Source organism: Tatumella terrea, assembly GCF_039523755.1.
Classification (GTDB): Bacteria; Pseudomonadota; Gammaproteobacteria; order Enterobacterales; family Enterobacteriaceae; genus Tatumella; species Tatumella terrea.
In genome coordinates this window covers 57,672-115,342 of sequence record NZ_BAAAFX010000021.1, presented here as the reverse complement: position 1 = coordinate 115,342, position 57,671 = coordinate 57,672, and the positions used below count along the sequence as shown (strand labels likewise).

The 57,671-nt window shown below is 51.6% G+C and carries 40 protein-coding genes and 1 pseudogene (2 of these 41 cut by a window edge); 23 read left to right on the top strand and 18 right to left on the bottom strand.

Annotated elements, in window-relative coordinates; genetic code table 11:
- The 3 genes in view from ABD035_RS16170 to purU are tightly spaced (at most 11 nt apart) and all read right to left on the bottom strand, a layout consistent with a single transcriptional unit that may run on beyond the window.
- Positions 1-9 carry the 5' end (the start) of an FAD-dependent oxidoreductase gene (locus tag ABD035_RS16170; RefSeq protein WP_343871163.1) on the bottom strand. 1,233 nt of this gene lie to the left of the window's left edge, so the window shows 9 of its 1,242 coding nt (coding positions 1-9); its start codon is at positions 7-9; its stop codon lies off the left edge, out of view.
- 11 nt (positions 10-20) lie between these two features.
- Positions 21-920 (bottom strand): bifunctional 5,10-methylenetetrahydrofolate dehydrogenase/5,10-methenyltetrahydrofolate cyclohydrolase, encoded by a 900-nt coding sequence (locus ABD035_RS16165; RefSeq protein WP_343871162.1) that lies wholly within the window; start codon positions 918-920, stop codon positions 21-23.
- Positions 920-1,783 (bottom strand): formyltetrahydrofolate deformylase, encoded by an 864-nt coding sequence (gene purU, locus ABD035_RS16160; protein WP_343871160.1) that lies wholly within the window; start codon positions 1,781-1,783, stop codon positions 920-922. The genes ABD035_RS16165 and purU overlap by 1 nt, the downstream gene beginning before the upstream one ends.
- Before the next feature lie 547 nt (positions 1,784-2,330).
- Here purU and glnT point away from each other — a divergent pair.
- The 5 genes and pseudogenes from glnT to ABD035_RS16135 form a co-directional block, all read left to right on the top strand.
- Complete coding sequence (gene glnT / locus ABD035_RS16155; protein ID WP_343871158.1) at positions 2,331-3,665, top strand: type III glutamate--ammonia ligase; 1,335 nt, start codon at positions 2,331-2,333, stop codon at positions 3,663-3,665.
- A 29-nt stretch (positions 3,666-3,694) separates the two neighbouring features.
- Positions 3,695-4,615, top strand: a complete 921-nt coding sequence (locus ABD035_RS16150) for a class II glutamine amidotransferase (RefSeq protein ID WP_343871157.1) — start codon at positions 3,695-3,697, stop codon at positions 4,613-4,615.
- 2 nt (positions 4,616-4,617) lie between these two features.
- Positions 4,618-5,298, top strand: a complete 681-nt coding sequence (locus tag ABD035_RS16145) for a GltB/FmdC/FwdC-like GXGXG domain-containing protein (protein WP_343871156.1) — start codon at positions 4,618-4,620, stop codon at positions 5,296-5,298.
- Between the two features lie 14 nt (positions 5,299-5,312).
- Positions 5,313-6,638, top strand: coding sequence for an FMN-binding glutamate synthase family protein (locus ABD035_RS16140; protein WP_343871155.1), 1,326 nt, complete (start codon positions 5,313-5,315; stop codon positions 6,636-6,638).
- 709 nt (positions 6,639-7,347) lie between these two features.
- Positions 7,348-7,562: pseudogene (locus ABD035_RS16135) on the top strand (hypothetical protein); the annotation flags it as partial.
- 119 nt (positions 7,563-7,681) lie between these two features.
- Here the strand turns inward: ABD035_RS16135 and ABD035_RS16130 are convergent.
- Both ABD035_RS16130 and ABD035_RS16125 read right to left on the bottom strand, forming a co-directional pair.
- Complete coding sequence (locus ABD035_RS16130; RefSeq protein WP_343871189.1) at positions 7,682-8,167, bottom strand: DMT family transporter; 486 nt, start codon at positions 8,165-8,167, stop codon at positions 7,682-7,684.
- Positions 8,168-8,176: 9 nt separating this feature from the next.
- Positions 8,177-8,611 carry a DMT family transporter gene (locus tag ABD035_RS16125; RefSeq protein ID WP_212713969.1) on the bottom strand — a complete coding sequence of 145 codons (435 nt, stop codon included), beginning with the start codon at positions 8,609-8,611 and terminating at the stop codon, positions 8,177-8,179.
- Positions 8,612-8,717: 106 nt separating this feature from the next.
- On the opposite strand from ABD035_RS16125, the gene ABD035_RS16120 reads away from it, so the two are divergent.
- Both ABD035_RS16120 and ABD035_RS16115 read left to right on the top strand, forming a co-directional pair.
- Entirely contained in the window at positions 8,718-9,656 is a 939-nt protein-coding gene (locus tag ABD035_RS16120) for a LysR family transcriptional regulator (RefSeq protein WP_343871153.1), read from the top strand.
- A gap of 1,045 nt (positions 9,657-10,701) precedes the next feature.
- Positions 10,702-11,028, top strand: a complete 327-nt coding sequence (locus ABD035_RS16115) for a hypothetical protein (RefSeq protein ID WP_343871151.1) — start codon at positions 10,702-10,704, stop codon at positions 11,026-11,028.
- 279 nt (positions 11,029-11,307) lie between these two features.
- Here ABD035_RS16115 and efeB read toward each other — a convergent pair whose 3' ends face one another.
- Genes efeB through efeU form a run of 3 tightly spaced genes read right to left on the bottom strand, consistent with a single transcriptional unit; the run spans position 11,308 to position 15,388 of the window.
- A complete protein-coding gene (gene efeB / locus ABD035_RS16110) occupies positions 11,308-12,573 on the bottom strand; it encodes an iron uptake transporter deferrochelatase/peroxidase subunit (RefSeq protein ID WP_343871149.1) in 1,266 nt (421 codons plus the stop codon).
- Between the two features lie 3 nt (positions 12,574-12,576).
- A complete protein-coding gene (efeO, locus tag ABD035_RS16105) occupies positions 12,577-13,800 on the bottom strand; it encodes an iron uptake system protein EfeO (RefSeq protein WP_343871148.1) in 1,224 nt (407 codons plus the stop codon).
- A gap of 10 nt (positions 13,801-13,810) precedes the next feature.
- The gene (gene efeU / locus ABD035_RS16100) at positions 13,811-15,388 is read right to left on the bottom strand and encodes an iron uptake transporter permease EfeU (RefSeq protein ID WP_343871147.1); all 1,578 of its coding nucleotides are present in this window, start codon (positions 15,386-15,388) and stop codon (positions 13,811-13,813) included.
- A 919-nt stretch (positions 15,389-16,307) separates the two neighbouring features.
- Between efeU and ABD035_RS16095 the strand changes: the two genes are divergently transcribed.
- From ABD035_RS16095 to bla, 6 genes are all read left to right on the top strand, one after another.
- On the top strand, positions 16,308-17,483 hold the full coding sequence (locus tag ABD035_RS16095) for a hypothetical protein (RefSeq protein WP_343871146.1): 1,176 nt from the start codon (positions 16,308-16,310) through the stop codon (positions 17,481-17,483).
- 83 nt (positions 17,484-17,566) lie between these two features.
- Entirely contained in the window at positions 17,567-22,534 is a 4,968-nt protein-coding gene (locus tag ABD035_RS16090) for an RHS repeat domain-containing protein (RefSeq protein WP_343871145.1), read from the top strand.
- Positions 22,535-23,592: 1,058 nt separating this feature from the next.
- Positions 23,593-27,102, top strand: a complete 3,510-nt coding sequence (gene nifJ / locus ABD035_RS16085) for a pyruvate:ferredoxin (flavodoxin) oxidoreductase (protein ID WP_343871144.1) — start codon at positions 23,593-23,595, stop codon at positions 27,100-27,102.
- 241 nt (positions 27,103-27,343) lie between these two features.
- Positions 27,344-27,586, top strand: coding sequence for a DinI family protein (locus tag ABD035_RS16080; protein WP_025903367.1), 243 nt, complete (start codon positions 27,344-27,346; stop codon positions 27,584-27,586).
- Between the two features lie 166 nt (positions 27,587-27,752).
- Positions 27,753-28,493, top strand: coding sequence for an SDR family oxidoreductase (locus tag ABD035_RS16075; protein WP_343871143.1), 741 nt, complete (start codon positions 27,753-27,755; stop codon positions 28,491-28,493).
- Positions 28,494-28,665: 172 nt separating this feature from the next.
- Positions 28,666-29,559, top strand: a complete 894-nt coding sequence (gene bla / locus ABD035_RS16070) for a class A beta-lactamase (RefSeq protein WP_343871142.1) — start codon at positions 28,666-28,668, stop codon at positions 29,557-29,559.
- 46 nt (positions 29,560-29,605) lie between these two features.
- Here bla and ABD035_RS16065 read toward each other — a convergent pair whose 3' ends face one another.
- On the bottom strand, positions 29,606-30,019 hold the full coding sequence (locus ABD035_RS16065) for a DoxX family protein (RefSeq protein WP_212713978.1): 414 nt from the start codon (positions 30,017-30,019) through the stop codon (positions 29,606-29,608).
- 644 nt (positions 30,020-30,663) lie between these two features.
- The gene (locus ABD035_RS16060) at positions 30,664-31,566 is read right to left on the bottom strand and encodes a LysR family transcriptional regulator (protein WP_343871140.1); all 903 of its coding nucleotides are present in this window, start codon (positions 31,564-31,566) and stop codon (positions 30,664-30,666) included.
- A gap of 181 nt (positions 31,567-31,747) precedes the next feature.
- Between ABD035_RS16060 and ABD035_RS16055 the strand changes: the two genes are divergently transcribed.
- Both ABD035_RS16055 and ABD035_RS16050 read left to right on the top strand, forming a co-directional pair.
- The gene (locus ABD035_RS16055) at positions 31,748-32,488 is read left to right on the top strand and encodes a GNAT family N-acetyltransferase (protein ID WP_343871139.1); all 741 of its coding nucleotides are present in this window, start codon (positions 31,748-31,750) and stop codon (positions 32,486-32,488) included.
- 39 nt (positions 32,489-32,527) lie between these two features.
- The gene (locus tag ABD035_RS16050; RefSeq protein WP_343871187.1) at positions 32,528-33,259 is read left to right on the top strand and encodes a 4'-phosphopantetheinyl transferase family protein; all 732 of its coding nucleotides are present in this window, start codon (positions 32,528-32,530) and stop codon (positions 33,257-33,259) included.
- Positions 33,260-33,263: 4 nt separating this feature from the next.
- Here ABD035_RS16050 and alkB read toward each other — a convergent pair whose 3' ends face one another.
- Both alkB and apbE read right to left on the bottom strand, forming a co-directional pair.
- Positions 33,264-33,872, bottom strand: a complete 609-nt coding sequence (gene alkB, locus ABD035_RS16045) for a DNA oxidative demethylase AlkB (protein WP_343871138.1) — start codon at positions 33,870-33,872, stop codon at positions 33,264-33,266.
- A 17-nt stretch (positions 33,873-33,889) separates the two neighbouring features.
- Positions 33,890-34,933 (bottom strand): FAD:protein FMN transferase ApbE, encoded by a 1,044-nt coding sequence (apbE, locus tag ABD035_RS16040; protein WP_343871137.1) that lies wholly within the window; start codon positions 34,931-34,933, stop codon positions 33,890-33,892.
- Between the two features lie 202 nt (positions 34,934-35,135).
- Between apbE and ABD035_RS16035 the strand changes: the two genes are divergently transcribed.
- Positions 35,136-35,318 (top strand): hypothetical protein, encoded by a 183-nt coding sequence (locus tag ABD035_RS16035; protein WP_212713985.1) that lies wholly within the window; start codon positions 35,136-35,138, stop codon positions 35,316-35,318.
- A 67-nt stretch (positions 35,319-35,385) separates the two neighbouring features.
- On the opposite strand, the gene ompC is transcribed toward ABD035_RS16035, so the two are convergent.
- Positions 35,386-36,504 carry a porin OmpC gene (ompC, locus tag ABD035_RS16030; RefSeq protein ID WP_212713986.1) on the bottom strand — a complete coding sequence of 373 codons (1,119 nt, stop codon included), beginning with the start codon at positions 36,502-36,504 and terminating at the stop codon, positions 35,386-35,388.
- Positions 36,505-37,438: 934 nt separating this feature from the next.
- Here ompC and rcsD point away from each other — a divergent pair.
- Both rcsD and rcsB read left to right on the top strand, forming a co-directional pair.
- A complete protein-coding gene (rcsD, locus tag ABD035_RS16025; protein ID WP_343871136.1) occupies positions 37,439-40,090 on the top strand; it encodes a phosphotransferase RcsD in 2,652 nt (883 codons plus the stop codon).
- A gap of 4 nt (positions 40,091-40,094) precedes the next feature.
- On the top strand, positions 40,095-40,742 hold the full coding sequence (gene rcsB, locus ABD035_RS16020; RefSeq protein WP_025903355.1) for a response regulator transcription factor RcsB: 648 nt from the start codon (positions 40,095-40,097) through the stop codon (positions 40,740-40,742).
- A gap of 496 nt (positions 40,743-41,238) precedes the next feature.
- On the opposite strand, the gene rcsC is transcribed toward rcsB, so the two are convergent.
- Both rcsC and gyrA read right to left on the bottom strand, forming a co-directional pair.
- Positions 41,239-44,082 carry a two-component system sensor histidine kinase RcsC gene (rcsC, locus tag ABD035_RS16015; RefSeq protein WP_343871135.1) on the bottom strand — a complete coding sequence of 948 codons (2,844 nt, stop codon included), beginning with the start codon at positions 44,080-44,082 and terminating at the stop codon, positions 41,239-41,241.
- A gap of 204 nt (positions 44,083-44,286) precedes the next feature.
- Positions 44,287-46,923, bottom strand: coding sequence for a DNA topoisomerase (ATP-hydrolyzing) subunit A (gene gyrA / locus ABD035_RS16010; RefSeq protein WP_212713989.1), 2,637 nt, complete (start codon positions 46,921-46,923; stop codon positions 44,287-44,289).
- 169 nt (positions 46,924-47,092) lie between these two features.
- On the opposite strand from gyrA, the gene ubiG reads away from it, so the two are divergent.
- The 4 genes from ubiG (at position 47,093) to yfaE (ending at position 52,022) form a co-directional block, all read left to right on the top strand.
- Positions 47,093-47,818 carry a bifunctional 2-polyprenyl-6-hydroxyphenol methylase/3-demethylubiquinol 3-O-methyltransferase UbiG gene (ubiG, locus tag ABD035_RS16005; protein WP_343871134.1) on the top strand — a complete coding sequence of 242 codons (726 nt, stop codon included), beginning with the start codon at positions 47,093-47,095 and terminating at the stop codon, positions 47,816-47,818.
- 438 nt (positions 47,819-48,256) lie between these two features.
- Positions 48,257-50,536 carry a class 1a ribonucleoside-diphosphate reductase subunit alpha gene (gene nrdA / locus ABD035_RS16000; protein ID WP_212713991.1) on the top strand — a complete coding sequence of 760 codons (2,280 nt, stop codon included), beginning with the start codon at positions 48,257-48,259 and terminating at the stop codon, positions 50,534-50,536.
- An 83-nt stretch (positions 50,537-50,619) separates the two neighbouring features.
- Entirely contained in the window at positions 50,620-51,750 is a 1,131-nt protein-coding gene (gene nrdB, locus ABD035_RS15995) for a class Ia ribonucleoside-diphosphate reductase subunit beta (protein ID WP_212713992.1), read from the top strand.
- A gap of 2 nt (positions 51,751-51,752) precedes the next feature.
- Positions 51,753-52,022 (top strand): class I ribonucleotide reductase maintenance protein YfaE, encoded by a 270-nt coding sequence (yfaE, locus tag ABD035_RS15990; RefSeq protein WP_212713993.1) that lies wholly within the window; start codon positions 51,753-51,755, stop codon positions 52,020-52,022.
- A 537-nt stretch (positions 52,023-52,559) separates the two neighbouring features.
- Here yfaE and ABD035_RS15985 read toward each other — a convergent pair.
- Positions 52,560-53,822 (bottom strand): nicotinamide mononucleotide deamidase-related protein YfaY, encoded by a 1,263-nt coding sequence (locus tag ABD035_RS15985; RefSeq protein WP_425579733.1) that lies wholly within the window; start codon positions 53,820-53,822, stop codon positions 52,560-52,562.
- Positions 53,823-54,183: 361 nt separating this feature from the next.
- Here ABD035_RS15985 and ABD035_RS15980 point away from each other — a divergent pair, with 361 nt between their 5' ends.
- A complete protein-coding gene (locus ABD035_RS15980; protein WP_343871130.1) occupies positions 54,184-55,839 on the top strand; it encodes a glucan biosynthesis protein D in 1,656 nt (551 codons plus the stop codon).
- A gap of 28 nt (positions 55,840-55,867) precedes the next feature.
- Here the strand turns inward: ABD035_RS15980 and ABD035_RS15975 are convergent, their stop codons facing one another.
- Positions 55,868-56,317 (bottom strand): GNAT family N-acetyltransferase, encoded by a 450-nt coding sequence (locus ABD035_RS15975; RefSeq protein ID WP_343871184.1) that lies wholly within the window; start codon positions 56,315-56,317, stop codon positions 55,868-55,870.
- 847 nt (positions 56,318-57,164) lie between these two features.
- On the bottom strand, positions 57,165-57,671 hold the 3' end of the coding sequence (gene nuoN / locus ABD035_RS15970; RefSeq protein WP_343871129.1) for an NADH-quinone oxidoreductase subunit NuoN. 951 nt of this gene lie beyond the right edge of the window; 507 of the gene's 1,458 nt are visible here — the last part of the coding sequence; its start codon lies beyond the right edge, outside the window — the gene reads right to left on this strand; the stop codon is at positions 57,165-57,167.

Genomic DNA, 57,671 nt, shown 5'->3' with positions numbered 1-57,671 from the left:
TAATGGCATCTTCGCTCTCCTTAACTCGCTGACTGCTGTTGTTGAATCTCAGCAGCCAACACCGTGTTTTGCATCAGGCAGGCAATAGTCATTGGCCCAACCCCCCCCGGCACCGGTGTGAGTGCCTTGGCCACCAGACTGACGCTGTCGTAGTCCACATCCCCCACTAAACGGCTATTTCCCTCTGTATCGATAACCCGGTTGATACCCACATCAATTACCAGTGCTCCTGGCTTCACCCAATTGGCGTCAATCATTCGCGGCTGACCGACAGCGACGATCAGGATATCGCCCTGACGTGCCAGATTTGCGGCATCACGACTACGCGAGTGAAGGGTAGTCACGGAACAATGAGCGTGTAACAGTAGGCTGGCCATGGGTTTCCCCACGATATTCGAGCGGCCAATGACCACCGCATGTTTACCACTCAGATCGCCTCCATACTCTTGTAACAGCATCAGACAACCCAGCGGTGTACAGGGGGTGATCACCCGTTGCCCCTGTACCAGACCTCCTGCATTTTGTGGATGAAAGCCATCCACATCTTTCACTGGTGAAATGGCCTGTACAATAGTTGCTTCATTAATCTGCGAAGGTAACGGCAGCTGTACTAATATGCCATGCACCGTCGGATCATTATTTAATTCATGAATAGTCGCGATCAAATGAGTTTCGGTTAACCGTGAATCAAAACGAAATTCCAGCGATTTAATTCCCACCTGCCGGGCAGTACGTAATTTATTACGCACATAAACCTGACTGGCCGGATCTTCACCCACTAATATCACCGCCAGACAGGGCGTGATATTCTTATGAATTAATTGTTTAATTTCATGCGCAGTATTTTCCAGTAACTTTCCGGCACTCTTTTTTCCATCGATAGTGACTGCTATCGGTTGCGAAGTCGTCGAAGTAGTCATCAGAATATTACCGTTTTATTTTCGTCGAGGAACACACGGTGTTCAGTGTGATATTTAACGGCTCTGGCCAGTGCAATGGTTTCGGTATTACGTCCGACTACCACCAGGTCATCAGGCCGGTAAGTATGGTCAACACGTTGTACCTCCTGATCGATAATCGGCCCCTCATCCAGATCAGAAGTGACATAATGCGCAGTGGCGCCAATTAATTTTACGCCGCGTTCATACGCCTGGTGATATGGCGTTGCACCTTTGAACCCCGGCAGGAAGGAATGATGAATATTGATGGCACGTCCCGCCAGTTTGTTGCATAAATTATCGGACAGGATTTGCATGTAGCGTGCCAGCACCACCAGCTCAGTGCCTGTTTCCTCAATAAGGCTAATCAGTTCAGCTTCCTGGCGCGCCTTATTTTCTTTGTTCACTGGCAGATAAACAAAGCGAATCCCTTCACGCTCAGCCATCGGTCGCAGATCCAAGTGATTAGAAACAATTGCTGTTATGCTAATGTTAAGCTCACCCTTATTGCGTCTGTAAAGCAAATCCGTCAGGCAATGATCAAATTTGCTGACCATCAGCATTACCCGCATGGATTCTGAAGTATCAAAAATTTCCCATCGCATATTGAGCCGTTCAGCAATGCTGGAAAAATCTTTCTTTACGGTAGTAATATCAGGTTTGATATTTTCGTTAAATCTGAAACGCGCACGCAGAAATAAATGGCCTAAATGCTCATCATCATATTGAGATAATTCGCTGATATAACATTGACTCTGGCTCAGAAAGCCTGTTACTGCAGAAATAATTCCCGACGTTGCCGGGCAAGTTGCAGTCATAATGAAATCACGGTCAGATGCAGACATAAAAACTCCACACAAGTGAATTGATCAATTTACAGGTAAATTAAAATCAGCTTTGCGATAAGCAAAAACCACATTCCGATTCTTATTTAACACATTTAATTCATATCAATTAACTTGTCTAGCGACTTTTCAAGATTATCTAAAAATAATTCAATCATCAATAAACATTTAAATATGAATTAATTGTTTCATATATGAATATATCATGGAGGTTTTATTCAATGGCAAACAGTTTTATTAAAAACTCCCCGATCACTCCCCATAAGTAAGCCCCAATTTGGTGATTATTATCTGTAGATATTTCCATTACTGAAGAAAAATTTTGGTAAATACCCGTTGCCGGAATAAGTACAGCAACACTACCTCACCCATGATAAATTTTAAATTTATGATTTATATATATTTTTATATTCAATTTAAGCTTCTCCGGCATTCTGGCACAACTCCTGCATTTTTCCCATCAGTGAAAAAATATTCCTGCCGGGAATAAAGCACGGCACCCACGTTAAAACAGCGTGTTCCATTACATTGTGGTTAAGAGGTAGTTATGTCACCTGAGCAAGCCATACAATTTTTGCAGGACAATAATGTGCGGTATCTTCTGGCACAGTTCGTTGATATTCACGGTACAGCCAAAACGAAATCCGTGCCGGCTAAATATCTGATGGATGTCGTTGAGAAAGGTGCCGGTTTTGCCGGTTTCGCCATTCCCGGAATGGGAATGGAACCTCAGGGGCCGGACTTTTGTGCCCGTGGCGACCTGAGTACCTTGTCACTGGTACCGTGGCAACCAGGATATGCCCGCATCGCCTGCAACGGCTACGTCAATAAACAGCCTCATCCCTATGACAGCCGGGTAGTATTGATTAAACAGGTGGAGCGGCTGGCCGAAAAAGGCTGGACTCTGAATAGCGGGCTGGAACCTGAATTCTCACTGTTCAGACGTGGCGAAAATGGCAACCTTCTGCCTGCCGATAGCAGTGATACCCTGGCGAAACCCTGCTACGACTATAAAGGGTTATCACGGGTACGCCCGTTTCTTGAAAAACTGACCGGGTCATTGCAGGAGGTTGGGTTCGATGTTTACCAGATTGATCATGAAGATGCTAATGGCCAGTTCGAAATTAATTACACCTATAGCGATGCATTAACTTCAGCAGACCGCTTCACCTTTGTACGCATGGCTGCAGCAGAAATTGCCCATGATCAGGGGCTGCTGTGTTCATTTATGCCTAAGCCTTTTGCTGACCGCCCCGGAAATGGTATGCATTTCCATCTGTCGATGGCCGACAGCCTGGGTAATAACCTGTTCCATGACGGGAACGATCCTCAGGGTCTGGGATTGTCAAAAATGGCCTATCACTTCATGGCAGGGCTACTCCATCACGCTAAGGCCTTGTGTGCTTTTGCCGCGCCTACTGTTAACTCCTACAAACGCTTAACCAGTGGTGGTTCAGCCACCGGAGCTACCTGGGCCCCTGTGTTTATCACTTACGGTGACAACAACCGTTCAGCAATGGTGCGTATTCCTTATGGCCGCCTGGAGTTACGGTTGCCCGATACCGGCGCCAATCCTTATCTCGTGCATGCGGCTATTATCGCCGCCGGTCTGGATGGCGTGGCACGTCAACTCGATCCGGGCAAAGCACAGAATGGTAACCTCTATGCGTTCACCGCTGAGGATTGTCAGCGTGAAGGCGTTGAGCTGTTGCCACAAAATCTCAAAGAAGCCATCGATGAACTGGCTAATGACGCGATCCTGCGTGAATGCATGGGCCCGGAAATCGTCGATGAGTTCATTAAGGTCAAACGCCAGGAATGGCACGAATATCACCGTCATGTTAGCGAGTGGGAAACCCGTCGCTACCTCGAGTTCTTCTAACTGTAATCCTGTAAAGCTAAGGAAATTCTATGTGTGGAATTGTCGGACTTTATTTCAAAAATACGGCGATGGAACAGCAACTGGGTAGCCTGTTTCGTCCAATGCTTATTTCCATGACCGAACGTGGTTGTGACAGTGCCGGCTTTGCTGTGTATGGAGACGAATATGATGCGGGTATCAAACTGACCTTGCGCAGCAACGATACTAACTTTAACTGGATTGCACTGGCTGATCAGCTGGCGACACAATTTGGCAAGGTTGATGAGTGGTTCCGCAACAACACCGTCGCCGTATTTAAGCTGCCGGTCAACGAAGCCACCGCCCTGAACTGGCTGAAGCAGAATGCGCCAGACATCGAAGTCATGAGTGCCGGCCACAGTATTGAGATTCTTAAAGGCGTAGGTCTGCCTGCGGAAGTCGCCGATCATTTTAATCTTGCTAACATGAAAGGCAGCCATGCTATCGGACATACCCGGCTTGCCACTGAAAGTGCCGTGACCATTCAGGGCAGTCATCCATTTTCGACTGGTATGGATCTGTGTCTGGTTCATAACGGTTCACTGTCAAACCACAACCGTCTGCGTGAAAAACTGAAACGTGCGGGTATTGATTTCAAAACTGACAACGACTCTGAAGTTGCTGCGGGTTACCTTGCCTGGAGGCTGTCTCAGGGGGATTCACTACAAACCGCTTTGCAAAATGCACTAAAAGAACTTGATGGTTTCTTTACTTTCACCATCGGCACCCGCGACGGCTTTGCCGTACTTCGTGATCCTATTGCCTGTAAACCGGCGGTGATCGCGGAAACGCATGACTACGTTGCTATGGCGTCTGAATACCGTGCGCTGGCTAATCTGCCAGGCATCCGCGATGCCAACGTTTGGGAGCCGGAACCAGCAAAACTTTATGTGTGGGAGCGCAACAGCACCACCACCGCAGGAGCAGTGTAAAAATGAAAACTTACGACTTGAGTCATGGCGTTCGCGAACTTAATCAGGCACTGCACGATATCAGCCTTACCCGGGAGATCAAAGACTGGCAAGTCATTCATCCCGACGGGGCACACAATATCGCCTGCGGTGTTAATGATGATGTCGACATCACCATTGAAGGGCACGCGGGATATTACTGCGCCGGAATGAACCAGAAAGCGACGATTACTGTGCAGGGTAACGCTGGTGTCGGAGTCGCGGAAAATATGATGTCCGGACGGGTAAGGGTTAAAGGCGATGCATCACAATCCGCCGGCGCAACAGGTAACGGTGGATTATTGGTGATAGAGGGCAATGCTGCCGCACGTTGCGGTATTTCGATGAAAGGCATCAACATTGTTGTGAAAGGCAATATCGGACCGATGAGCGCTTTTATGGCTCAGGCTGGCTGCCTGGTGGTGTGCGGCGATGCCGGAGAGGCACTGGGTGATTCTTTGTATGAGGCGCATATCTATGTGAAAGGCAGTGTCGCGTCACTGGGTGCCGACTGCGTTCAGAAAGAGATGCGTGCTGAACATCTCGAAGAATTAGGCCAGTTGCTGCAACAGGCAGGCTTTGATGAGTCACCGTCTGAATTTACCCGCTACGGCTCGGCCCGTCAGCTTTATAACTTCAAAGTGGATAACGCGTCAGCGTACTAAGAGTGGAGAACACCATGAGTGATAAATATAATCCGGCATTGCGCGAATCCGCTACTTACACCCGTTCAGTGATAGCTGAAATTCAGCGGGCAGCCGAAACCGGCATTTATGATATTCGCGGCTGGGGCGCCAAACGCCAGGTTCCTCATTTCGATGATTTGTTATTTCTTGGTGCCAGCATGTCGCGTTATCCACTGGAAGGCTACCGCGAAAAATGCAGTACCGAAGTGGTACTTGGCACACGCTTTGCAAAAAAACCACTAGTGCTCAGCACGCCAGTCACTATTGCAGGGATGAGTTTTGGAGCCTTATCCGCACAGGCCAAAGAAGCCTTAGGCCGGGGAGCCTCAGCGGTGGGGACCTCCACCACCACAGGCGATGGCGGTATGACAGCCGAAGAGCGCGGACAGTCAAGCAAACTGATCTATCAATACCTGCCGTCACGTTACGGCATGAATCCCGATGATTTGCGTAAAGCCGATGCCATTGAAGTAGTGCTCGGGCAAGGGGCAAAACCCGGCGGCGGCGGAATGCTGCTCGGTCAGAAGATCTCTGAGCGCGTGGCAAAAATGCGCTGTCTGCCACAAGGCATCGATCAGCGTAGTGCATGTCGCCACCCTGACTGGACCGGTCCTGATGATCTGGCGATTAAGATTGCTGAGCTACGGGAGATCACTGACTGGCAGGTACCGATTTACGTCAAAGTTGGCGCTACCCGTACCTATTATGATGTAAAACTCGCTGTGCAGGCCGGGGCCGATGTAGTGGTCGTTGACGGTATGCAAGGTGGTACAGCAGCCACCCAGGATGTGTTCATTGAGCATGTCGGTATTCCAACTATGGCCGCGATTCCGCAGGCAGTCCAGGCATTACAGGAACTTGGCATGCATCGTGAAGTTCAATTGATTATCTCTGGCGGTATCAGAAATGGTGCCGATGTTGCCAAGGCTATCGCGTTGGGTGCTGATGCAGTTGCAATTGGGACAGCAGCTCTGATTGCACTTGGTGATAACAACCCACGCTACGAAGAGGAATATAAAAAAATTGGCTCAGCCGCTGGTTTTTACGATGACTTCCAGGAGGGTAAAGATCCTGCCGGGATTACGACTCAGGATCCTGAACTGAGTAAGCGCCTTGATCCTGTCATAGCCGGTAAAAAGTTGGCTAATTTTCTGCGGGTATTAACGCTGGAAGCCCAAACTCTTGCTCGTGCCTGCGGTAAATCTCACCTTCACAATCTGGAGCCGGAAGATTTAGTGGCATTAAATATTGAAGCGGCGGCAATGGCTCGTGTTCCGCTGGCAGGAACCCAATGGATTCCAGGTCAGGATCTGAAATAGCCCCCTCCACGCCTTCACCCTATGGAGGCGTGTTGTTTGTAAACTATCGAATTTTTAAGCAGTTACTACTCCTTCAGTTATTTAATGCTATCTACTCCCATACCATTAGTTATAAATTATGAATTAGTTAATAAAAAAATCACTTCAATTATAGCTTATATTTTTTAATTTTATATTTCTGAAAATTAAACAGCCACGAAAAAAGAGATACTCCTTCATTATTGAATCGGAAAACATTCAGACATCTAACCCTCTCCGGAACCATTCCGGACATATTAATGAATGGCACAACTATGGCATATAGGTTTTCACCTGCTTATATTGTTAAGAGATTATTTCCTTACCAATTGTAAGTGCCCCTGAAAAAATACTCCCTTTAGATATTGAGTCTATTTTTCATTAGCAACTGAATAAGCTAGTGTAGACAGAGTATTATAAAATCATTAAGACAATGTCTTACCCGGTTATTCTCGGCGTCGCAGGATCTTTTCAGTAACGGGAGCATCCTCTGAACTGGGCAGAAAATGGAAATATTCATCATCGTTCATATCGCTTTTGGAAAGTTTCTTCACCTCAACTACGGTAGAGTCTTCCGGCTCTATTAGCCGGGGATCGGGCGCTTCGTCAGGGGCATAGGGGCCTAATGCTTTTTGTTGTGTCAGTAAGCGGCTTTGATGAGTAAATCTGCCTTTTGCTGAGTTGATGGAGCAGATATAAGGGTAACGGTATTGAACGTCAGGTGATCACTTCGATGACAGATGTAATGCGTTATCCGGCGACAAACGTTGCAAAACGGCATAAGCCAGGGTATGGAACGCGGCGATGTTGAGACTGCCCCCGGGACGGGAGCGGAAGTATGAAAGGGAAGTCAGGCCCAAAAAGCCAAAATATCCCTTTAAAAACAATGCCGGTCACCTTAAGTGAGCGCCTTTAGCCACTTATGGCTGCGCGTTAAAACCGCAAACGGTAACCGCATTGGCAGGGTCATCGCGCGTATCACTGCGGGTACAGCAGTAAACCGCGCGATGTCAGGAAACGTTCTCTTATTCCCGCGATGCTGCGGGTACCTGATCGGCGGACTGATCCTCTTTGCGGTTACCCGAATAGATAAACAACAGCGCTATGCCCAGGCAAAGGAGCGCCCCCAGTCGGTTCAAGGTGAAATGAATCGTCGGGTTATGCAGCCAGCCAAAGTTATCGATCATGATACTCATCAGCAACTGACCAAAAATGACGGCGACCGTCGCCAGCGCTGAACCGATGCGCCTCAGTGCCAGTACCATAATCACAATATAAGGGACCCCGAACATCGCCCCGGTCAGTTGCCATTTGGGGACATCCATCAGTGTGAGGCTATGGTGCGGTTCAAAAAATAAAATCAGTAATGCCGTGATCAGCGCGCCGACCGAAAAGGTGAGAAATGCGGTTTTAAATACCCCGACCTTACTGCCCAGTTGTCCATTAATAGCCGCCTGGATGCTCAGCATCGCCCCGCCGGTAACGGCCAGCAGCATCATCAGTATTGTCATCATCGGTGTTTATCCTCTAGCCATCAGGATCAGTGCCGCAATAATAAAAAGCAGCGCAATAACCCGCTTATGATTGATTTTCCGGCGTGGTGTCCCGAATAAACCGTAATGGTCGATCACCAGACTCTGAAAGATCTGCCCTGCCAGAATACCCACCATGGTGACGGCTATCCCGATGACCGGCGTGACGACGGTCATAATAATGACGTAAGCCGCCCCCAGTATTCCGCCGGTCAGCTGCTCCGGTGGCTGTGCAAAAAGAGACGGGCTATTGCGCGGGCTGCAAAAAAGCATCAGTAAGAAGGTCAGTGCTGTACCCACCCCGAATATGCTCAGCGTGGCCGGCAGTTCTCCGACCTCTTCCCCCAGAGGACCGATTAATCCGGCTTCCGTCGATAGCCCCATCCCCGCGGCAATCACCAGTAAAAGAAATAATAATCTCATGAGACCCCTGTCTTATGTGTTTTAGAGAGACAGGCCGCAGGTTACCGCAGGCCGATAGTGAGAAAAATGCTATAGTGAGATAAACACCTGTGCAGGATATGCATTAATGAATCATCCCGACGACATCAGTTTGCGTGCGTTCAAGTTATTTATTGAAGTCTGCGAGGCTCTGAACTTCTCTGTGGTCGCCCGACGGCACGGTATTTCTCCTTCTCAGGTGTCGCGCATCATCCATCAGTTAGAAGACAGTCTGGGGCAGCAACTTTTTTACCGTAATACCCGTGCCATTATCCCGACCGAAAACGGCCGCCTGTTTGCTGAATCGGTCCGACAGACCTTGCAGCAACTGGAGGATGCACGACGGCTCATGGAGGAAAGGACACGCGAGCCTTCAGGACTGGTCCGCATTAATGCGCCTGTCTTTTTCGGTCAGCGTCATATCGCCCCGGGGCTTGCCGGTCTGTCAGCCCTGTATCCGCGACTGAAGATTGAGCTTGTTCTGACCGATGATTATATTGACCCGCACCGGGACGCCGCCGATGTTATTTTTCGCATCGGAACCCTCTCTGATTCTTCGTGCCATGTCCGTATTTTCGGCACTCAACGCTTTCATCTGGCAGCCTCTCCGGAATACTTACGCAATCACCCCTTGCCGCAATCTCCGGAAGACCTGACTGACCATCACTGCCTGCTCTATCGGGGTTCCTCCGGCCCTAACCGCTGGTTATTTCGTCGCCCGGAGGAGGAATGGGTCCATTTTCCGGTATCGCCGTTACTCACCTCTAACAATGCAGAAACCCTGCTGATATCCGCATTACAGGGAATGGGCATTGTGCTATTTCCGGACTGGCTGATAGGTGACAAGTTGCAGACCGGTGAACTGAAAGCGTTGCTACCAGGTTTTACCGCCTCGATCGCCACCGAGCCTCAGTCTATTGCCGCCATTTACCCGGGATCCCGTCACCCTCCGCTAAATATCCGGGCCGTAATTGACTATTACCTGGCATTATTCGGTACCCCCCTGTACTGGCAGCTCCCGGGATGACCCGCTACCTTCGCCGCATGATGCCATGGCTCCCTTCCCGCGATGCAGCGTGCTGTCATTGCCCTGCTTCTTGATCCTTATCGGGGCGATGAAAGCACGGTTTCAGCCGTTTTCCCTCTTTCGGGTATCCCCGGCAGCTGCGTCCCCCCTTTGAAACCGGCTGGTGAGCTATTGCAAAAGCCGAAGAGAAATTTTCTGACCTGCCGGCCAATATCGCCGATAACGAGTCTGCGCCACAGATAAATGCACCACGTTATCAATGACCCTAATACGGGTACTCTATTGTATGGCCGGCGGGGCTTATCCGGGTGGGTATTAGAATTCGCGTACCGGGATCAGAGGTTAGAGGTTAGAGATTAGAGATTAGAGATTAGAGATTAGAGATTAGAGATTAGAGATTAGAGATTAGAGATTAGAGATTAGAGATTAGAGATTAGAGATTAGGGGTCTGGGGTCTGGGGTCTGGGTCTGGGTCTGGGTCTGGGTCTGGGTCTGGGTCTGGGTCTGGGTCTGGGTCTGGGTCTGGGTCTGGGTCTGGGTCTGGGTCTGGGTCTGGGTCTGGGTCTGGGAGAATAAAGTATCGGTGGGCTGAGGCCGGAACACATTTTCATTACCAGTCTCTGTTTTCCGGTAACCGGGAGTATCACCGCAAGTTCAGCAGTTAATTCCGCTGAATAAGGGTCAACCCGGATTATCGGCGTCACAGGATGGCAGAGGAGAAAAACTCTTTGTTTGATCTGTGAACCAGAGGGTTTATTACAGAGGTAATAAAATTATATTTTATACCTGAAAATTAACAGGATAGATCCTGTTAATAGGATTTTTTCTGGCTGACGAATATTTCAGACAAAAATCCAGTAGTCATCCTTAACCGGAATAAGACAGACTATGAATTGCACTCAGAATAACCACCCCGACACTGAAAAAGGTAACTCATTGAAGTTTAGTTAATATCATAACCGGCAAGCTGAGTTTCGCGGTTAAACTCTGCACAGCTTATCGGTTAACATTATCTGAATTATTAATGCTGCCACGGATCATGGATATGAATAAGTTACAGACAGAACAGCTTCTGCGGAACGAAGGCTTTACCGGAAAAGAAATACTCATGCTACGCCGGCATGCAGAAAAAGAGGGAAATCCCTATTGCTGGTTATTATCTCAGCTTAAGATAAGATTTATTATTTCAATGGTGATTATCCTGATGTCTGTTGCGGGACTGATCTATAGTTTCTGCTATAACAATCAGCAAAACACCATTCTCAGTTCCGTAGCCTTTCTGTTTTTCTTTGGAATTCTGTATGTTTTTATCCCGTTAAAACCAGCCTGTAAAGCATACCGGTTTATGAAAAAACATGGTCGCTCATTATAATGAATATGGTCTGTTATGATTTTCCCGCCTTCAGCAGAAACGTCATCACAGAGTGCCTTCCCGTGGAAGTCTGCTGGCGCCCTGTATCACTTTTATTCCGGTAAGACGCGTCACCCGCCATCCGTTTTGACCTGCCGCCGCCTGACAGATGCTGGTCTGCTTAATACCCGGAGCAAACAGAGAATACAGGGTCTCATTGCAGAGACCCTGTAAAGCAGCCCTGACCGGGCTATGCCTGCCTTTCACCGGTCACCTTGCAGAGACGGTCAGGCGGTTAACTTAGCTGAAGAGCTGTGAACCAATATAGTCACCTTCAGGGGGGGCCGGCGGGACGAAAAAGATACCGGACCCGATATGTGAGATATATTCATTCAGGGCATCCGCCGCCCCGAGGCGGGTCTGCAGTGCTTCAAAGCTGGCAGGGTCTTTTTGATAGCTGATAAACAACAGTCCGGCATCCAGCATGCCCAGTTTATTAATACCGTCAGTGTAGTTATATGAACGGCGCAGGATGCGGATACCCTGATTATTCTCGTGGGCCGCCAGACTGATATGTGAGGTTACCGGGATCACCGGCGCACCCTCACTGTCCTTTTGATGAAAGTCCGGCGTATCGAACTCCTTTTCACCGCTCAGCGGGGCACCGGAGACCTTATGGCGGCCAAACACGGCATTCTGATCACTGACACGATCCGTGTCCCAGTTTTCAATATGCATTTTAATTTTGCGTACCACCTGATAGGTTCCCTGCTGCTGCCAGGCCGGTCCGCCGTCGTTGATCCAGACAAATTTTTTAAAATCTGTCGGTTCGGTCAGGTTACGGGTACCATCTTTAAAGCCAAAAAGGTTTCGGGGAGTGCTCTGATTTTTGCCTGCGGAGGCACGACCAAATCCCAGTACCGACCAGCGTGTCGCGGCCGCCCCCGTATCTTTCGCTATCCTGGCCAGGTTACGGATGGCGTGATAAGCCACCTGAGGATCATCCGCACAGGCCTGCAATGACAGATCGCCTCCGGTAAACGCCGGTTGCAGGTTATCACTCGGCAACTGCACCAGCTCGCGCATCAGCGCGGGCTTTTTGTCTGCCAGTCCGTAAGTCTCCGTGAAAATCCCCGGTCCCAGCCCGACGGTAACGGTCAGTGACGCCGGCCCCAGATCCAGGGCTTCACCGGTATCCATTCCGATACCGCTGTTCCGGACAGGCTCTACCTGACCAATGATTTCCCCTGCCATCATCTGCGCGATAGCTGCTGACCAGCGGGCCAGCAGGATCTGCAGGTCCCGCGGGTTCTGACTGGTCATATCAAACGTCATATACATCACATGACGCTGAGGTGTGGTGGTCACCCCCGCCTGTCCGCCCTTACCATAAAACGCATGTTGCCGCGAAAGATCGACCTGATCTTCAGGTTCGGCTTTCGCAACCGTCGCATTGTGTGCCGTAGCCAGGCCAGGCATGGCCAGCGCACCGGCCACCGCCCCTTTTAACAGATGACGGCGGGAGACATTCGTCTTGTCGCGCTCCGTATTCTGTTTATCTTTCATCACTCACGCGCCTCCGGCTGTGGCAACTTTTTCCGCAATTTTAGACAGCGGTTCCTGCAATGCCTGCACGGCTTTACTCAGTCTGGCCGCATCTGCCGCCTTCACTTCCGCGGTATAGTAACGGTATCCGCCGGCAATGTTACCATCGCGATAGCTGTCCAGCAGTTTGTTCACGTTAGCGAATTGCGCTTCTACCCTGCGGGTCAGATCAGGGTCAATTTTATTCAGTCCTGGTTTCAGGAATTCAAACGCCTGTTGTGCGCCTTCGACATTACCGGCAAAGTCCACCAGATCAATGTGACTGAAGGCTTCTTCTTCACCGCTGATTTTGTTGCTCTGAACTTCTTCCAGCAGATCGGCGGCACCGTTAGCCAGATCTTCCGGTTTATAGGTCAGCCCTTTGGTCAGGCTATCCAGCCGGGTGACGTTCTGCTGCAGTTCTCCCGCCAGTTTTTTAGTGTTATCGGTGATTTTACCCTCGCCGAACAGATCACGTTCAATGGCGTGGAAGCCGTGCCAGCCCACCTTAGGGTCCTGGTTAGAAGCGCGCATATCGATCAGATAATCGAGGTTACCGGCGTTATCCGTCGCTTTAAAGCCTGGCAGGACAAACCCACTGACATCCGATTCAATACGTTCATAGAACGGGCGTGCTTTGGCATACTGCGCTTTCGCTTTTTTCAGATCACCGGCATCAATATCGGCTTTCAGCTGATTCACCGCCACTACCATCGCATCCACTACGCCGTTCACGTAGGTCGCATAGCCATCCGTCCCCTGCTTCAGCAGGTCAGCTGTGCTGCCGGTCGCTTTCGCCGCACTTTTACCGGTGACGGTAAAATTGATCAGTTCCTGTTTTGCGCCAGGGCAATAAATCTGATATTTACCGCCATCCAGCGTCAGAGTAAATTTACCGGCCGGCAGTCCCGGCGCCAGGTTCTCTTTTTCACCGAGAATGCGGTTATCACTCAGCAGTTCAAGTTCCGTAATCGCAGTCGCTGTCTTGTTAACCACCGTAAACGTGACCGGGCCTGCTTTAGCGCTGGTATGGTCGACCACACAGGTGCCGCCTTCCGCACCGGTTAATGTGATATTCACCTGTGAAACGCCTTTAGCGACCGGAGCGACACCGCCCGCAGCCGTGGCGTCCAGCGACACCAGCAACAGTGCTGAAACGACAGCCGATGCCAGAACTGACTTTTTCTTTTTAAACATGGAGTTGATCATATAAGGCCCTTTACTTATGTTCAGAGAATGAAGGATGACCGGTATGCAGTGTGTCATCTGTCTTGCGTGCATCCGCAAGACGGCGCAATGCCAGCACAAAGGTAATCACCGCCATCAGTACCAGCATGATCGGTAGCTCGATAGCCAGAAACAGATGACGCTGATAAGTCTGTTGTGCTTTTTGTAAGGCACTATCTACCGCGCTGTGCCAGCTTTCCGCCAGTTGCCAGTGACATCCCGTCTGCGGCATCGCTGCGCGTACCGAAAACGTCCGCGGTGATAATAAACCGCCGCCGGAGAGCGTCATCAGGGTGGTTTCCCGGGCGGTGGCACGGTAAAGCGCATCACTGACGGTTTCAGCGTCCAGTGTGCAGTTAACACGCCAGCTGGCGTGATACGGGCCCGGATGTTGTGCCGGACCCAGCCCGACGGGAATACGGTTACCGGACAGTGCCAGCACCTGATCCAGCGTCAGGGTAGCTGGCAGATCAGTGACCGGCGGTTGAGTGCTGAGGCTCCACTGCTGCAATGTTACCCCCTGCTGTACTACCGTTTGCTGCTGATCCGCAGCGAGGATATAGGTTACGCGGGCCTGTTGCCCGGCATTGACCGCTAAACGGTAGCCCCCTGCCGACTGAGGCTGCAGTGTTACCGTCCCCCCTTCCTGCAAGGGTGCGGTGGCCGGCAGCCGGATGCTGCTGTCGGGAGTACGCCAGTGCAGGACGGCGGCGGCAACCAGTAATACGCCGGTCGTGACAAAGAGCAATTTACTGAGCCGTTTTACCCCGGGACGCAGATGACGTGGCCAGAACACCAGAACCCCCGTCAGTACGATGTAAATCCCCCACCCGCAGACCTCAAGCAGTCGTGGATCGGTCGGAATACCGAGCACCCCGGTGATTAATGCCGAGCGGACAGACCCCGGCGGGATCAGCGGGCTAAGATTAACGACACGTTGCTGACCGATATTCAGCCAGCCGGCTTCATGTCCACTGCGTAACGCACTGATAATCAGCCCTGCCGCGACGAGGATCAGAAACAACCCGGTATAACGGAAGAAACGACCAAGATTGAGTCTGACACCGCCGATATAAATGCCCCAGCCAATCGCGACCGCGAGGATCAGCCCCAGGACCGCACCGGTCGCCGCCAGAACTGCTGACTGTGCTACCGAGAAGGTCGCCAGCAGGAAAACGCTGGTTTCGAACCCTTCTTTAAGTACGGCCAGAAAGGCCATGCCGGCGAGCGCCAGTGCACTGGATTGCCGGATAGCGTCAGCCGCTTCACTTTCCAGATGACGCTTGATCTCATGGGCATGATTGTTCATCCACATCACCATGCCGGTAACAAAAAAGACCGCCACCAGACCGATCACGGCTTCCATCGCTTCCTGGCTGGCCTGCGGCAGAGCACGTTCGGTCAGGCTCAGGCCAACCCCCACCAGCAATGAGAGGGCTATCGCCAGCAGTACCCCCACCCACATGGCGTACAGGCTTTTACCGTTTTTACGTAAGAATGCGGCAATGATACCGACGATTAAGGCTGCTTCCAGCCCTTCGCGTAAGGCTATGACAAGAGTGGCTAACACCAGTGATACCCTGCCCAAATGGCATTAAATGATAATAGTAACTACTATCATTCTCATACCTGATTCAGGGTAAGTAAACATGAATTAATAATTAATTATGTAAATTTATGATACAGGCACGGTATAACCCGCGATCTCCACCATGACCTTCTTTATCGCTGGATGGCAGAAAATTCAGATGTATTTGAGTAAATGCCGGGGGATGTATGTCAGAGCATCTTTTTGACATTAGCACTGAAAATTCCGGGGTCACCATCGGCCGTATGATTAACTGCAGACCCGTTACCGGTCCGGTCGCTGACAGAGTAACGCTAACGCTGAAGCTGTTGAGTCGTTCGGGGAGAATGTTGTCTCATTGGCAAGGTTTGTGAGTAATAAACATCATGGAAACATTTCAGCGCGAAGGAAGCAGACAGCGATACTTCAGCTGCGGCTGCCCTGCCGTCCCGGACAGCGTCTGACGTGTTACGGTGGCTCTTCAAAGATAAGGCGATAACACTCTGTTGCCCCGACAGAGAAGAATGCGGAGTTGCCCCGCAGAAACTTCCGTTTGCCGCATCAACAGGCAGGGATAGCCCATGCTTTCACCCTGCTATTTCAATCCTTTCCTTCCGGAAATGTCGATCAATTCAACCTTTACACACTGTGCCACTATCCTCTGCCGGCACCTAAAAACAGGTATCGGGTTTCACTCAATCCTGTTTAGACGGGTAGATTGTGGTGCTTATTTCCACTGTTCAAAATTCAACCAGCAAGGATAGTATTTGAACAACCTTTAGCTTGTCTGCCTCTGCATACGCCATTTATCACTTTATCCGGATGCAGGGAGAAGCAGGGTTAAACCGAAGCGCCTTAAGGAACCCTGGTATCCAATTCCGCAAAAGGCGTGATAAGCATGTTCCCGCGAAAAGGTGATTATATGAGTGTATGGGATGATTTTTACAGACTTTCGGTCCTCGAAATTAAGTTTGAGAAAAACTCAGCGGCAAAAAACGCCACCATTTATGGAAACGGTAATAATCAGGTTGCTGTTGCTGTTCGTGTCACTGTGATTGGTAAGGATAATAAGCCACTGAATATCCCTTATGATGAACTCGAGGATAAAACGCACCTGATCAATTATCAGACAGGAGAAAAGTTAAACTGGCGAGGAACGCAACCTTCTTACAACCCCCCCTGGATTTACTCCGCGGTGGATAAGGGATATTCAGACCCGGTAAACTTTGGCTCTGCATTAAATGATCCACAACACGATATAAAAAACAATCCACAACCACCGACAAAAGATAATTCCTTTAATGTGATCTTCTATATTTCGGCCAGCAAGTTATCTTCCGGACTTGATATCGGTGTGGGTATAAATATTCCTGGCGTGGGTGAATTTAATACTACGGAATATGGCACCAGCACGCATAACTCACCGGGAGGAAACGGGGGTTCGGTATTTAAAGCACCGTCATTTGTTCATGTCCGGGCCCTGGAGAGCATCGACTACAGCCTGAGTAAAAATGTCAGGTTAGATAATAATACGACCTCTTTTCAATCGTTTCATACCGTCGTTGGCGATATGCTGGTTATTCATAATAACTGGGCAGGGATTACTTACAATAACTATGAAGGAACGAGCAGCAAAGCGACAGCGGTAATAAGCCCTGCACAGGAAAATTTTAAATTCATTAAAATGAATGTGTTATCCCCGACTGTCGGTGCCGGTTTCAATCTGGCCGGTGGCGGATGCGATACCGTCTGGGGAGTGGGGGGTGGAAATTATGATGCGACCTTTATCTTTGTTAACAGAAAAGAATATGGTCTGCTTGGTGATAACAGTATTCATACCCGATGCGGGGGTGAAAATTATTATTACACGATAGGCAAGAATGATTCCCGCCATTACTGGAAAGAAGATTTACCCGATGGCGTGATTACCGTGCGTATCTGTAATCACCGCACCCCGCGAAATGATGCTTATCAGCAGAACTGGTCAGACAGCGGAAAAGATATCCGTGTTCATGTGACGGATGAATATGGTAATTCGGGAACTGTCTCCATCACGGTCGACGATTCCTCCTGGCCGTCCTTACATGTTAACGCCTGAAATTAATAGAGTGCACTTCACATTACAGATTTAGTTTACCTGTCTGTAACCACGACTTTATACAAAAGAGAAATGAGGTTTATATGAACGAAAATTTCTCCACGCAGAGCGGAAATTTTATTAGCGCCCTGCAGACGGACGTTGATGTACGTACAGGTCAGTTTACTGTGAATTTCCCGGTGGCTACCCTGACCGGTAACCACCTGATGGGACCCGACGTGTCCCTGATACTCAGTTATTCTCCCCTGAATAACAACAATTACGGTTTTGGCCGTGGTTTCTCTGTCGGACTAACGCAGTTCGATAACCGCACTAACCTGCTGGAACTCAGCAATGGCGAAAAATACCGCGTAGCACCAGGTTCAGACACCGTTCGTAATCAGCGGCTCAAAAACTTTCGCTTTTCCTACACCAACGGACAGGACGATGCTGACGGCTATACCGTTATCTGGAAAGAGGGCAAACAGGAACGATTGACCTTTGTGGCAGAGAACAATTTTGTTACGACCCGGATTATCTCCCCACTGGGCCGGACACTTACGCTCGACTGGGGCTGGAGCGGTCAGTATCCACTGCTGACGCAGATCAACGATGAAACGACTCCCCTGTGCAGTATCGGGTATAACAATACCACAGAGATAATCGTCTGGCCGGACACTGACGAAGAATACCGGGTCGTGCTCGGGTTCCTCAATAACACACAGCTTGACACTCTGACCCGCCAGATTTCAGAGGACGAAAGCCTGGACTGGTATTTTAGTTACGACAACGTCGACGGCTCGCAAAACCTGTTGCTGACCGGAGTCACTTACCCGACCGGCATGACTGATGAGGTGCAATACAGTCAGATAAACGGCTTAATGTACCCGGAGGCCTACGGCATCACCGGTCGTTTGCCGGCGGTTATCACCCATATCCGTAGCCCTGGCGCAGGTCAGCCAGATACACTACGGCAATTTGCCTATACAACCGAAAATTTTCTGGGTTATAACGGAAATTTCGGTGACTGGGATCCGGACAGCGATTACATCTATACCACGCTAACGGACTACCAGTATGGCTCCACGGAAACCCTTTCAGATGGCGATACCCACGTCATCACCGAGCGAACCTACAATAACTATCACCTGCAGATCGCGGAAACCGTGACCCGTGGGAGCAGCGTACATCAGACTCTGACGACATATTACGCTCAAGAGGGATACTTCATTGATGCCCAGCCGCCTCAGTTTCAGATGCCAGCAACGCAGACGACCACCTGGACAGACACGTCACTTCCTGAGGGAGAACAGTCCCGTTCAGAAATAACCCTGACTGAGTTTGATGACCAGGGGAACCCCGTGCGCCTTAAGTCCCCTGATGGCACGACGACGGTCTATGAGTTCTATCCGGCTGAGGGTGACGGGGATAACTGCCCGCCCGCACTCTACGGTTTTGTACGTTTTCTGAAAAGTGCGGTAACCACGCCCCGCAGTAGTGATTATGATGACGCACCGCAACAAACAAAGACCTTTACCTATGGTCTGCTGGGCGATACAGATTATATTGTTCAAACCTCCCAGACCCTCTTTAGCGGGGCTGTAAAACTGTCAGTGCGCACGACCGCTTATAATACGGACAGTAAAAGTAGTGAATTTGGGCGGATCACCGCACTGGTTGACGTCAACTATGACCAGCAACAGTCCTATACCCGCCGGCAGGATTTTGTGACCCATGTCAGCAACGGTCTGATAGATCAGACGATAACGTTTACCGGCCATGACGGGCTGACCGCTACCTCCCGATGCACTCAATCTGCCTTATCCGGCCTGGTGTTCAGCGAAACGGATGCACAGAGTGTGACGACAGTGCATACCTATGATCTGCTGGGCAGACCGCTGACCAGAACGATGGCCAGTGGCACCCTTTATGAAAATACCTATCGCTGGGAATATAGTATTGATAAAAACGGTCCCGCCACCACCGGGAAAGATGCCGTCGGTAATCAGGTACGGTATCACTTTGATGGCAGTGGGCGGGATATCAGCGAGCAACGATTCGACACAGACAATACCCAACGGTGGTTTGATATTATCTCGAGGCAGTACAATGCACTGGGGCAATATCAGACCGGCGCAGGACAGGACTGGAAGACGACGGGCACAGACACACCCGAAAATTTCGTCGTGAAGGTCAGCGCCGGATATGACCATTGGGGGAACCAGTCGCAGTTGTCCTTCTCAGACCACACCCGACTACTCACGGAAACAAATCCTGTTCAGCTGGTTACCCGACAGTACTCTCAGGGCGGTGCGACAGAAAGCCAGACGGTCAGTGGCAGCACGATAACCATCCTGGATACTCAATCACAGCTTCCGGTACGTAAAGAGATGCAGGACGCCGCGGGCGCTGAACAAGGGGTGCAGAAGTATGTCTATGACGGGCTGAACCGGTTACGGGAGGAGGAAGATGAGCGTGGCAATATCACCCGGTATGACTACGATAACTTCGGCCGGGAAGCCCGTCGTGAATTAGCCGATGGCACGATAGTCGAACGGGAGTATGCCGCGCATCTCAGTGACAGCCAGGTCACCCTTATCCGGATAACCGGCCCGGACGATACCGGGGAGACACAGGCCCGGACAGTGGGCACGCGGGAATATGACAGTCTGGGCCGCCTCACGCAGGAAGCTGTCGGCGGGCGGATAACCACGTATGACTACAATGACGCTTCTCAGGTGCCATCTAAGGTGACCCTGCCATCAGGAGAGACCCTGCTTTATACCTACATTCCGGAGCTGAGTGATGCGGTGGCCAGTCTGACGGCCGGAGGACTCACACAAAAATTTGAATACGATCCCCTGACCGGTGACTTGCTGAAGGCAACAGAGGGCGATACGGAAGATGTGAACATATGGAACTGCTCAGGAAATCTTAAACAGGAACGATTCATCCGGCAGGATAACCCACGCCAGGCCGACTATATAAGCACCTTAACCGGAGAGGCGTTAGCCTATACCGATGTCACAGGCAGTCAAACCCGTTATATACACAATGAGTATGGCATGATCACGGGGATAACCGATGACAGCCTGACGGTGACTCTGGACTACGACGCCATGAAAAGGCTGACCACTCAGGTTGTGAGTGACCCTGTTGCCGGCACGTCTCTGACTACCCGACTGGCCTATGATGACTTCAACAAGGAAATTACACGCACACTGACGGATGACGCCGGCAATACACTGACCGTGGAGCAGATCTGGCTGCTGAACGGGCTGATGAGTACGCGACTGACCCGGCAGGCGGGAACAATACTGAAAGATGAACAGTATGATTATGACAGCCGCAACCGGCTGACCCGCTATACCGTCAGCGGAAGCATGCCGCCGCCGGATGCTTACGGCTATCTGCTGGCTGCCCAAACCTATCAATATGATGCACTGAACAATCTGACCGAAGTCGTCACCACTCTGGCAGACGGCACCACGGATATCGCGACATTCCATTATCAGAATAAGTGGGATCCGATGCAGCTTTCCCGGGTGACGCACACCCACCCTGCCTATCCGCAGGTCATTGATCTGCAATACGACGCCTGCGGGCGGATGATAAAAGACGAGGCGGCACGAACGCTGACCTATGACGTAACAGGGCGTCTGATCGGGATAAGTGATAATGATAAAGGTTCAGGGACTTACGGCTACGATGCGCTGAATAAGCTTATCAGCCAGCAAGTCAGCATCGGAGATACCCGCCAGCTCTATTACCGGGGAAGTGAACTGGTGAATGAAGTGCTCACAGAACAGGGGCGGGAAATCCGGCTGCTGAAAAATGGGCACAGCAGCCTGGGCATAAACGACAGTCATGGGACCACACTGACGGCCGTGGATCATAAGGATAGTCCGGTATGGTCACGTCGCGGGGCTGAAGAAGTACAACTGCACGGCTGGTCCCCCTATGGTAGCGGTGATGCTGTCAATTTACTGACCGGTTTTAATGGTGAGCGGATCGATCCGCTGAGTGGCTGTTACTCTCTGGGGAACGGCTACCGGGCCTATAATCCGGTGCTGATGCGCTTCCACTGTCCGGACAGCCTGAGCCCGTTTGACACAGGAGGGATTAACCCCTATGCCTACTGCGCGGGTGATCCCATCAACTTTACCGATCCTACCGGGCATATGAGCTGGATGGGAGGACTGGGCATAGGCCTGGGTATTCTGGGGTTACTGGGGGCAGCGGTCACGGCAGGTCTTTCGGTGACGGCGACATCCATCGCGCTAGCGTTGACGACAACACTTGAGACCGGGGCGGCAGTATCAACAGCGAATGCGGTGACAGCGGCAATAGGTTCAGCGTCGGCAATGGCGCTGACACTGGGAACTGCGGGGGTTGTCGCTGACGTGACCGGTATTGCGAGCGGCGCAGTAGAGGATAAAAACCCCCGGGAATCAGCAATATTAGGATGGGTATCACTGGGGCTGGGCGCGACCGGACTGGCGGCCGGGCTGGCGGCCGGGCTTAAAGGGGGGATAAAAAGAGTGAAGACTCAGAGGATCAAAGGCATCAGTATGGTTTTAGATCTGGAACTTAATAATGGCAAAGAGTTTCCCCGCGGGTATACCAATAGTTTCAGAGGGACAGGGGAAGATGCGTTCGTGCTTCATGGCAATGAAGAAGGTAAATTACTCGTTGGAACAAAAGTTTCTGAAAAACCTTGGGGGGGAAGATACCAGAACACCATAGATACCCGGTGGATAACGCCGGCCAGCCTGGCATCAGCCATGAAGAGCGATCTCAATGTTGATTTATATGCAGGCAGTGGAAGAACCGGGCCAGTACATTTACTCAGCTGTTATGCGAAGCAACAAGCTGCACAGGCCCTCGCGGATGAATTAGGCAGGCCTGTGATTGGATATTCTAAGAACCCGATAGCATCACCCAGTCTGAATCATATGCAAAATCCGAAATATTTTGTTAAAGCCAGTCTGAGCAACGATGACTTTCGAAGATGCTTCGGCATGGATTTGCATAGATCTGCTCCGAGGACATTTTATCCAAAGGTAGTATAACGTTGTACCGGCCCATTTTATCCGAAAATGATAAAAATCTGATAACGTTGCCAGACCATCCCCCTGAATCGGGGCGCGCTCTTAAGCGGAGTTTTCTGCAACCTGATGCAGGGGGATGTCTATGCAACGTTCACATTTACCGACAATCCGATTTACACCCGTTTAAAACAGGCCGCAGCCGGTCCCCCGTTTCTGAACAGTACAGAGAACCAGTCAACAGCTGTGGCTGTTTTTCGAAATATTCACGTTTTGAGAACAGCCAGATTCCCCCCTTCTTAAACAGGCCGCCACCGGTCCCCCGTATCTGAACAGTGCAGCAGGGGTGCCATCAACTGTGGCTAATTTTCGAAATGATGTTCGATGTCTGGCGAAACAGAGACAGCACGAATAGTGCCTGAACCAGATGACCGGCGACTTAAAAAAGATATTAAAAATAGCAAGTTAAATAATAACCCATCCGGAAGGCGAGGGTAAAAATGTGAGGATTCCATCAGACAGAACCCGGACAACGAAGCTGGAGGTAATACATGGCGAAGTCATGTCTCCTCTGACATCCAGGAGATTGCCAGCCGTTTTTCTTCACTGCCCCTAAAGGTGGCTAAGGTCTTCTGACATCTTACCGATATCCCCCGCAGGAGATCGCTAAGCGTGAAGCCCGATTGACTGAACCCCCATTGATCACTGTTCTGCAGTCTGTTGAAGCCGGTCGCACTGTGAAAGATGTCTGCCCGTGAGCCGGCGATCCACGAAACCAGCGATGACATCAGGACGCGTCACAAAGAGTGCGGAGCTCCCGCAGCCAGGCTCACAAGTCTCCGACCGTAACCTGTCGCCGAAACGTCACGGATATCCCCCGCCATTACCCGAATCCTCTCCTGTCCCTGTCCCTGTCCCTGTCCCTGTCCCTGTGCATTATGTGATACCGGCCAGCTGGCTACGCGCCAACCGTTCTTTGAAGACGATCGCACCCGAATCCACACTGATAGCACGATTTAAAACACGTCTTAATGAGCGCGGGATACGATCCTGAAAAATAATGACACATTTTCAGGTGAGCAATGATAACAACAGATGGCAACAGCGCGGTCGCGGCAGTCGCGTTTAAATGCAGTGAGATTATTGGTATTTACCCGATCACCCCCAGTTCTGCGATGGCGGAACAGGCCGATGCCTGGTCAGGTCACGGTAAGCGTAATCTCTGGGGAGATATTCCACGGGTGGTGGAGATGCAATCAGAAGCCGGAGCCATCGGTACCGTTCATGGCGCATTACAGACCGGCGGGCTGGCAACATCCTTTACGTCCTCTCAGGGATTATTACTGATGATCCCTACCCTGTATAAACTGGGCGGCCAGCTGATGCCTTTTGTATTGCATGTGGCGGCCAGAACGGTGGCCACGCATGCGCTCTCCATCTTTGGTGATCATTCAGATGTCATGGCGGTCAGGCAAACCGGTTGCGCTATGCTGTGTGCCGGTAGTGTGCAGGAAGCACAGGATTTTGCCATTATCTCGCATGCCGCAACGCTGAAGAGCCGGGTGCCGTTTATCCACTTTTTCGACGGATTCCGGACCTCTCATGAACTGAACAAGATTATCCCGCTAAGCGATGAAACGCTGAAAACCCTGCTGCCACAACAGGCGATAAATGAACATCGGGCCAGAGGTCTTAACCCTGAGCGGCCGGTGATCCGCGGGACATCCGCCAACCCGGACACCTACTTCCAGTCCCGTGAAGCAACAAACCCCTGGTATGATGCCGTCTGCGGACATGTGGAAGAGACCATGCAGCAGTTTGCCTCACTCACCGGCCGCCACTACGCGCCCTTCGATTATTATGGTCATCCGCAGGCCGAACGGGTCATTATCATCATGGGTTCGGCGGGCGGTACCTGTGAAGAGGTCACCGACCTGTTACTGGGCCGGGGAGAGAAAGTCGGCGTGCTGAAAGTCCGCTTATACCGGCCCTTCTCTGCCGCACATCTGCTGGCAAAACTGCCTCAGACTGTGCGCACGATTGCCGTGCTGGACAGAACGAAAGAGCCGGGTGCGCCAGCCGAGCCTCTTTGCCTGGATGTTATCAGCGCACTGGCGGATGCGGTCAGCCGCGGTGAACGGCAGGCATTGCCCCGCATTTCCGGAGGCCGCTATGGACTGTCCTCTAAAGAATTTGACCCGGAATGCGTACTGGCTATCTTCAGTGAACTGGAAAAAGCGTCCCCGAAACCCCGTTTTACCGTCGGTATTTATGATGATGTGACCCGCCTCTCACTGCCATTACCTGAAAAGCGTCCGCCTTCACTGGCGAAGATGGAAGCGCTGTTCTACGGGCTGGGCAGTGACGGTAGTGTCTCTGCCACCAAAAATAATATCCGCATCATCGGCGAAAATACTGACAACTATGCCCAGGGGTACTTCGTTTATGACTCCAAAAAAGCCGGCGGGCTGACTATTTCTCATTTACGGGTCAGTGATCACCCTATCCGATCAGCCTATCTGATCCGTCAGGCCGGTTTTGTCGGCTGCCATCAGCCTCAGTTTCTGGATAAATATCCGATGGCGGAACACCTCTGCCCCGGCGGGATCTTTCTCTTAAACACACCACATTCCCCGGAAAATGTCTGGCAGACCTTGCCCCGGGAAGTTCAGAGTGTGCTGAACCAACGACAGGCCAGGCTCTTTACCATTAATGCCGCCCGGATAGCCCGTAAGTGCGGGCTGGGGGCACGTATTAATACGGTCATGCAGATGGCATTTTTCAGTCTGAGCGAAGTTATTCCCCGGGAACAGGCCAGCCAGGCCCTGGAAGCGGCCCTCGAACGTAGTTATCGTAGTAAAGGTCAGGAACTGGTCGAAAAAAACTGGCAGGCACTGGCCCTGGCGCGGGGATCGTTGCATGAAATACCGCTGCAGCCGGTCTCTGACACAAGCCGGCCACGTCCGCCTGTGGTCTCCGAGGCCGCACCGGACTTTGTCAAAACCGTGACTGCCGCCATGCTTGCCGGTCTGGGTGATAAACTACCGGTTTCCGCCCTGCCCCCCGACGGTACCTGGCCTTCCGGCACCACGCAGTGGGAAAAACGGAACATTGCCAGCGACATTCCCATCTGGAAGCCAGACCTCTGTACTCAGTGTAATCACTGCGTCGCTGCCTGCCCTCATGCGGCGATCAGGGCCAAAGTGGTCGCACCGGAAGCGCTGGATGAGGCCCCGGTCTCCCTGCAATCACTGGATGTTAAGTCCCGGGATATGCGTGGCCGGAAATATGTGCTGCAGGTGGCCCCGGAGGACTGCACCGGCTGCAATCTCTGCGTTGAGGTGTGTCCGGCTAAAGATCGCCAGCAACCGGAGATTAAAGCCATCAATATGCGTCCGCACCTGGAACATGCCGAAGAAGAAAAAACTCACTTTGAGTTCTTCCTGCGATTGCCGGAAATGCAGAGCCAGCAACTGGAACGGATTGATATACGCACGTCACAGTTACTCACGCCGTTGATGGAATATTCCGGAGCCTGTTCCGGGTGTGGCGAAACCCCTTATATCAAGCTGCTAACACAGTTGTGGGGGGATCGGCTATTGATTGCCAATGCCACCGGCTGCTCATCAATTTACGGCGGTAACCTCCCTTCCACACCCTATACCACCGATCGTCACGGGCGCGGACCGGCCTGGGCTAACTCATTGTTTGAGGATAACGCAGAATTTGGTCTGGGGTTCAGGCTGACGACCGATCACCGTAAAAACCGGGTGTTACGCTTACTTGACCAGTGCCGTAAGCTGGTCCCGGAGACATTATTTGCCGCATTACAGCAACCGGCGGAAACAGAACAGCGGCGCGAACAGATAACCGCACTACAGGCAGCACTCGACGGGGCGCCGGCCCCGCAGGCTGCAGAACTGCAACGGGATGCGGATGCGCTGGTGGATAAGTCAGTCTGGCTTATCGGCGGCGATGGCTGGGCCTATGATATCGGTTATGGCGGACTGGACCATGTACTCAGCATGGATGAGAACGTCAACGTGCTGGTACTGGATACGCAGTGTTATTCCAATACCGGCGGGCAGGCCTCAAAAGCGACACCGCTGGGTGCGGTGACGAAGTTCGGAGAGCACGGCAAGCGTAAGGCCCGCAAGGATCTTGGAGTCAATATTATGATGTACGGACATGTGTATGTAGCTCAGATTTCACTGGGAGCCCAGCTTAACCAGACAGTGAAAGCTATTCAGGAAGCTGAGGCCTATCCGGGACCGTCTCTGGTTATCGCTTACAGTCCCTGTGAGGAACACGGCTATGACCTGGCGCTGAGCCATGACCAGATGCGTCAGCTGACAGCCACCGGCTTCTGGCCCCTGTACCGTTTCGATCCGCGTCGCAGTGAAACCGGTCAGCCGCCGCTGAGCCTGGACTCACGCCCTCCGTCAGATGCACTGGCAGAAACGCTGGGCAATGAGCAGCGGTTCCGGCGTCTCAATCAACAGCAGCCGGAAATCGCTGAACAGCTTTGGAAAGACGCGGCAGAAGATTTACAAAGACGCTATGATTTTCTGGCAACACTTGCTGAGAAATAGCGCCGGACTGCCGTTGCCTCAGACGGCCCAGGGTCTTAGCACAGCAGGCGGACACCGGCGTCGCTGCGAAAACCCATGTTTTTTTTGCGACGTCCGCCGCTGATATGCCAACGCCGGCCTCCCGTGCCGGCGCTATCCCCGTTGCCGTCTTTATTTCCGCCCGCACGGATAAAAAAGCTGCTAACGCTGCTATTTCCTGCTAAATTACTGGTTATATAACCAGTAAGCGGATGCAGTGACCATGTTTGTGGAATTAGTATACGATAAGCGCAATGTCGAAGGTTTAGAAAACGCGAAAGAGATTATCCTGGAAGAACTGACCCGCCGGGTGCATAAAATTTTTCCGGAGGCCAGCGTGCGGGTCAAACCGATGCAGGCAAATGGCCTCAACAGTGATGCCAGCAAAAGTGATCGTGAAAAGCTGAACCGTATGCTGGAAGAGATGTTCGAAGAATCTGATATGTGGCTGGTCAGCGACTATTGACCGCCTCCGCCGGGCATCAGGTGACGTTTTCTTCGTCCCCCTACCCACGCTCTCTCTCTTTCCGGCGGGCCGATAGTGATGCTGCCCGCCCTGTCCTATGTACAACGATATCCATGACATCATCCGCCAGGGTTGATACTGAAAACTAACGGTAACAGGCTGAATAATGAGACGATTTGAAGGAAAGCGCATACTGATCACGGGTGGGACCAATGGTATGGGATTAGCGGGTGCCTTGCGCATAGTAAAGGAAGGCGGCCAGGTCGCGGTTACCGGACTTCATCAGGAACGTTTACAACAGGCTAAGAAAATCCTCCCGGACACGTCATTGATACTCAAAAATGATGCCGGAGGTGAAGCTGATAGTTCAGAGCTAAGAGAATCGATTCTTCAATGGGGAATGCTTGACGGGCTATGGCTGAATGCCGGATTTGCAGAAATTGGCTCTCCTGAGTCAGTTACCGCAGAGACATTTAACCGTATGATGAATACCAACGTACGCGGGCCGATGTTACAACTCTCAGCCTTATCAGGGTCTCTGAATACTCATAGTTCAGTTCTGGTGACTTCATCGTCTTCTGTTTATGAAGGCGCGGCCATGACGAGTTTATACGCTGCCACTAAAGGCGCGGTAATCGCTATGGTGAAAAGCTGGGCCTCCGCCCTTGCAGAGCGCCAGATCAGAGCCAATACGTTAGTCCCGGGTCCCATCGAAACCAACTTCAGACACTTTTTGTCTGAAGAATCGCGTCAGAACTTTGAAAGTTCAGTGGTCAGCCAGGTCCCTCTGGGCCGGATTGGCACAGCGGAAGAAGCTGCCGCCGTTGCGTTGTTTCTTCTCTCTGACGATTCATCTTTCGTGACAGGAAGCCAGTACGCCGTGGACGGAGGATTAATTCATTATTAATGAATTAATCCCGGGATAAGACGGATGTCTCTCATCTAAGTCCTCGTTTCACGTTCCGTAAAAACACCCTGGCCGGGGAGAGCCTGAATATCACATCGCGAATTAAGCAGGAGATGATACGGGGGGTGTCATTTCTCTTCATCGGTCTCACCTAAACTCACGCTGAGAAAATATGACTTTGAAATACGTTTATCTGCCCCTGACTCTGTTAGTGAGCGCCCTTTGCCTGCCGGCAAGTGCCTCCCCCGGCCTTGCCGCGGAGCAGGCAAAATTAACTGAACAGCAGTTACATGCGCGGGCCGGTGTTGCTGAGCTGGATCTTGCCACCGGCGCGCTTCGTGAGAGTTATCGTTCAGGGGAACGTTTCCCGATGATGAGTACTTATAAAGTCCTGCTCTGCGGTGCGGTATTAGCCCGCATTGATTCCGGGCTTGAGCAGCCAGGACGTCGCATAAGGTATCATCAGCAGGACCTGGAAAAGTATTCACCTGTCACGAAGCAACATCTCAATGAGGGAATGACTATTGCCGGATTATGCGATGCCGCCATCACAATGAGTGACAACACAGCGGCTAATTTACTGCTCTCCTCTCTCGGAGGACCGCAGGGGTTAACCCGGTTTTTACGCCAGACAGGTGACCCGATGACGCGGCTTGATCGTCAGGAGCCGGAGTTGAACGAAGCCCGGCCAGGCGACCCGCGCGATACAACGACACCCGAAGCCATGGCACAAACGCTGCGCAATCTGTTAACCGGTAAAATACTGACCGCCGCCTCACAACAACAGTTACTGCACTGGATGATTGCGGATCAGGTCGCCGGGCCCCTTCTGCGCAAGGTACTTCCGGCGGGCTGGTTTATTGCGGATAAATCGGGAGCCGGTGAACATGGCTCACGCGGCATCATCGCGGTAACGGGGCCAGCCGGGAAACCGTCACATATCCTGGTCATCTATATCACAGATAATGATGCAAAAATGGACGTACTGAACAGGAAAATTGCCGGCATAGGGGCTGCGCTGTTCAGCGGCCTGACCGCGATACCAGGGAAAATGACAAAGCCATAATACAAAAAACACCGGCCGGGGCCGGTGTTTCAGTCATTGAGTTAGTTTATTTGCGGTCGATGGAATATTTGCCGGGACCGGTCAGCGCCAGCGCCAGGAAGCCCCCCGCAATACTGATATTTTTATAGAAGTTAATCATCGCCATATATTGCTCCATACCGGTCATATGCCAGTACTGATGGCCCATCAGACCAGTGATCACCGTATAAACAGCCAGCACAATCGCCAGCGGGCGGGTATAGAAACCGGCAATAATCAGGATACCAAAGCCCAGCTCAACGATAACGGCAACCGCTGCAGCCACTGAAGGTAACGGCGCACCGACAGAAGCCATATAGCCAATCGTGCCTGAAAAACCGATCAGTTTTTCCCAGCCGAACAGTACAAACAGAACCATTAACAGAATACGGACTAATAACAGCAGACCGTTACGGTATTTTTCTAATGACAGATATTGCATAGTATGACCCTCGCCTCAAAAGTGCTTATTCTCCGACTGACCGGTATGGAAAGTCTGCATATAAGCATCAATATTCTGATTAATAATATTTTTATGACAGTGTCCGGTACCCGGTGGTAGCGGAAACTATCGGTTAATCACGCTTTCAGCTTTAAACCGCACCCGTGACCTGAACGATTATGCCAGCGAAACGTAAGTGACCCTGTATCGGTGATCTGCCACAGGGTAACTCACCCGGCCTGATCTTCCCTCTCACTCAGACGCTTTATGAGCCGGAAATTATTTCATTCCTCTGCCTTGCCAGCGGAATGTCGTCATAGTACATCAACTAAATTGAGTATCAATATCCGTCATAAAAGACAGACTGTCCCCCTGCAGTGGACAATCCCTCATGGAAGCGTTCTGATTTTTGCAGCAGACAACATTTCTCTGTCATCGCACAGTGAAAATATTCATTTAACATTATGTTTTAATGATAAAATTAATCCCGATCGGTTGAGACAGGAATCCCCTGATAGCGGTACACTCTGTCAGTGAGACAGCCGGCGATCGTTCATTTTTTTTGAACAAATACAGCAAAACTTTGCCTGATTATTTGCAGGACGGCCATTGGCTAAGGCCATTTTTGTCGTAGCAGGAGGCTATCAGGAGCCCTCTGTCTCTGACTGCAGGGGGAAAAGCTGCTCGCTGATAAAAGTCAGTAATGCGCGGATCACCGGATTGTGCTGGCGATGCTGAGGGTACAGTGCATTCAGCGTTAATCCCGGTGGGGTAAAATCCGTAAGAATGCTGATCAGTCTTCCCTGCCGGATAGCTTCGCCGACCACAAAATGCGGTAGCAGCGCGATCCCCAAACTGGCTTCGGCGGACTCACGGATCACTTCCCCGTTATTACTGGTTACCGGACCACCGACAGCGACAGGATAACGTTGTCCGGCAACGGTCAGTTCCCAGCCCAGTTGTCCCTCACGGCCATAGCGCAGACAGGGATGCTTCAGCAGGTCATCCGGATGCTGCGGAACACCGGCCGACTGCAGGTAAGAAGGACTGGCACAAAGAACCATCGGCAGAACGTCCAGTTGACGCGCGATCAGGCCTGAATCTGCCAGAGCACCAATTCTGAAGGCTAAATCGACCCCTTCACCCACCAGGTCAACGAACCGGTCATTCACTTCGATAGCCAGAGTCACCTCCGGGTGTTGCTGCTGAAACCGGGAAAGTAACGGCGCGACATGACGCAGACCAAAAATATGGGGCAGGCTTATCTTAAAACTGCCCATCAGCCGGGTCTGGCGCAGGGAGATCGCTTCTTCTGTTTGTCTGACTTCATCAAGGATCCGGCTGGCATGGCGAAAGAAGACCTGTCCGACATCAGTGACCGATAAGCGGCGGGTGTTCCGGACCAGCAAACGTGTCGCCAGCCGGGTTTCTAATGCAGCGACCCGGCGACTGACGAACTGTTTGGAAAGCATCAGTCGTTCAGCGGCGGCCGTAAAACTACCGGTATTCACCACCATGATAAAAATACGCATATCTTCAAGAGTCATAACAAGGATTCCGGTAAGCTCTGATACCGTCCATCCGCAGACGGTTCCCGGATGGCAGCTTAACATTTTTCGGCCGCTATCTGTCTGCTGAACAAGGGATCCCTGTGGTGACATGAAACGATTGCACTCTTGCAAAGCGGCGGCTATGTTAAATCAGAATGATGAAAAACTGGGAACATGCATGGAACAGAATCTGAATATTTTCGGGCAGCCGACAGGCCCCGCGCTGGTAAACTGGCAGGCGCGTACTTTCCCTGAGCCGGTCACGCTGACCGGGCAATACTGCCGTCTTGAACCGCTAAATGCCACACAGCATGCAGACTCCCTTTATCAGGCATTTCATCCGGCAAACGGTAGTCCATCCTTTTGGACCTACCTGTCCGTCGGTCCTTTCGATGACCCGCAGAGTTTCAGTGCTTTTATCCGTACGGCAGTTGCGAGCCGTGACCCGCTCTTTTTCGCCGTCGTTGACCTGCGGTCTGAAAAGGCCGTTGGCCTGCTTTCACTGATGCGGACAGATGTCAGAAACGGGGTCACTGAAGTGGGGAATGTAATGTTTTCACCCTCCTTACAGCGGACCTTTTTATCCACCGAAGCCCAGTTCCTGCTGATGCAGTATGTATTTTCTGAACTCAGCTATCGTCGTTATGAGTGGAAGTGTGACAGTCTGAATGCCCCCTCCCGCAATGCGGCGTCACGGTTAGGTTTTCAGTTTGAAGGCATTTTTCGTCAGGCGGTAGTGTACAAAGGACGTTCCCGCGATACGGCCTGGTTTTCGGTTATCGACAGTGACTGGCCGGCACTGAAAATAGCTTTTCAGCGCTGGTTATCTGCAGATAATTTTAATGCACAGGGAGAACAACAGTTCCGGTTACAGCAAATGATCCAGCAGGCACAAACGCAGGCAGATCCGCGTGCTTAGCCGTCTGTCGTTTCCCGCCCGGTCTGCAGCGTCGTGGACATGATTTCCCCCGGGGATAATGCCCTCCCCGGCCAGCCGCTCTCCCTGCCCGCAGGACAGTTCCTGACACAGGGGGTGAGTAGCGGGACTTCCCCCCTGCTGGCCAGTGTGACATTCGATCTCGCTCATTATCACCCCCGGGATTTCGGGCGATATTCGATCCCTTGTCCGCAGGCTGTCCGCCTCGCTTCACCGAAACGTCAGGCCGAATATCTTGCCAGCCGGTGGCTGGCGGGTACTGTTTTTGCCCGCTACGGCATCCCTGACTTTGTGCTCACCAATAATGCAGATCGTTCTCCCTGCTGGCCCGCAGGATTTAACGGTTCTTTATCCCATAGTGCCGGAACGGCTTTTTTACTGGCTGATCACCAGGGCCGGCTGGCAGGGTGTGATGTGGAAAGCTGGGTCAGCCCTCAAACTGCCGATGAAATTACCCACTTACTGATGAATGAACAGGAAAAATTGCTGCTGACAGCCTGTGCACTGCCCTGGACTGTGGCCGTGACGGTGCTTTTTTCGCTGAAAGAGAGCCTGTATAAAGCCCTGTGGCCGGTCGTTCGCCAGTATATTGATTTTATGCAGGCAGAAATTACAGCCTTTGACCCGGACACCGGCCAGGCGTCTCTGCGTCTGAGAGAGAGACTGGGGGATGAACTGCCTCAGGGCCGGGAATTCCCGGCGAGATTTCTGCGTACAGAGGCGCAGGTGTTTAGCTGGATAGTGGCCGGCTGACCCGTTATCCGGCACAACGAAAAGTCATGTTGTAGCGATACGCCCCGGTCAGCGGGTGAGAACCTGGTTTCACCGGAGCGATACCGTGGAAACGTAACCGGGAGCGTCCGCCCCAGACGACGACATCGCCATGTTCCAGCAGTACACGCTGCAGAGCATCCGCCCGATCAAACCCGCCGAACTGAAACACTGCCGGTAATCCGAGAGACACAGAAACGATAGGCTGACGTAAATCTTTTTCATCTTTATCCTGATGCAGCGTGAGTTTACTGCCAGGGGCATACCGGTTCATCAGACATGAGTCCGGTAAAAAGCCGCTGAAGCCGGCGCTGCCGGCGGCTCTGACAGCAAACTGCTGCAGTTCTGCCGGAAGACTGACCGGCGGCACCGGCGGGTTTTCCGGATAACCGCCGCGTGAACCACAGTGAGTCATGGCCACCGACATCCGGAACCCGCCCGGAGTGATCCGATGCTGAAACGGACGTAACGAAGCCACCTGCATAATGTGGCGAAATAACCATTGATCGTCCTCTCTGGCATAACGGCGCAGGATCACTGCATCTTCTGCCAGCACCTCCTGCCAGGGCGCTTCACCTTCAAACAGATCCAGCATCAGGTCACATCTCCCGGTTAATGATCCTGTGAAACCAGGAAAGATTTAAATAAGGGTGAGCTCCAGGTCACAAATTTGTTCCCTTCACGGATAATCAGAAAAACGGCCAGGTGCTGTTTGATGGCCAGTGCCTTCGCTTTTTCCGTGCCAAGTACCATCAGCCCGGTGTCCCAGCCATCGGCTTCCATCGCCGTAGTGGCGATAACGGTGGCTGAGGCCAGTTTATGCTCAATCGGCCGGCCGGTCACCGGATCGATAATATGGGAGATGCGTTTACCGTCCAGTTCATAGTAATTGCGGTAATCTCCGGACGTACTGATCCCATGTCCCTGAAGATCGACCACGGCCTGTGCCACATCCTCCTGGTCTGTCGGTTGCTGGATAGCTACACGCCACGGACGTCCTCCGGCACTCTGGCCCCGTGACAGCAAGGCGCCTCCCACCGAGACCAGGTAATTGGTAACACCTTCAGATTCCATCAGCCGGGCCAGATGATCGGTCGCGTACCCTTCCCCCATGGTCGACAGGTCAACATACAATCCCGGCAGATCTTTCTGCAAGGCCTGCCCCTGTGAAGTCTGGATCACTTTCAGGTGTTGCAGCCCGGTGAGAGCCTTAGCACTCTCTATGGCTTGCGGGTCCGGGGTGTGTTCGGGGGCGGCAACCGGACCAAACCCCCACAGGTTCACCAGCGGCCCGACGGTAATATCCATGGCGCCGTCGGTTTTTTGTCCGATGCGCAGGGCCATTGTCACAATATCTGCCATCCCTTCACTGACCGGCCACGGTGCCGTTCCCCGGTACTGATTAAAACGGGATAACGCAGAGTCCGGCTTCCAGGTAGAAAGCTCCTGATCGTCCTGACTGAGCTGGCGGCTGATGGCCTCCTGCAACTGTGGCAGCCGGGTCGCCGGCACCCCGGCAACCGTAACACGCCAGACGGTCCCCATCGTCTTACCTGACAGGACGCTGTTTTGTGCCGACACTGCCGGTGAATTATCACAACCGGCGAGGGTCAGGGCTGCTGCGAACAGTAAGCCCGCACCTAAAAATGCTTTCATCAATGATTACCCGAAATAAATAAACAGGTGTGCAGCGCGTTCGCCTCTGCCCGTCTTTGCGCCACCGACAGGGGCTCACTGCACCATACAGAGGCAGTATATTAGCAAAACTGACGGCGCTGCCCGTGAATATCCGTGCTACGCGCTGGCATAGTTATTGCAGCGTTGATTACAGGTCCGGTGTTAATGAGCGGAGGTGCAGATGAAAATGAATCCGGTGTTCACCCGTAAGATAAAAGCGTTATGGGCAGAATGGGTCGCCTCCGGCGTACTCACTCAGGCAGGAGCCGCGCTGGAAGGTAACTATTCGGGGGGAAACTCTCAGGAGCTGTTTGCAGGAGCCACGGATCACGCCTGCCGTTCAAAGGCTGAAGAACGCCAGTGAGGCGTTCTGCGGGTATTTTTGCCGGAAATTATGCGGGGAATAACATAACGTTATTCCCCGCCGTCGATCAGAACTGGTAGACCAGACCCACACCAACGATATTATCGGTATTGATACCCGCGCTATCGGTGAAGTCGTTGTCTTTCATCAGATTAATCTGATAGTCAACATAGGTCGACATATTTTTATTAAAGTAATATGTAGTACCGACATCAATGTATTTTTTCAGATCCTGTGAACCGTATTTACCGATATCACTGCCGCGTGAAGTCACATAAGCCAGCGACGGACGCAGACCAAAGTCAAACTGATACTGTGCCACTAATTCCCAGTTATCCGCCTTATTCGCATAACCATACGCGGTGGAGCTACTGGAACCGAAACGGGTTGCGTTATAAGAACGGGTGTACATAGCCGCCAGATAGACATTGTTGGCATCATATTTTACGCCACCGGTATACGCCTGAGCTTTATCGCCGTTACCCAGAATATGGTTGCCATCAACGGAGTAGTTATTCTGCTCGTCGGTACGGTTAGATGAGAACATCGCACCACCCAGTGATACACCCTGACCCAGATCATAGGTCGCGCTCATACCCCAGCCATCACCGTTCTGGCCTAAGACATCACGACCATTTGCGGTTTCGGTCGCACTGCCGTTTTTACCCTGATACTGGACAGCCACATTCAGACCGTTAATCAGGCCCCAGAAATCCGTATTACGATAGGTTAATAATCCACTGGAGCGCTGGAACATAAAGTTATCGGCACCGTACGTGTCTCCGCCAAACTCAGGTAACACATCGGTCCAGCCGGATACGTCGTAAATAACGCCATAATTACGACCATAATCTAAGGAGCCGTCGTTATCGAATTTCAACCCGGCAAAGCCGACACGGGTAAAATTATCTGCAGCACCTTGAGATTCGGCGTTATTCGCAGCCATCTGATATTCCCACTGGCCATAGCCGGATAACTGATCAGAGATTTGCGTGGCACCCTTAAAGCCTAAACGCACGTACGACTGGTCGCCGTCCTGACCGTTATTACCGGAGAAATAGTGCAGGCCATCCACTTTACCGTACAGATCTAACTGGTTACCGTCTTTATTGTAAATTTCAGCGGCACTGGCGGAGCCCGCAGCAAGAAGTACAGGAACCAGTAATGAAAGAACGCTTAATTTCATGTTATCACCCTCAAAGGGACCTTCAGGCGTCAGCGACGGCTCAGGTCAATGTATAAAAATGTCAAAAACTACACGTAACGTCATGTTAAATCAGGAAAGCTGCCTTTCTATCAACGAAATGATACTAAACAGCCTAAATAGTTTCAATTTCTTTGAAATTAACGACAAAGTATTTCTACCAGGAACTTTCTTAATTTCATTATTCCCTTTTAATCCGCACTATTGGTCAAATCAACTAAAAATCACGATACCCAATCAATAAGGCACTTATTGCAAAAGAAATTTGTAAGGGTTCACAAAACTCAAAAGGTTAAACTTTACCGCACTGAAAGGTAAATAAAGTGTAAGGCGGAGAGATATACTTGGCTCTGCTATCATCATTTATTTCATTATTATCTTCATTCCCCCGAATGAGTATTTTATAATTCCCACCGGGCCACGAGCCCGGTTTTTTTTAATATTCCCCCTGTTGCCCTGCCATCCCTGGCCATCACGTCTTCATAAACAGAGCCTGTTATCTTCGCGCCCTTCATTTCATCAGTGAAATAAAAATTATCTATAAACAGGAATTAACAAAAACATCCTCCGGGACAGTAGCGACTGAAAGGATTCGGCTAAATATAAACAGTTATTTTATTACTGAAGGGTAAATCAGATCCCCGCCCTGGCCTTGAAATAACAAAAATATGTCCGGCGGGACATTTCTCTGCCAGACGTTCGCCACACGACGGGTTAAGCGGGGGTTTATTTCTCACCCTGCCTTTACTTCCGCATTTTTTGACGATATTTTTAGCCGGTTAAACTGTCTTCTGCCAGGAAAGCAGTGACGCCCGGCGGTGAAAATACGGCCCGGATAATGGCTGGTGGTACACAGCCTGACTGTGTGGATCCCTCTTCGTTTGTAAGTTCTCTTTGACCTCAGGTTCAGATCGTTATGCCCGGAAAAAATAGCCAGTTGCTCTCAAGACCGCTGTTCAAGCTCATGATGTTGTTCAACATCATCGTGGTCGTTATTTTCCTGAGCATCATTTATGACAGTCTGGGGGCCCAGTTACACCATCAGCAGGCCCTGCTGGGCAATTTCTCGCGGTCCCTGCAATTACGTGTCGATACCTACCGGTTTGCTACCTGGCAGATCTATCAGAATCAGAACAGCACGGCGGACAGCGATGATGACGACACTTCCTCCAGCGGCTTGCAGGAGATCCGTCTGCGGCCGGACATTTATGCCCCGGTAACTGAACAGGGCAAGACGCAGGCGCTGATCTTTGGTTCTCATAGCAGCAATACGCTGGCAACCGCCGATAATATTTCTGACTTCCTGAATACCCTGTGGGGCATCAAAAAGAATGTCTGGTCCATGTACTACCTGAATGGCCAGGACAACAGTATGACGATGGTCTCGACTCTGCCTCTGAAAGATATGATGGTCCGCTATAACGGTGAAAGTATTACCGGACTGGTCTCGACCCGCAGAGCTGAAATGCTTCAGCAAGCCAATACCCTGGATGAACGTGAAAGTTTCTCTGAGTTACGCCACACAGCAGACAGCGATGACTACTATTTTACGTTGAGAACGACGTTTAACCAGCCAGGCCATCTGGCCACGGTGCTGGCCTTTGATCTGCCCATTAACGATTTACTGACCGGCAATCTCAGGCCGGACCGGATGATATTTCATGATACCGACTCCGGCAGTCCGGATATGCCCACAGCAGACAGAGTGAATCTGGCAACTGCATCGGTTGAATTGCTGGCACCGCTTTCTTCATCATCAATGCTGATCTCGTATCAGGTTTCAATTCTGATGCTGGTCAATCAGGCGATTCACGAGTTTGCCCTGACCCTTTGTCTATGCCTGCTGTTGCTTGTACTGTCTCTGACCGCCAGCTTTCTGCTACGGCGTTATCAGACACCACAGGAAGATAACAGTAATCCCGAACTGGAGTTGCTGCGCATCCTGAACAAAGAGATGGTCGATAGCCTGCCGGTTGGTTTTGTTATCTATGATTTTAATGCGCATCGTGAGGTCGTCAGTAACGAGAAAGCTGCCCAACTGATCCCGCACCTGAATCTGCAGAAGATAGTCTCGTTGTCAGAAAATGTTCAGGGTGTGCTGCAGGTAACGATTAATAATGAAGTCTATGAAGTCAGGCATCAGCAGAGCCGCTGCTCGCCTCAATATCGTTTCTTTATTATCAGTAATCAGGATCGCGAAATTCTGATTAATAAAAAACTACAGCATGCACAGAAGGTGCTGGATAAAAATCATCTTATCCGTCGCCAGTTGCTGGAAAATATCGGCCGCACGTTCCGTCAGCCGGTGACACGTCTGCGCCACCATCTTTCTGAACTGCAGGACTCTGTCGCCCTTGCTGACTGGCAGCCGCTGGCTGATTACTGTGACCACCTGTTACGTCTCACGGACAATATTATTCTGCTCAATGAGCTGGAAAATCATCGCTGGTCCGCAGATGAACAGCCGTTCAGCCTGCAGAAAATGCTGGATGAAATCGTGACCGAACTCCTCCCTGCGTTGAACCCGCGTGGCCTGGACATTATTGTGAATAATCTTCGCCCCGCTGATGAGATTCGGCGCGGTGACAGCAGCATTGTCAGAAAAATCCTAATGACATTGCTGTGGTATTCCTTCGGAACCACCCGCTGGGGCAAAATTTCTGTCCGAATCAGTGCAAGCCCGGAACAAACTGATCGACTAATGGTAAATATTGTAGATACTGGTCAGGGTCTGAATAAGACAGAGCTTGAGAACGCACATTTTCCGTTCAGCGGCGATGTCAGCACACTGAACGACGAAAAGTCGAACAGCATGGACTTGTTTTTCTGTCGTCAGTTCTGTCAGGCATTGAACGGAAAGCTGGATATGGTCTCTAAGACAGATCTGGGCACCCATTACAGTGTCACTCTCTCATTGCCGGTACAGGCACAGGAGACGGAGCAGGACGAGAAAATACTGGACGGAATTACAGTATTGGTCGATGTGGTGGTTGATGATATCTATAAAATCGTTAGCCGTCAGCTGGAGTACTGGGGGGCAAAATGTGTGATTGCCGACGAGCGGGTTTCAGTCCAGGACTATGACTTCCTGATCACTGATGTACCGGCCAGGCTCTCGGGATGGGCAGTGCTGATTACGGGGACGGAGCCAGGATATTCAGCCATTACCCCGCAGCAGTACCGTGCGAATTACAATCTGAATCAGGCATTTCTGGAAGCTCTGCTTTCATTGATTGAAAAACAACTGACCGAGGATGAGATGGAGGATGCTCCTGAAACTACCGGGAATTCAGTGTTAGAGGAACCCGGATATTTTCAGATATTTAAGGATACTGTACCCGATGACGTCACTAAATTATCTCTTGAACTTGCTGATAAAGATTATGCCGCACTCGCTCTGACAGCACACCGGCTTAAAGGCGTTTTCGCGATGCTGGGTCTCGAGGCCGGAAAAGCACAGTGTGAGCAGTTAGAGCTTTTCATTGAAAAGTGCGATGATTTAAACATTAAAGAAGCTGCCAGGGACATTGACGACTACGTCAACAAACTATTGCAGCAAGGTAAATAAAAAGATGAATAACTTAAACGTAATTATTGCCGATGATCACCCGATAGTCTTGTTCGGGATCCGTAAATCGCTCGAGCAGATCGAGTGGGTTAATGTCGTCGGTGAGTTTGAAGACTCCACAGCACTGATCAATAGCCTGTCTAAGCTCGAAGCCAATGTACTGATCACCGACCTGTCGATGCCTGGCGATAAGTACGGCGACGGGATCACGCTGATCAAATATATCAAACGTCATTACCCTGATCTGGCTATCATCGTCCTGACGATGAATAATAACCCGGCCATCCTGAGCTCGGTACTGGACCTGGATATTGAAGGGATTGTACTGAAACAGGGTGCACCGACGGACCTGCCTAAGGCACTGGCCGCCCTGCAGAAAGGGAAGAAATACACCCCTGAGTCAGTGGCTAAATTACTGGAAAAAATCAGTGCCGGCGGTTACGGTGACAAACGTCTGTCCCCGAAAGAGAGTGAAGTATTGCGCCTGTTTGCCGAAGGTTTCCTGGTGACCGAAATCGCCCGTAAACTAAACCGCAGCATCAAAACCATCAGTAGTCAGAAAAAATCTGCCATGATGAAGCTGGGTGTCGACAACGATATTGCCCTGCTGAACTACCTTTCTTCGGTGAGCAGCAGCTTGCCTAAAGAATAACCGGTATCCGGTGCCCTGCTATCGTGGCAGGGCTCCGGACGGATAACATCACCCTATCCACCGGATCCTGTCTTACTCTTCCGCTAAGCATGGATACCGCTGACAGCCTGCCCGGCCTACGCCGCGCACGGTTTCTGCGATAACCTGCTGCCTTCGCACGCGCACACCCCCTGGCTTAGTCTGCCAATACAGAGGTAACACCGGATACACCCGGCCTGCCCGGCCAACGCCGCGCACGGTTCCTGCGATAACCTTCTGCCGTCGCACGCTCACAGCGCTGGCGTAGTCTGCCAATACACAGGTAACACCGGATACACCCGGCCTGCCCGGCCAACGCCGCGCGCAGTTTCTGCGATAACCTTCTGCCGTCGTACGCGCACAGCCCCTGGCGTGGTCTGCCAATACACAGGTGACACCGGATACACCCGGCCTGCCCGGACAGAGCACGCGCGTTTCCTGCGATAATCTGCTGCTGTCGCACGCGCACAGCGCTGGCTTAGTCTGCCGATACCCGTTCCCGCCGGATGCGTTCCACATACGCAGCCAGCGTAGACCCAAGTTCCTGCAGAGTCACGGGTTTGGAGAGACAGGCGTCCATACCGGCTTCCAGACAATTTTGTTTCTCATCGGCCAGCGCATTCGCCGTAACGCCAATCACCGGACGAGTCCAGCCGGACTCACGTAACGTCCGGGTAAGGAGATAGCCGTCCATATTCGGCATGTTCACATCCGTCAGGATGATATCCGCGTCAATTCGCTGCAGGACATTTAATGCATCCACGCCATCCTGGGCTGTTTTAACCTGATAACCGATGGTGTGTAACTGACCGGATAGAAGCATCCGGTTGATAGGATGATCGTCAACCACCAGAATCAGAATATCATCGTGGCACGCGGCTTGCGGTTTATCTTCCGGCGCTATGGCAGGATATTTGTTCTCAATGGCCGGACGGAAAATGCGCCGCAGCAGATCCGGTAACTCATGGGGCATAGACGTCGTCGTAACCCAGGTACCTGGCTGAATTTCCATCGGGAAGCCGGTGTGTTCACTGCTGAAGCAGATCCGCGCCCGGCATACCAGTCCGCTGACGTCATCACCGTCGGTAATGTAAATATCCTGTGGGGTCAGTTGTGTCCGATCCCGGCTGACGATGACCGAAAGTGCCTGCAGATTCCGGCTGAGATAATCGGCATACAGGGGATTTTTCAGATCAATACAGACCCGCCAGCCGGAGAGATCCGTGGCTGCGGGCTGCCACTGGCCCTGATAGACAGGAATGCGTACCGTAAACTGGCTGCCCATCCCCGGTTCAGATTCCACCGCAATATCGCCGTCCATCATACTGACCAGCTTTTCGCAGATGGCCAGCCCCAGCCCGGTTCCCTGAAAGTTCCGCTGTACGCCCGTCCCGACCTGAAAGAACGGATCAAATAACCGCAATACATCGCGTGTCGGAATACCGACCCCGGTATCACGCAGCCGGAAAGCCAGGTATCCCTCATGCTGATACAGATGCAGGATAATGCAGCCTGTATGAGTGAATTTTATCGCATTACTCAGCAGATTCGAGACAACCTGTTGCAGCCGCATCGGGTCTGCAAACAGAGAGGTCGGTACGTCATGCTCGATCATACAATAGAGGGTCAGCCGCTTTTTTACGACCAGCGACAGATAGTTAGAAATGATATGCCCGACCATCTCGTGCGGTGAGAACAGACAAGGTTCGGTTTTCAGCTGTTCAGACTCAATCTTCGAGAAATCGAGAATATCGTTAATAATTTTCAGCAACAGGTCTGAAGAGTTATTCATGGCACTGACCAGCGCTTCCGTATTTCTTGGCAGTTCACGGGTCTTCAGTAAGTCCAGGTTGCCGATAATGCCATACAGCGGGGTGCGTAACTCATGACTGACCGTGGCCAGGAACATCGATTTTGACTGGCTGGCCTGTTCTGCGGCATCGGCCACTTCCTGCAGCGACTGTTCCATCTTGATCCTGGCGCTGACATCCACCAGTACGCAAATCGCCACATCTTCATTACGGTAACGGCTGTGAACAAAACTAATTTGCAGGTTGGTATTCGAGCCGGTCAGCACATCGACAAAATTAACCTGCTGACCACTGATAATATCCGTCAGCCGCACTTTATCCTCTGCGGTCAGCAGGCTCAGGTAGTTATGGGCAAGTTCATTACTCAGGACGTTGCTGCCATCACTGGTGCGCAAAATACAGATACCGACCGGCGCCGAAGCGACAATCTTGCGGTTAAATTGCTCATGTTCTTCCAGGCGGATAGCATTTTCCTCCGCCGGATAGAGCATGCGCCGCTCAAAAATCATCGCCAGCACCATCAGTAATAATGCACTGAAGATATTGAGTAACACCGCATTGATGATCATCAGCTTCATCTGGTTAAACAGCAACCCGGTCGACAATGAATAGACAATACTGAACGGACTGGACGTCAGCGACCGCTTGAGGATCAACTGACGGTACCCTTCGCTGTAGCCGAACCAGAGTTTATCGTCCGGCAGCCATTCGAAGCTACTGCTGGTCGCGTCTTTATCCGTGGACAGCAGCAGTTGGTTATCGCTGTTAATAATCGACGTCACGACAGGAACACTGCCCGGCGTCGTCAGTTCATCCAGACGGAGATTTTGTTCAAAGCTCAACAGCGCTACCGGCTGATTTCCGGTATACACCGGCATCATCATATAAAACGCCCCGACCCCCGGCTGGTTGCCGGCGGTGATCCAGTACACAGGATTGCGCTGCTCATTGAGGCTACTGTTATGAAAGCGTAATACATTTTCCTGCAGCGAGCGGTTGCTGTAATCCCCGCTGACATCACTGTTACCGAAAGAGAAGGTTGCCAGACAATTGCTGCCATTATTCAGCAGAAAAATCCGACTCATCTCATACGAAGAAACATACTGGCTTTCCCAGTAATGAATAAATCCGCCCATCGTGGATAAGGTCGAGCGCCAGGAAGCACTGGTCGTGCTGCAATCATCATCACTGAACAACGGGGAGTACTGAGGCGAGAAGTCTTTATTCCCGCTACTGAGAGTGAAGGTATTCCCGTCAGGCGTCTCGTTAAGCTGGCCTTCGGTAATGTACTTAAGTTCGCGCATCGCTTCATTAGTATGCGCAACATACCATGCCGCCTGGCTGAAATTGCCGGACAGTTGTTCCCGGATATCGGACTCTTTCTCATGTAACACATTAAGCAAATAAAAGGCACTCAGCAGCCCGCCGAGTAACCAGAGCAACAGCGCCAGAACCCGGAAAAGATAACGGGAAACACGTAATGTGGTACGAAAAGAGACGAGATATTTCAAAGGATACTCACTGCAGTAAGCCTGGAATAATTCAATGACGGAAAGGTGCCCTGCACGTCATCACTGTAACGCCAAAGTCATCCCTGAAGGGAGTAAGATTATCACAACCCGGGCCGTGTTGTCGTGATTGTCAGCGGTGGAGAATGGGTAAAAAAAAGAGACACCGCTAAGGGGTGTCTCTCTGGTGTAACCTGAAGGCCGGACTTATTGCTGGTCTTCCGGTGCCGCATCGTCATCCGGTTCGGCTTCCTGAACGATCTCGTCTTCCCCTTCCGCGACCGTACCGTCGATCGCATCCAGTTCATCTTCTTCGACCGGTTCAGCAACACGTTGCAGACCCACGACATTTTCATCTTCCGCCGTACGGATGAGTATGACACCCTGAGTATTACGGCCAACCACACTGACTTCAGAAACACGGGTACGTACCAGAGTCCCGGCATCGGTGATCATCATAATCTGATCACTGTCGACCACCTGTACCGCTCCGATCACCGGACCGTTACGCTCTGTCACCTTGATAGAGATAACCCCCTGAGTCGCACGGGACTTGGTCGGGTACTCGCTGTTGGCAGTACGTTTACCGTAACCGTTCTGCGTCACTGTCAGGATCGCGCCCTCTTCACGAGGAATGATCAGTGATACCACCCGGTCATTTTCGGCCAGCCGGATACCACGAACACCTGACGCTGTACGGCCCATCGGTCTGACGGCCTGTTCCGAGAAGCGGACGACCTTACCGGCCGCCGAGAACAGCATTGCTTCATCATTACCGTCAGTCAGTGCCACACCGATCAGTTCATCATCATCACGCAGGTTAACGGCAATGATCCCGGCGCTACGCGGACGGCTGAATTCGGTGAGCGCGGTTTTCTTCACGGTACCGCTGGCGGTCGCCATAAAGATGTTCAGTCCTTCTGAGTACTCACGTACCGGCAGAATGGCAGTAATACGCTCGTTCGCTTCCAGTGGTAGCAGGTTAACGATCGGCCGGCCACGGGCCCCGCGGCTGGCTTCCGGTAACTGGTAAACCTTCATCCAGTAGAGACGACCACGGCTTGAGAAACAGAGGATGGTGTCATGGGTATTGGCGACCAGCAGGCGATCAATAAAGTCTTCTTCTTTGATCCTTGCCGCTGATTTGCCCTTCCCGCCACGACGCTGCGCTTCATAATCGGTCAGAGGCTGATATTTCACATAGCCCTGATGTGAAAGCGTAACCACCACATCTTCCTGATTAATCAGGTCTTCGAGATTAATATCCGCGCTGTTTGCCGTGATTTCGGTACGACGCTTATCACCAAATTGTTCACGGACAGCCATCAGTTCTTCACGGATCACTTCCATCAGACGGTCAGAGTCCTGCAGGATAAAGATCAGTGCGGCAATTTCGTCCAGCAGCTGCTTATATTCATCCAGCAGTTTCTCGTGCTCCATTCCGGTCAGCTTCTGCAGACGAAGGTCCAGAATCGCTTGCGCCTGCTGTTCGGTCAGGTAGTACGCACCGTCACGGATACCGAATTCCGGTGCCAGCCATTCCGGACGTGCAGCATCATCTCCGGCTTTTTCAAGCATTGCTGCGACGTTACCCAGTTGCCACGGAGTGGATACCAGGCCAGCTTTGGCTTCCGCCGGCGAAGGTGCACGACGAATTAACTCGATAATCGGGTCAATATTTGCCAGTGCTACCGCCAGACCTTCCAGGATATGGGCACGGTCACGGGCTTTGCGAAGCTCAAAGATGGTCCGGCGGGTCACCACCTCACGGCGGTGACGCACGAAGGCTTCCAGGATATCTTTCAGCGGCATAATTTTTGGCTGGCCCTGGTGCAGAGCAACCATATTGATACCGAAAGACACCTGTAACTGCGTCAGTGAATAGAGGTTGTTTAATACCACTTCACCGACGGCATCACGCTTAATCTCAATGACGATACGCATACCGTCTTTATCCGATTCGTCACGCAGCGCGCTGATCCCTTCGATTCGCTTCTCTTTAACCAGTTCTGCGATCTTTTCAATCAGGCGGGCTTTGTTCACCTGATAAGGAATTTCATGCACGATAATCGTTTCGCGGCCGGTTTTGGCGTCAGTTTCGACTTGTCCCCGCCCGCGGATATAAATTTTGCCACGTCCGGTGCGGTAGGCCTCTTCGATACCGCGACGGCCATTGATGATAGCTGCCGTCGGGAAGTCCGGGCCCGGAATGTGTTCCATCAGGCCTTCAACGGTGATCTCATTATCATCAATATAGGCCAGACAACCGTTAATCACTTCATTCAGGTTATGCGGAGGAATGTTGGTTGCCATCCCCACCGCAATCCCGGAGGAACCGTTAACCAGCAAATTAGGCACTTTCGTCGGCAGAACTTCAGGGATCTGTTCTGTACCATCATAGTTAGGTACAAAATCAACGGTTTCTTTGTCCAGGTCTGCCAGCAGTTCATGGGCAATTTTCGCCATACGGACTTCGGTATAACGCATGGCGGCCGCGGAGTCGCCATCGATAGAACCAAAGTTACCCTGCCCGTCCACCAGCATATAGCGCAGTGAGAAAGGCTGAGCCATACGGACAATGGTGTCATAAACGGCGGAATCACCGTGCGGGTGATATTTACCTATCACATCCCCGACAACACGGGCAGATTTTTTGTAGGCTTTATTCCAGTCATTACCCAGTTCGCTCATGGCGAACAGTACACGACGGTGTACAGGCTTAAGTCCGTCGCGGACGTCAGGTAATGCACGGCCAACGATGACCGACATGGCATAATCAAGATAAGAATTTTTTAATTCTTCCTCGATATTAACCGGTGTGATTTCTCTTGCTAAGTCGCTCATGGAGCCGATATCCCTCTAGATATTGCCGACTGTTAAGGCCGCAAATCATATCACAAACCAGCCCTGCGGTGAACGTCAGCGTCATATTAGTTACCCCGGGGCGCAGACGGGGGATGCCGCAAGCGCTGTAAGCGTTTATACTCGGGAAAATTTTGTCAGGAGTAGTGATATGAATATGCCTTCTCAGGAAAAACCACAGAATGTCGACCACCAGGAAATTGCGAAATTTGAAGCCGTCGCTTCCCGCTGGTGGGATTTGGAAGGTGAGTTCAAACCTCTGCACCGTATTAACCCGCTGCGACTGGGCTATATCAGTCAGAACAGCCAGGGCCTGTTTGGTAAAAAAGTTCTGGATGTCGGTTGCGGCGGCGGCATTCTTGCCGAAAGCATGGCCCGCGAAGGTGCCAATGTCACCGGGCTGGACATGGGGGCCGAACCGTTAGAAGTTGCCCGACTGCATGCCCTGGAAACCGGGGTGACCGTCCACTATATTCAGCAAACCGTTGAAGAACATGCCGCGGAGTTTGCCGGGCAGTACGATGTGGTGACCTGCATGGAGATGCTGGAACACGTTCCGGACCCGCAGTCTGTTATCCATGCCTGTGCAAAACTGGTTAAGCCGGGCGGCCAGGTGTTTTTCTCAACCATTAACCGTAACCCTAAGGCCTGGCTGATGGCCGTATTTGGAGCGGAATATGTGTTACGTATGGTGCCGCGCGGTACCCATGATGTGAAAAAATTCATTCGTCCGGCCGAATTACTTAACTGGGTCGATGAAACGTCACTGCGCGAAGAAGGGATGACGGGTCTTCATTATAATCCGCTGACCAACAGGTTCCGCCTTGGCCACGGCGTTGATGTCAATTATATGGTCCATACGAGCCGCCCGGTATAACCCTGCCTTTTCTGTGGAGTGTTATACTTTTATTTTTTCCGGCAGGCCGACAAAATTTTCCTGCCGGAAAATAATCCGGTTTTAGTCTCTTTTTTCACCCTGCTATACAGCAGGACTTTCCCCGGCACCCCTGCTGTGAACGAAAAACCGGCGACCGATCGCAAAAAGAAATTTTTTCTCTAAAACGTTGACATCATCTTATGCCTTGAACCATGCGGGCTTCGAAAAAATCAGAAAAATACAACCCGTTTTACTATCATTTTTTTCGCTTGTTAAGTCGCAGGATCTCACTAAAATAAACCCTATCTTGTTATATATTTTCTGAACACCCCCTACATGTAGTGCTTATCCACAGTTTTATTCACAAAGAAGAATCTGTGCATAAGTGCCCGAAATATATAACTCACTGATACTCATGCATAGATAGGTAAACGCGACATGAATCAAAGTCTGCTCGTCACGAAACGCGATGGAAGCCAGGAACGAATCAACCTCGATAAAATACACCGGGTACTCGATTGGGCAGCGGAAGGTCTTCAGAATGTCTCGGTCTCTCAGGTCGAGCTGCGCTCCCACATCCAGTTTTATGACGGAATCAAAACTTCCGACATTCATGAAACCATCATCAAAGCTGCAGCAGACTTGATTTCGCGTGAAGCACCGGATTACCAGTATCTGGCTGCCCGGCTGGCTATTTTCCATCTGCGTAAAAAGGCTTACGGCCAGTTTGAGCCACCTGCCTTACTGACCCATGTCCGGTCCATGGTCGAACGCGGGAAATACGACGCTCACCTGCTGGAAGATTATAGTGAAGAAGAGTTTGCCCTGATGGACGGCTTTATCGATCACTGGCGGGATATGAACTTCTCTTATGCCGCGGTTAAACAGCTGGAAGGAAAGTACCTGGTTCAGAACCGTGTTAACGGTGACATCTATGAAAGCGCCCAGTTCCTTTATATGCTGGTCGCAGCGTGCCTGTTTTCTGCCTATCCGCGTGATACGCGTCTTGACTACATCAAGCGCTTCTATGATGCTGTTTCCACCTTCAAGATTTCTCTGCCGACACCTATCATGGCGGGTGTGCGTACCCCTACCCGTCAGTTCAGCTCCTGTGTACTGATTGAGTGCGGTGACAGCCTGGATTCCATCAATGCCACCTCCAGTGCCATTGTCAAATATGTGTCACAGCGCGCCGGTATCGGTATTAACGCGGGCCGTATTCGTGCACTGGGCAGCCCGATCCGTGGTGGCGAAGCTTTCCATACCGGATGTATCCCGTTCTACAAGCATTTCCAGACCGCCGTAAAATCCTGTTCTCAGGGCGGTGTGCGTGGCGGTGCAGCGACACTCTTCTACCCGTTATGGCATCTGGAAGTTGAAAGCCTGCTGGTCCTGAAGAATAACCGTGGTGTTGAGGGTAACCGTGTCCGTCATATGGACTATGGCGTTCAGCTGAACAAACTCATGTATCAGCGCCTGCTGAAAGGTGAAGATATCACCCTGTTCAGCCCGTCGGATGTCCCTGGTCTGTACGATGCCTTCTTTGCTGATCAGGCGGAATTTGAACGTCTGTATACGCAGTACGAGCAGGACAGCAGCATCCGTAAACAGCGTATTAAAGCGGTGGAACTGTTCTCACTGATGATGCAGGAACGTGCTTCGACCGGACGTATCTACATCCAGAACGTCGACCATTGTAATACCCACAGCCCGTTTGACCCGGCTATCGCGCCAGTGCGTCAGTCTAACCTGTGCCTGGAAATTGCTCTGCCGACCCGTCCGTTAAACGACGTCAATGACGAAAACGGTGAAATCGCGCTCTGTACCTTGTCAGCCTTTAACCTGGGGGCTATCAGCGACCTCAGTGAACTGGAAGAACTTTCCGTTCTGGCGGTACGGGCACTCGATGCCCTGCTGGATTATCAGGATTACCCTATCCCTGCCGCCGAGCGTGGTGCCATGGGACGCCGTACCCTGGGTATCGGTGTGATTAACTTTGCCTACTACCTGGCGAAACACGGTAAACGCTATTCTGATGGCAGTGCCAATAACCTGACTCATAAAACGTTTGAAGCGATCCAGTACTATCTGTTGAAAGCCTCGAACGAACTGGCGAAAGAGCAAGGTGCCTGCCCGTGGTTCAGCGAAACCACCTATGCCGCCGGCGTACTACCGATTGATACCTATAAAGCGGATCTGGATGGGATCAGTGATGAACCATTGCACCTGGACTGGGAAGCACTGAGATCCTCGATTAAAGAACACGGTCTGCGTAACTCGACGTTATCTGCCCTGATGCCTTCTGAGACATCTTCACAGATTTCAAACGCGACTAATGGCATTGAACCTCCTCGTGGTCATGTCAGTATCAAGGCCTCGAAAGACGGGATCCTGCGTCAGGTCGTTCCGGATTATGATGCGTTGAAAGATCAGTACGAACTGCTGTGGGATATGCCTTCGAATGACGGTTACCTGCAACTGGTCGGGCTGATGCAGAAATTTGTCGACCAGTCGATCTCTGCAAATACCAACTACGACCCTACCCGTTTCCCTAACGGTAAGGTGCCGATGAAGCAGCTGCTGAAAGACCTGCTGACAGCTTATAAATTTGGCGTAAAAACCCTCTATTACCAGAACACCCGTGATGGTGCAGAGGATTCTCAGGACGATCTTGCGCCAGCCGACGATGGTTGTGAAGGCGGCGCCTGCAAGATTTAACCCTTTCCGCCAGGGGCTTGCTGTTTGCCCCTGGCTTTAGTTAACCGCTGAAACGTCAGCCTGTATGAATCGGATGTTTCCTGATGGCCTACACTACATTTTCACAAAACAAAAACGATCAGTTAAAAGAACCGATGTTTTTCGGTCAGTCGGTCAACGTTGCCCGTTATGACCAGCAAAAATATGATATTTTTGAAAAACTGATCGAAAAGCAACTGTCCTTTTTCTGGCGTCCTGAAGAAGTGGACGTTGCCCGTGATCGAATCGACTATCAGTCGTTGCCGGAACACGAAAAACACATTTTTATCAGCAACCTGAAATATCAGACCTTGCTGGATTCTATCCAGGGACGTAGCCCGAACGTGGCCTTACTGCCGCTGGTGTCGATTCCGGAACTGGAAACCTGGATTGAAACCTGGTCATTTTCAGAGACGATCCACTCCCGCTCTTACACCCATATCATCCGTAATATCGTTAATGATCCGGCGCTGGTATTCGACGATATCGTCACCAACGAACAGATCCTGAAACGTGCGGAAGACATCACCGGTTACTATGATGACCTGATCCAGATGACCAATTACTGGCACTTACTGGGTGAAGGAACTCATCAGGTGGCGGGTAAAGAGGTTGTGGTCAGCCTGCGTAACCTGAAAAAGCAACTCTACCTGTGTCTGATGAGCGTCAATGCGCTGGAAGCTATCCGCTTTTATGTCAGCTTCGCCTGCTCATTTGCCTTTGCTGAACGTGAGCTGATGGAAGGTAATGCTAAAATCATCCGTCTGATTGCCCGCGATGAAGCACTGCATCTGACCGGTACCCAGCATATGCTGAACCTGATGCGTAGCGGTGAAGATGACCCGGAAATGAAAGAAATTGCCGCGGAATGCCAGCAACAGTGTTATGAACTGTTTAAAAAGGCGGCTATCCAGGAGAAAGAGTGGGCAGAATACCTGTTCCGTGATGGTTCGATGATCGGCCTGAACAAAGATATTCTGTGCCAGTATATCGAATATATTACTAATATTCGTATGCATGCCGTCGGACTGGATCTGCCGTTCCAGACCCGTTCCAACCCGATCCCATGGATTAATTCATGGCTGGTCTCCGACAACGTCCAGGTTGCCCCACAGGAAGTGGAAGTCAGCTCGTATTTAGTAGGTCAGATTGATTCTGAAGTCGGGGCCGACGATTTCAACGACTTCCAGCTGTAACCATGAGCGGCAAATCTGCTACCGTAACGCTCACCCATTCCGGCCAGCAGCTGGAATGTGTGGAGAGTGAACACCCTAATCTGCTGTGTGCGCTCGAAGCGCACCAGCTGGCGGTGGAGTATCAGTGCCGTGAAGGTTATTGCGGTTCCTGCCGGGTTAAGCTGTGCAAAGGCCAGGTCTGTTATCGCAGCCAGCCGCTGGCGTTTATCCAGCAGGGAGAGATCCTGCCCTGCTGCTGTCAGCCGGTCGGCGATATCGAGCTGGAGCTGTAATTCTGTCGCCGGGGCGGAGATAATGTTTCGCTTCCCCGGCGTCTGTCGTTGTGGTCTGATAGATGCGTCCCTGCCTGTCAGTTCAATGCAGAGTCTTCACTGGCAGAGTGACCGGGAACCTGAAAATAGATCCCACCCGTCTTGTGTATTCCCCGTATCATGTACATCCTTTCCCCGGATCGTCAGCTCCTGCTGAGTCTTCACCGGCAGAGTGACCGGAAACCTGAAAATCGCTCCCACCCGTCTTGTGTATTCCCCGTATCATGTACATCCTTTCCCCGGATCGTCAGCTCCTGCTGAGTTTTCACCGGCAGAGTGACCGGAAACCTGAAAATAGATCCCACCCGTCTTGTGTATTCCCCGTATCATGTACATCCTTTCCCCGGATCGTCAGCTCCTGCTGAGTCTTCACCGGCAGAGTGACCGGAAACCTGAAAATAGATCCCACCCGTGTTGTGTTTCCCGGTGAAATACCCCGCACTATGGCGGGCAGTCAGCCTGCCCTCTTTAACCGGCGGGATATTGTACGGACGGCGATCACTGCCCCGGTTCCGGGTCAGTATCAGGCGTCCGGGGGAACCGTTCACTGACTTCCAGCCAGCTATAAGATAGCGGGGCTGATTTCCCCTGTAGCCAGCGTTGCAGCCTGTTCATTGCCACAGTACTGATCAGTTCCTGACGCATGGCAAGCGAATGACGGCGACTGTTAAAGGTTAATCGTTCAGCCTGAATCCCTTCCGGGGTCATCAATGCGACGCCCAGCGTTTCATTATCCAGTCCGCCGATCACCAGTGCCAGTTCAGCCCCTGACTTCCGGGCCAGTGCTGCGGCACGCTCACCCAGCTGAGCCAATGTTTCAGGTACAGAAACCGGTAACTCTCCTCCCCTGAGCGGGACAGCTGCACCGGCCAGTTGCCAGTGTACTAATCCGGCCGTATACATTTCACTGACGGCCAGAGAGAGTCCGCGCTGTGCAAGCAGAGTCGCCAGTTGCGCAGGCAGGCCTTGCGTTCCTTCGAACAGGATCCACTCATTGAGAGCTTCGCGGATCTGTTGCCATAAGGCCTCCATCGGCGCTTTCAGACGTTGCGGTCCCGTCAGTTTGATTTCAACCACCGGCATGGCCGCCCGGTAGCCGATAGTCACCCCATTCGGAAGCGGATAATCTTCCAGCATCGCGGCCAGTGAGCTTTCACCGCGGCCGAAGGTGGTCATACGCAGACAAAGGGGAGGTTCCGGCAGGCTGAACTGTTTTTTCAGGCGTGGCAGGATCTGTTCGGTTACCATGATCTTAAACTCAAAAGGGACTCCGGGAGTAAAGAATATCCGGCATCCATTGAGCATGACGCTGAAACCGCAGGCAGTCCCTGCGCGGTTATCAATCAGTTCCGCCGATTGCGGAATTTCGGCCTGTTTGCGATTCTGCGGTGCCATTGGCTGCCCGCGCTGACTAAAGAAATCTTCAATATGTGCCAGCCATTGCTGATTCATTTCCAGTGGTACGCCACAGGCCGTCGCTGCGGCCAGGGCACTTAAGTCATCGCTGGTCGGCCCCAGACCACCGTTCACAATCAGGATATCCGCCACCTGGCTGCGTTGTGTCAGTTCCTCAACCAGAGAGTCCAGAGAGTCCCCGACGGTGGAACGGTGTGTCATCACCAGACCTTGTGAAAACAGGGTTTCTGCCAGCCAGCTGGCATTAGTATCTGTAATCTGTCCGTAGAGGACTTCATCACCGGTTGATAACATCTCTATCTTCACGTGCAGCTCCTGTATCAAGGGCGGGCACCGGCCGGACATATGTTAACCCTCTGACCGGAAAAATAAAAAAGCGTCTGTTACTTAAAATACCACCGGCGACGCATTTCAGCTATTGGCCTGACAATGACAGGCAAAAATAATCATAAAGACCCGGGCCACGCTCCTCACTGACCGTCTCACCCGGAATTTTCTGCTAACACTCCGCGACAATTAGAATAAAATTTCTGTTCCATGATCACGAAAAAGCATCGCTTCACTGATTAATCTGATAAATTTCTTAACAGTGAATTTTAGCGAGGGTGCTCTGTCGTAATATAGGAATGGCGTTTACCGGCACAGTGACCGGAGAACGCTTCCCACAGCCACTCTACACTTTAACAACAGAGGATATGTTTCCGGCATGAATCGCAGAAAGTTTATTAAAGGCACGATGGCTGTCTCGGCTCTTGGTTCTATGACAGGTTTATCTTCACTGCTGGCAAACCAGGCCTGGGCGGCCGATGGTATCGCTGATGGTACCGCCAGAAAATTCGATTTCAGTCAGCTGAAGCAACAGGCTTCAGCGCTGGCTAAAAAACCCTGGGCTGGCGCGCCGGGTCCGTTGCCAGAAACCCTGGCTAACCTTACCCCCCAGGACTACAACGCCATACAGTATGATACCAGTCATTCTCTGTGGAACAACGTCCCCGATCGTGAGCTGGATGTGCAGTTCTTCCATGTCGGGATGGGCTTCAAACGCCGTATCCGGATGTTCTCTGTCGATTCCGCAACACATGAAGCCAGAGAAGTACATTTCCGTCCTGAACTGTTTAATTACAATGATGCTCATGTCGACGTCGGACAGCTGACCGGCAAGACCGATCTCGGTTTTGCCGGATTCCGTGTCTTCAAAAAACCGGAACTGGCCCGCAGAGATATCGTTTCTTTTCTCGGCGCCAGCTATTTCCGGGCGGTCGATGATACCTATCAGTACGGTTTATCCGCTCGTGGCGTCGCCATTGATACCTTCACTAACCATGAAGAATTTCCTGACTTCACCGCGTTCTGGTTTGAGACACCCAAACCTCAGGACACCACTTTTGTAGTGTATGCGCTGCTGGACGGAGCCAGTCTGACCGGTGCTTTCAAATTCACCATTGACTGCGATAAAGACCGGGTCGTCATGACCGTGGAAAACAGTCTGTATGCGCGTAAAGATATAGAACAACTGGGTATTGCTCCGATGACCAGTATGTTCAGCTGCGGTACCAACGATCGCCGGATGTGTAACACTTATCACCCGCAAATTCACGACTCAGATCGCCTGGCCATGTGGACAGGTAAAGGTGAATGGATTGCCCGGCCGCTGAATAACCCGCAACGTCTGACCTTTAACAGCTTCAGCGACGAAAACCCTCGTGGTTTTGGTCTGTTACAGCTTGATCATGACTTCTCTGATTACCAGGACGTTATTGGCTGGTATGACAAACGGCCAAGCCTGTGGGTAGAGCCTGTTGGTCAATGGGGGAAAGGGGCCATCAATCTGATGGAGATCCCGACAACGGGCGAAACACTGGATAACATTGTCTGTTTCTGGCAACCGCAGACCCCGGTGAAAGCCGGCAATACTCTCAGTTTTGAGTACAAACTCTACTGGAGCAGCCTGCCACCGGTGGAAAGCTCTCTCGCCCGTGTCGGTGCGACGCGCACAGGTATCGGCGGCTTCCCTGAAGGCTGGGCACCGGGTGAACACTTTCCGGAAGTCTGGTGCCGTCGCTTTGCTATCGACTTTGTGGGCGGAGACCTGAAAGCCGCAGCCCCGAAAGGTATTGAACCGGTGATCACCGTTTCCTCCGGAACCTTTAAACAGGTTGAAATACTGTATGTTGAACCTCTGAACGCGTACCGGATCCTGTTTGACTGGTATCCGGACAGTGATTCAACGGCACCGGTGAATATGCGTCTGTTCCTGCGTACGAAAGGTGAGACTCTTAGCGAAACCTGGATGTATCAGTATGTTCCGCCGGCAGCCGATCAGCGGAAATATGTGGATGATCGCCAGATGAGCGCTGGCTGATCATCACCGACGGAGCCTGCGGGCTCCGTTATTTTTTTAACCTCATTGTGATGTGGTCAATCCCGTCTTCCTGATAAATCTCCCCTTCTGCCACAAATCCCCTGCCGGCATAAAATGCCTGCAAATGTGCCTGAGCGGATAAGTGTACCGGCAGCGCAGTAAAGTGAAGCCTGCAACTTTCCAGCAGTTTGTCGAGCAACAGATAAGCAAGCCCCTGCCCGCGTGCCGCCGGAGCGACAATGACCCGCCCGATGCTGACTTCCTGCGGGGCCTCTTCTGTCACCAGGATCCGTGCATAAGCCACCAGCACACCGTCACGAAACCCGAGTAAATGACGGTTATCCCCCCGCAGATCCTCGCCATCGATATCCTGATAAAGGCATTGTTGCTCAACAATAAAGACCTGATTACGCAATGCCAGCATCTGATAACACTCTGCGACCGGTAATTCAGTATGGTGGTAATCTTTCCAGATCATTGGCTGCATGTTTTTTCCCTGTTTTACGGCGGGTTTCATTATCCGGGTAATCAACCGTCCCGCTCCGCATCTGTCTGCTGATGACTGTAGCAGTAAACCACAGCCCTGGAAAATACCGGTTAACGCACTGTCCGCCAGACCACATAATACCGATACCGGAAGAGAGTCGTTACGCGGTAAGGCGTATGCAACAGATACTGCGTTTGCAATACCTGAAATAAACGACCCGCCCGGGGCACGCCCTGGCCCTCTCCCGGATAACCATCCTGTCATCGAGCCACATCCCGCAATTTACCGGACATCGGGAAAACCTCAGACAGATACACTGGCGGGTAAAAGATAACACCCACGCCAGACCAGGTAACGTTACAGACTCAGGCAAGAAATACGGAGCCAGAAAAATCATCATCCGGGTTTCGGGTTCATCTGTTCATCCTTCATCGCTTAGGGGTTCGGGTTCGGGTTCGGGTTCGGGTTCGGGTTCGGGTTCGGGTTCGGGTTCGGGTTCGGGTTCGGGTTCGGGTTCGGGTTCGGGTTTGGGTTTGGGTTTGGGTTTGGGTTTGGGTTTGGGTTTGGGTTTGGGTTTGGGTTTCGGGGTCAGGTTTGGGTTTCGGGTTTCGGGTTTCGGGTTTCGGGTTTCGGGTTTCGGGTTTCGGGTTTCGGGTTTCGGGTTTCGGGTTTCGGGTTTCGGGTTTCGGGTTTCGGGTTTCGGGTTTCGGGTTTCGGGTTTCGGGTTTCGGGGTCAGGTTTCGGGGTCAGGACCGATAGCATTTTATCCGGCACCTCCGGATATAAAAAAGGCCATGGAACCCATGGCCTTTTAATCAGTTACCGCAAAGTAAGCCGGTTACAGTAAGGGCTGCGCCAGCCTGACCAGCGAGATTAACGGTTGCGGGTAAACACCCAGTAATAACACCAGCACTGCCGAGATCAGAACGACAATACCGCCGGCAGTATATCCCCAACTGTTAGTCGTATCCCGATGATGTAAGCCTGGTGCGCTCAGGAACAGACTGACGGTGACACGCAAATAATAGAAAAGCCCGATGGCACTTCCGGCAACCACGGCGGCGGTTAACCACCACAAACCGGCATGCACACCGGAAGCCAGCACATAAAACTTACCGATAAAACCGAGCGTCGCAGGGATCCCTGCCAGGGAGAGCATCATCATTGCCATCACCCCGGCAAGCACCGGACGGTGCCAGAACAATCCACGGTAAGAGTAGAGTGAACCGGTATCATCCTCATTGCCTGCGCCCGACATCAGGCTGACGACGCCGAAGGCACCGAGGCTGCTGAACAGATAGCCCGCCAGATACACCCCGGCCGTTTCGATCGATAACTCATGCGA

Bases quoted from the DNA above. Each gene is read 5' to 3' on its own strand.
- ABD035_RS16165 (WP_343871162.1), bottom strand. From the start codon at position 920: ATGACTACTTCGACGACTTCGCAACCGATAGCAGTCACTATCGATGGA.
- purU (WP_343871160.1), bottom strand. From the start codon at position 1,783: ATGTCTGCATCTGACCGTGATTTCATTATGACTGCAACTTGCCCGGCA.
- glnT (WP_343871158.1), top strand. From the start codon at position 2,331: ATGTCACCTGAGCAAGCCATACAATTTTTGCAGGACAATAATGTGCGG.
- ABD035_RS16150 (WP_343871157.1), top strand. From the start codon at position 3,695: ATGTGTGGAATTGTCGGACTTTATTTCAAAAATACGGCGATGGAACAG.
- ABD035_RS16145 (WP_343871156.1), top strand. From the start codon at position 4,618: ATGAAAACTTACGACTTGAGTCATGGCGTTCGCGAACTTAATCAGGCA.
- ABD035_RS16140 (WP_343871155.1), top strand. From the start codon at position 5,313: ATGAGTGATAAATATAATCCGGCATTGCGCGAATCCGCTACTTACACC.
- ABD035_RS16130 (WP_343871189.1), bottom strand. From the start codon at position 8,167: ATGACAATACTGATGATGCTGCTGGCCGTTACCGGCGGGGCGATGCTG.
- ABD035_RS16125 (WP_212713969.1), bottom strand. From the start codon at position 8,611: ATGAGATTATTATTTCTTTTACTGGTGATTGCCGCGGGGATGGGGCTA.
- ABD035_RS16120 (WP_343871153.1), top strand. From the start codon at position 8,718: ATGAATCATCCCGACGACATCAGTTTGCGTGCGTTCAAGTTATTTATT.
- ABD035_RS16115 (WP_343871151.1), top strand. From the start codon at position 10,702: ATGAATAAGTTACAGACAGAACAGCTTCTGCGGAACGAAGGCTTTACC.
- efeB (WP_343871149.1), bottom strand. From the start codon at position 12,573: ATGAAAGATAAACAGAATACGGAGCGCGACAAGACGAATGTCTCCCGC.
- efeO (WP_343871148.1), bottom strand. From the start codon at position 13,800: ATGATCAACTCCATGTTTAAAAAGAAAAAGTCAGTTCTGGCATCGGCT.
- ABD035_RS16095 (WP_343871146.1), top strand. From the start codon at position 16,308: ATGAGTGTATGGGATGATTTTTACAGACTTTCGGTCCTCGAAATTAAG.
- ABD035_RS16090 (WP_343871145.1), top strand. From the start codon at position 17,567: ATGAACGAAAATTTCTCCACGCAGAGCGGAAATTTTATTAGCGCCCTG.
- nifJ (WP_343871144.1), top strand. From the start codon at position 23,593: ATGATAACAACAGATGGCAACAGCGCGGTCGCGGCAGTCGCGTTTAAA.
- ABD035_RS16080 (WP_025903367.1), top strand. From the start codon at position 27,344: ATGTTTGTGGAATTAGTATACGATAAGCGCAATGTCGAAGGTTTAGAA.
- ABD035_RS16075 (WP_343871143.1), top strand. From the start codon at position 27,753: ATGAGACGATTTGAAGGAAAGCGCATACTGATCACGGGTGGGACCAAT.
- bla (WP_343871142.1), top strand. From the start codon at position 28,666: ATGACTTTGAAATACGTTTATCTGCCCCTGACTCTGTTAGTGAGCGCC.
- ABD035_RS16065 (WP_212713978.1), bottom strand. From the start codon at position 30,019: ATGCAATATCTGTCATTAGAAAAATACCGTAACGGTCTGCTGTTATTA.
- ABD035_RS16060 (WP_343871140.1), bottom strand. From the start codon at position 31,566: ATGACTCTTGAAGATATGCGTATTTTTATCATGGTGGTGAATACCGGT.
- ABD035_RS16055 (WP_343871139.1), top strand. From the start codon at position 31,748: ATGGAACAGAATCTGAATATTTTCGGGCAGCCGACAGGCCCCGCGCTG.
- ABD035_RS16050 (WP_343871187.1), top strand. From the start codon at position 32,528: ATGATTTCCCCCGGGGATAATGCCCTCCCCGGCCAGCCGCTCTCCCTG.
- alkB (WP_343871138.1), bottom strand. From the start codon at position 33,872: ATGCTGGATCTGTTTGAAGGTGAAGCGCCCTGGCAGGAGGTGCTGGCA.
- apbE (WP_343871137.1), bottom strand. From the start codon at position 34,933: ATGAAAGCATTTTTAGGTGCGGGCTTACTGTTCGCAGCAGCCCTGACC.
- ABD035_RS16035 (WP_212713985.1), top strand. From the start codon at position 35,136: ATGAAAATGAATCCGGTGTTCACCCGTAAGATAAAAGCGTTATGGGCA.
- ompC (WP_212713986.1), bottom strand. From the start codon at position 36,504: ATGAAATTAAGCGTTCTTTCATTACTGGTTCCTGTACTTCTTGCTGCG.
- rcsD (WP_343871136.1), top strand. From the start codon at position 37,439: ATGCCCGGAAAAAATAGCCAGTTGCTCTCAAGACCGCTGTTCAAGCTC.
- rcsB (WP_025903355.1), top strand. From the start codon at position 40,095: ATGAATAACTTAAACGTAATTATTGCCGATGATCACCCGATAGTCTTG.
- gyrA (WP_212713989.1), bottom strand. From the start codon at position 46,923: ATGAGCGACTTAGCAAGAGAAATCACACCGGTTAATATCGAGGAAGAA.
- ubiG (WP_343871134.1), top strand. From the start codon at position 47,093: ATGAATATGCCTTCTCAGGAAAAACCACAGAATGTCGACCACCAGGAA.
- nrdA (WP_212713991.1), top strand. From the start codon at position 48,257: ATGAATCAAAGTCTGCTCGTCACGAAACGCGATGGAAGCCAGGAACGA.
- nrdB (WP_212713992.1), top strand. From the start codon at position 50,620: ATGGCCTACACTACATTTTCACAAAACAAAAACGATCAGTTAAAAGAA.
- yfaE (WP_212713993.1), top strand. From the start codon at position 51,753: ATGAGCGGCAAATCTGCTACCGTAACGCTCACCCATTCCGGCCAGCAG.
- ABD035_RS15985 (WP_425579733.1), bottom strand. From the start codon at position 53,822: ATGTCCGGCCGGTGCCCGCCCTTGATACAGGAGCTGCACGTGAAGATA.
- ABD035_RS15980 (WP_343871130.1), top strand. From the start codon at position 54,184: ATGAATCGCAGAAAGTTTATTAAAGGCACGATGGCTGTCTCGGCTCTT.
- ABD035_RS15975 (WP_343871184.1), bottom strand. From the start codon at position 56,317: ATGATCTGGAAAGATTACCACCATACTGAATTACCGGTCGCAGAGTGT.